Annotated in this window: 33 protein-coding genes (2 of these 33 cut by a window edge); 5 read left to right on the forward strand and 28 right to left on the reverse strand. The window is 47.7% G+C overall.

Translation table 11 applies throughout. The annotated features are described in order from the left end of the window. The 12 genes from J2Z66_RS28230 to J2Z66_RS28285 form a co-directional block, all read right to left on the reverse strand. On the reverse strand, positions 1-8,652 hold the 5' portion of the coding sequence (locus J2Z66_RS28230; protein ID WP_209976089.1) for an Ig-like domain-containing protein. 5,931 nt of this gene lie to the left of the window's left edge; the window shows 8,652 of its 14,583 coding nt (coding positions 1-8,652); it begins with the start codon at positions 8,650-8,652; the stop codon falls past the left edge of the window. A 261-nt stretch (positions 8,653-8,913) separates the two neighbouring features. Next, complete coding sequence (locus J2Z66_RS28235) at positions 8,914-11,940, reverse strand: LuxR C-terminal-related transcriptional regulator (RefSeq protein WP_209976090.1); 3,027 nt, start codon at positions 11,938-11,940, stop codon at positions 8,914-8,916. A 30-nt stretch (positions 11,941-11,970) separates the two neighbouring features. Continuing rightward, positions 11,971-13,338: an ATP-binding protein gene (locus J2Z66_RS28240; RefSeq protein ID WP_209976091.1), complete on the reverse strand. Its 1,368-nt coding sequence runs from the start codon at positions 13,336-13,338 to the stop codon at positions 11,971-11,973. Positions 13,339-14,076: 738 nt separating this feature from the next. Beyond that, positions 14,077-15,903: a glycosyl hydrolase family 28-related protein gene (locus J2Z66_RS28245; protein WP_209976092.1), complete on the reverse strand. Its 1,827-nt coding sequence runs from the start codon at positions 15,901-15,903 to the stop codon at positions 14,077-14,079. 14 nt (positions 15,904-15,917) lie between these two features. Next, positions 15,918-16,103: a hypothetical protein gene (locus J2Z66_RS28250; RefSeq protein ID WP_209976093.1), complete on the reverse strand. Its 186-nt coding sequence runs from the start codon at positions 16,101-16,103 to the stop codon at positions 15,918-15,920. Positions 16,104-16,151: 48 nt separating this feature from the next. Further along, a complete protein-coding gene (locus tag J2Z66_RS28255) occupies positions 16,152-17,798 on the reverse strand; it encodes an extracellular solute-binding protein (protein WP_209976094.1) in 1,647 nt (548 codons plus the stop codon). A gap of 15 nt (positions 17,799-17,813) precedes the next feature. Next, positions 17,814-18,716 carry a carbohydrate ABC transporter permease gene (locus tag J2Z66_RS28260; RefSeq protein ID WP_209976095.1) on the reverse strand — a complete coding sequence of 301 codons (903 nt, stop codon included), beginning with the start codon at positions 18,714-18,716 and terminating at the stop codon, positions 17,814-17,816. Positions 18,717-18,731: 15 nt separating this feature from the next. After that, positions 18,732-19,655, reverse strand: a complete 924-nt coding sequence (locus tag J2Z66_RS28265) for an ABC transporter permease (protein ID WP_312894809.1) — start codon at positions 19,653-19,655, stop codon at positions 18,732-18,734. A gap of 383 nt (positions 19,656-20,038) precedes the next feature. Next, positions 20,039-22,369, reverse strand: a complete 2,331-nt coding sequence (locus J2Z66_RS28270) for a helix-turn-helix domain-containing protein (RefSeq protein WP_209976096.1) — start codon at positions 22,367-22,369, stop codon at positions 20,039-20,041. Positions 22,370-22,378: 9 nt separating this feature from the next. Then, positions 22,379-23,965, reverse strand: a complete 1,587-nt coding sequence (locus J2Z66_RS28275; RefSeq protein ID WP_209976097.1) for a type 2 periplasmic-binding domain-containing protein — start codon at positions 23,963-23,965, stop codon at positions 22,379-22,381. 173 nt (positions 23,966-24,138) lie between these two features. After that, on the reverse strand, positions 24,139-25,485 hold the full coding sequence (locus tag J2Z66_RS28280) for a glycoside hydrolase family 1 protein (protein ID WP_209976098.1): 1,347 nt from the start codon (positions 25,483-25,485) through the stop codon (positions 24,139-24,141). 42 nt (positions 25,486-25,527) lie between these two features. Next, the gene (locus J2Z66_RS28285) at positions 25,528-26,340 is read right to left on the reverse strand and encodes a sugar phosphate isomerase/epimerase family protein (RefSeq protein WP_209976099.1); all 813 of its coding nucleotides are present in this window, start codon (positions 26,338-26,340) and stop codon (positions 25,528-25,530) included. A 638-nt stretch (positions 26,341-26,978) separates the two neighbouring features. On the opposite strand from J2Z66_RS28285, the gene J2Z66_RS28290 reads away from it, so the two are divergent. Further along, positions 26,979-28,400, forward strand: a complete 1,422-nt coding sequence (locus J2Z66_RS28290) for an MDR family MFS transporter (RefSeq protein WP_209976100.1) — start codon at positions 26,979-26,981, stop codon at positions 28,398-28,400. A gap of 93 nt (positions 28,401-28,493) precedes the next feature. Next, complete coding sequence (locus tag J2Z66_RS28295; RefSeq protein ID WP_209976101.1) at positions 28,494-29,186, forward strand: hypothetical protein; 693 nt, start codon at positions 28,494-28,496, stop codon at positions 29,184-29,186. A 735-nt stretch (positions 29,187-29,921) separates the two neighbouring features. Here the strand turns inward: J2Z66_RS28295 and J2Z66_RS28300 are convergent. From J2Z66_RS28300 to J2Z66_RS28315, 4 genes are all read right to left on the reverse strand, one after another. Continuing rightward, positions 29,922-36,584, reverse strand: coding sequence for an S-layer homology domain-containing protein (locus J2Z66_RS28300; protein WP_209976102.1), 6,663 nt, complete (start codon positions 36,582-36,584; stop codon positions 29,922-29,924). Between the two features lie 33 nt (positions 36,585-36,617). Further along, positions 36,618-37,496 carry a carbohydrate ABC transporter permease gene (locus tag J2Z66_RS28305; protein ID WP_312894810.1) on the reverse strand — a complete coding sequence of 293 codons (879 nt, stop codon included), beginning with the start codon at positions 37,494-37,496 and terminating at the stop codon, positions 36,618-36,620. A 14-nt stretch (positions 37,497-37,510) separates the two neighbouring features. Then, positions 37,511-38,410, reverse strand: coding sequence for an ABC transporter permease (locus tag J2Z66_RS28310; RefSeq protein ID WP_209976103.1), 900 nt, complete (start codon positions 38,408-38,410; stop codon positions 37,511-37,513). 77 nt (positions 38,411-38,487) lie between these two features. After that, on the reverse strand, positions 38,488-40,194 hold the full coding sequence (locus J2Z66_RS28315; protein WP_209976104.1) for an extracellular solute-binding protein: 1,707 nt from the start codon (positions 40,192-40,194) through the stop codon (positions 38,488-38,490). 173 nt (positions 40,195-40,367) lie between these two features. Between J2Z66_RS28315 and J2Z66_RS28320 the strand changes: the two genes are divergently transcribed. Beyond that, the gene (locus J2Z66_RS28320; RefSeq protein WP_209976105.1) at positions 40,368-42,092 is read left to right on the forward strand and encodes a sensor histidine kinase; all 1,725 of its coding nucleotides are present in this window, start codon (positions 40,368-40,370) and stop codon (positions 42,090-42,092) included. 10 nt (positions 42,093-42,102) lie between these two features. Next, complete coding sequence (locus J2Z66_RS28325; protein ID WP_312894817.1) at positions 42,103-43,755, forward strand: response regulator; 1,653 nt, start codon at positions 42,103-42,105, stop codon at positions 43,753-43,755. Positions 43,756-44,431: 676 nt separating this feature from the next. On the opposite strand, the gene J2Z66_RS28330 is transcribed toward J2Z66_RS28325, so the two are convergent. The 8 genes from J2Z66_RS28330 to J2Z66_RS28365 form a co-directional block, all read right to left on the reverse strand. Next, positions 44,432-44,800, reverse strand: coding sequence for a DoxX family protein (locus J2Z66_RS28330; RefSeq protein ID WP_209976107.1), 369 nt, complete (start codon positions 44,798-44,800; stop codon positions 44,432-44,434). A gap of 180 nt (positions 44,801-44,980) precedes the next feature. Continuing rightward, a complete protein-coding gene (locus J2Z66_RS28335; protein WP_209976108.1) occupies positions 44,981-46,171 on the reverse strand; it encodes a trans-sulfuration enzyme family protein in 1,191 nt (396 codons plus the stop codon). A gap of 47 nt (positions 46,172-46,218) precedes the next feature. After that, positions 46,219-47,055: a carbohydrate ABC transporter permease gene (locus J2Z66_RS28340; protein WP_209976109.1), complete on the reverse strand. Its 837-nt coding sequence runs from the start codon at positions 47,053-47,055 to the stop codon at positions 46,219-46,221. Continuing rightward, positions 47,055-47,939: a carbohydrate ABC transporter permease gene (locus tag J2Z66_RS28345; RefSeq protein WP_209976110.1), complete on the reverse strand. Its 885-nt coding sequence runs from the start codon at positions 47,937-47,939 to the stop codon at positions 47,055-47,057. The genes J2Z66_RS28340 and J2Z66_RS28345 overlap by 1 nt, the downstream gene beginning before the upstream one ends. Positions 47,940-48,025: 86 nt before the next feature. Beyond that, the gene (locus J2Z66_RS28350; protein ID WP_209976111.1) at positions 48,026-49,378 is read right to left on the reverse strand and encodes an ABC transporter substrate-binding protein; all 1,353 of its coding nucleotides are present in this window, start codon (positions 49,376-49,378) and stop codon (positions 48,026-48,028) included. A 29-nt stretch (positions 49,379-49,407) separates the two neighbouring features. Then, a complete protein-coding gene (locus tag J2Z66_RS28355) occupies positions 49,408-50,352 on the reverse strand; it encodes a CehA/McbA family metallohydrolase domain-containing protein (RefSeq protein ID WP_209976112.1) in 945 nt (314 codons plus the stop codon). Between the two features lie 50 nt (positions 50,353-50,402). Beyond that, the gene (locus tag J2Z66_RS28360; protein ID WP_209976113.1) at positions 50,403-51,215 is read right to left on the reverse strand and encodes a metallophosphoesterase family protein; all 813 of its coding nucleotides are present in this window, start codon (positions 51,213-51,215) and stop codon (positions 50,403-50,405) included. A gap of 20 nt (positions 51,216-51,235) precedes the next feature. Next, positions 51,236-52,036, reverse strand: a complete 801-nt coding sequence (locus J2Z66_RS28365; RefSeq protein ID WP_209976114.1) for an HAD-IIA family hydrolase — start codon at positions 52,034-52,036, stop codon at positions 51,236-51,238. A gap of 439 nt (positions 52,037-52,475) precedes the next feature. On the opposite strand from J2Z66_RS28365, the gene J2Z66_RS28370 reads away from it, so the two are divergent. Continuing rightward, positions 52,476-53,327 carry a MurR/RpiR family transcriptional regulator gene (locus J2Z66_RS28370; RefSeq protein WP_209976115.1) on the forward strand — a complete coding sequence of 284 codons (852 nt, stop codon included), beginning with the start codon at positions 52,476-52,478 and terminating at the stop codon, positions 53,325-53,327. A 259-nt stretch (positions 53,328-53,586) separates the two neighbouring features. Here the strand turns inward: J2Z66_RS28370 and J2Z66_RS28375 are convergent, their stop codons facing one another. The 4 genes from J2Z66_RS28375 to J2Z66_RS28390 all read right to left on the reverse strand — a co-directional run. After that, positions 53,587-54,063: a hypothetical protein gene (locus J2Z66_RS28375; protein WP_209976116.1), complete on the reverse strand. Its 477-nt coding sequence runs from the start codon at positions 54,061-54,063 to the stop codon at positions 53,587-53,589. A gap of 555 nt (positions 54,064-54,618) precedes the next feature. Beyond that, on the reverse strand, positions 54,619-55,524 hold the full coding sequence (locus J2Z66_RS28380; protein WP_209976117.1) for an NAD-dependent epimerase/dehydratase family protein: 906 nt from the start codon (positions 55,522-55,524) through the stop codon (positions 54,619-54,621). A gap of 33 nt (positions 55,525-55,557) precedes the next feature. Further along, positions 55,558-56,943 carry a glycosyl hydrolase family 28-related protein gene (locus J2Z66_RS28385; protein ID WP_209976118.1) on the reverse strand — a complete coding sequence of 462 codons (1,386 nt, stop codon included), beginning with the start codon at positions 56,941-56,943 and terminating at the stop codon, positions 55,558-55,560. 77 nt (positions 56,944-57,020) lie between these two features. Continuing rightward, positions 57,021-57,671, reverse strand: the 3' portion of a protein-coding gene (locus tag J2Z66_RS28390; protein ID WP_209976119.1) for a phytanoyl-CoA dioxygenase family protein. The gene runs 279 nt beyond the window's last position; the window shows 651 of its 930 coding nt (coding positions 280-930); the start codon falls outside the window, past its right edge; its stop codon occupies positions 57,021-57,023.

The raw sequence follows: 57,671 nt of genomic DNA on the forward strand, positions 1-57,671 counted from the left end.
TCGCTGCGAACCGTCGTATGCAGCTGCGGCATCTTGCCAGCCCTGGCCATTGATGTTGTACTGTGCCTTCTTAATCGGGTAATCCTCGATCGTATAGGCACTTAGATAAACGGCAGCATCATCCCAATACACGAACGGCGCGATTGGCTTGGAGCTTTCTACCGCAGCCGATAGTTTGGTGCCCGCCTCTGCGGTATTCGTCACCTTGAACGTATAGGTGTTGCTTGCATAGAGCGGGCTAGTTGGCCGGTACGCAGTGACGCGAACCTGCCATTGATTGACCTCGCCACTTGCTGAGCCTAACAAGGACACATCGGCAATCGCATTACCGGTGCCTGTCGCGATGGTTGCGCCGCTTTGGTCAAGGATTGCCACCGTTGCCCGCGGGTTAGCCGCTACCGCTACAAGCTGCGTGCCACCCAGGTTTTCAGCATTTGCTTCATAAGCCAGCGTGCTTCCCTTAAAGTCAAGCGGCACTCCCGGCATCGCAAGCAGGCTTAATTCCCGGTTGCTGTCGTCGGCACTTTCCTCATAAAACTCGGCCCGGATATCATAGCCCTTCTTCGTGAAAGTAAAGGTATGTTCAACCTTCTCCTCTGCACCTAGCTGCAGCAAGCTGCCGCCTGCCTTTAAATAGTTCGTCTCAAGCACATGGCCTGCTTCATCTAACAAATACATGGCCACATTACCCTTCGCAATTGGCGCCATGTTCATATTTTGCATCATGAACTTTACGGACGTGGCAGCGCCGCTATTGTCCTGCTCGGTCTCGATGTGCACAAGCGGCTTGTTGTACTTCACCGCCAGGCGTTCCACGTACACCGGCTTCACATTATTCGTATCATCGAATTCTTGCAGCACATTGCCTTTGCCATCCTCGATCCACGCATGCAGGTACACATATAGCCCATCATCCAGAATCTCCTGCTTGCCCTTGGCTGCCAGATACGCCTTCACATCGAAGTCCAGCGCTGCAGCAAAGCCGCCGTTATCCATCTGATCGAGCGACAACTCGTCGCTAATCGTAATCGGCGTACCGATCGCATATTCATCTGTAAAGATCGTATTTTCATACAAGCCAAGCTTTATGACCCGGCCTTTGCCCCCGGCAAGCGTCGCATCGTTTTTGTTATACAGCGGTACTTGCAGCTTGCGCTTGCCGTCCTCTGCCTGCATCGTCGGGTCCGATATGCCCACATCGGCAATGTCGAGGGTAATCTTCCCTTGCTCAACGATTTGGTCGCCATTCGCAAACGTCGCCTTCACCGTATAGCCCATATTGCCAATCTTGTCTGGAATGCCATATACGTAAACCAACGATTCCGTTTGATTCGGCAGCAGCTGCACAGGATACGTTTTGGAAGCACCGTCCACGCTGATCTCGACGCTTTGAATCGCATCCAGCCCCTGGTTCACCAGCGAGAACGTAATCGGCAAGTCGAAGCCTTTGACGATTTCCTCCGGGTTCAGCCAGAACAGGTCCCCTCTAAAGGCATTTTTATACGTCCCGATTGCGCTATACAAATCGCTGACCGACTTCGATACATAGACCGGCAAGGTTTCACCATCGACCGTTGTGACGCTGCCGGCCTCAAACGCATCGGTCGTGTACGTCGTGCCAAGCAGCACGCCCTTCACTTCGCGCCCATCTGCTCCGCTCACATAGCCGGAAATCGAATCGAGCTGCGTATCCATCGGTACGGCGCCAATATCCTGCACCGCGCTCAGGTAGTACTGCCCAGCGCTAGTAACACCGAATTTCACAGCCTTAAGGCGATCATGGGTAGACGTCTCCCCGCTCGCTTCATCTGTCACGGTCTCCAAGCTTTTCCACAGAAGCGATAAATGCTCTATTGCGTTATTCGCACGCGGCAGCTTGGTAAATACAAAGCTTGGATCAATCTTTTCATTCATGCCGGTTGTCAGGTCCGACAAGCTATCGACAAAGCTGCCATCGACTTCGCCATCAGCGCGAATGGCTGCCAGCGGAATGTCATGTTCCTGCGTCCCGTCTGCGTTGCTTCGCGTCTTGTACCAGGCCAGCACAAAGCGCTCGGTACCATCGTGCCAGCGCACGCTTGCCAGCTGCGGCTTTTCATTGGCTGCGTTGTCGCTGGTCAGCTGGACGCTTTTCACCACGCCTTTCGCCTTCCAGGTTGTAGCTGCAGCTGCTGCGTCCTTGTCTGTGTTCACAACCGCATAGACAATTTCATTGTCTGCAGCATCCTGGTTGCCGCCGCCATTGACGGCATAGGCGACTGCACTTGTGCCATCCGACAGCGCAGCTGCGCTAATGCCCATGATGGTGCCATTTGTACCGTTATACAGGACATCCGGATCGCTCCAGGTGCCGCTTGCCTTGTCATACACACGGTACAGAATCGAGTCGAACCCGGAAAAATCAAGCGGGTTAGCGACATTCTGGGCATACACGTTCCGGTACGCCACAAACACTTTATCTTCGCTTACCGCAACGACCGGCGCCAGGTCCGGCGTCAGGTTATCGGTCAGCTGGTACGTTGTCCATTTGTGCCCGTCATAAATGCTCGCCATGACTTCCGAGCTGTTGTTCATGAGCATCAATTCTTCATTGGTAATCGGCTCACCGGCTTCCTTCTCGAGCGGCTTCGCCTGCGACGTCCATACCGCGGCCACGAGGCTTCCCTCGCCATCCACCTGCAGGCTGCTGTCACCGAAGCGGCGCATGGCCGGATTCGCCGTAATCGGGCCTTGCTGCTCATAGCTGCCTGATGCTGCATTGTACTTCGCCCAAGCAGCGACAGTATCTTCGACTTTCGCGCTGTCTGCATCCGACAGGTAGACAAACAAGGACCCATCGTTTGCGAGCAGCGGATTGGAGAATGGATACGCATTGGTCTGCAGCGGGTTGATTTTTGAAGGCTGCCCGCTGCTGGCCAGTGACCGCAGCTTCGCAGCTCCGTTGCCCGCGCTCTTCCAGGAACGTTCGTAGTCATCCAGATAATCCCGGTTTTCCACCGTTATCGACTGCAGCAGCTCTTGCTCCGGCTGCCCGATGGACTCCAGATACATGCTGATCGCCCGCGAAGCATTGTCCGCCGTGAGTGGCTGGTTCGCATGGTTCTCCCAGTAGTCCTCGATCTTATTCCAGTTTTTGAACAGCCAAGTACGACTATACTTTAAGGAAGCCAGGTCATAATTAATATGGATAAACAATAATTTAAAGACGACACGAATACCGACAATGCCTTGAAGCGTGAGCGCATCCCCAGACAATACGCGTTCTTCTGTATTCGCCAGGTAATTCCGGTTAAGCCACTTTGTCGTATTGTCAAACTGCAATCTTCCAAATAAACCTACTTTAAAGGCAATGATCGACAAGTCAAATCCTATACCGCCAAATGCTTCCGCATACGCAACGATTCTCAGGCTCGTCAAGTAATCATTGACGCTTTTCTTCGATGCATCTGACCAATCGTAACCTGGTTTTTGCTCGTACAGCACACTTGTCTTAAATGAAATCTCCACCGCTGCCCCGAGTTCGATCGAGAAGGTCACTGGCACGAAGCCCGCCATCATGTTCCAAACCTGTTTATACTGAAAGCCTCCGCCGGCAGTATAACCTCCTGCTTGAACAACATTATTCCATGTGGCAGTCTTTATATCGTAGCGAAGCTCACCCATGTAGTAGCCGCCGACCGAGAAGAGCGGACCCTTATCCTTCGTTCCGCCATCTTTCAATGCCTTCAAAAAGGACGAACTCTGCTCCTGCGCGTAGGTGCCGCGCGCCATCTTAAGCATGTCTCCAGCGCCTGGTGCAAAGCTTTGTTCATTTTTATTGAAAAATTTCACTTCAGATTTAGCTACCGTGTCAGGGATGCTCGATTGATTAATTTTAATGAGTGTTTTGTATGTCATCGGGTCATCCGTTGGATACAGCTGCATCGTAATCGGCCCCGCACTTAAGTTGAATTTGCCCAATAACTTCAAGGTTTCCAGCATGATCTTATCCTTATTGCTAGGCGTTGGCGCCGCAGTCGAAGTTCCTGCCATATCCCCCCGTATGCGGGCAATCTCGGACTTCAGCCCGAAAATATCGACATCTGGCACGCCAATCATGTTGACCAATGTCGGACGTGCATTAAAGCTTCGCAGAAACGCTCCCTGATCGTTGTACAGACGATAGCTGAATGTGCCCGACTCTGCCTTATCAAGCCAGATCGTCTTCGCATTAAGCACCTGCACATGGCGCGTCGTATAGTATTCCGAGAACGGGTATTTCATCGTTTCATAGCTTTGCCCCTCAGGCTTACCGCCATAGCTATTGAGCAGCTCGGCCTTCGCCTGGTCACTCACAAAGGTTTCTCCCCACCACATAAACTCACTCGTGAGGCTAATCGTCGGAAACGGATTGTTCGGTCCAAACTTACCGCTATAATCGAGCACGTCAACCCGGGTATAATCATTCCCCGTTTTTACATACTGCGCGTAAACGAACGTCTCCCGCTGTCCCGCCGAATTGCTGCGCAGCCGCTGATGCTTCGTACCGAACTCAACCTGGTCAATCGGCTTCGTATTCCCTGAGCTGTACACCATAATGGGGTAGAACGCATCGCCTGCAAATTGAACCTCCAGCACGATTTCCACCTGGTCCTTGGCCGACAAGGAATACGCATTATTCTCCAGCGTAGGGTCATAAAACTTCGTCGTATCAAAAATAACCTTCAGGCGCCCATCATTGCCGACCGTATAAGACGTGTCGACGCCGATCTCCGCTGGCTGGGCATAACGCCCGTTGCGGTATACACCACCGCGATACGTAATTTCCCCCACATACGGCTTGCCGTCCGGCTTGATCAAATACACATCAACCTCAGCCAAGCGCCGCAGTTGCAAAATATTGATCGGATACAGCTGCCGGGTCGCCGGATTCTGCTCCTTCGTCTTTAGCTGCATCTGGTCGATTACGCCCGTATACGTAGAGCCATCGTAGAACGACGTCACGTAAACATCGCTAATGATGCCATGCTCTTCGTATAGCGCCAGCTCGCCCTTCGCGTTCGTCTTCACCTCGCGCTCGATCTCGGCACCATTTTCAAGCGTTTTGTACGACAAGGTTGTCTCTGTCTTCGGGTAGAACTGGAACAAATACAGCTTGTCGCGCAGCGTCTCTACCGAGACGTCCAGATCGACATTCATGCCCGTACGGGCATGCGTCGCAGACACCTTCGTATTACCGGTCTCAAGCCCGGTCAGATGGAAGACCGACTTGGGCAGGTAGGAGCTGTAGCTGTACTCCTCAGTCGATGCCAGGTTGGCATAGGTGCCATAATTCAAGGCGGCTACCTGGTTGTCCTGGACCTTCCACGCGATCTGATCGGTGATCAGGTTCAAGTCCGTAAAGTCCGATGCATTAATGGACGTATCCTTCACCAGCGTAATGTCCCGGTTCAGGGCAAGAATCTCTTCACTTGTCATCTTGGAGATGCGATCCACATTGCTTAATGTCGTCTGTGTTGCTTCTTGCCCATCCACCGTAATTTTCAGTGCATCGGCATCGTACACATACAAATAATAGGAGTCATAAGACCATGTATTGTCCGCGCTGTTCTTTGCTTTGATTGTAATGATATACGTATCCTTTAAGCGCTTGTCAGCACCATCGACCGGAGCAAGCTGCAGCACATAATCGCCGCCGTTTCCGTTCACAGAGCTGCTCGTAAATTTGCCTGTCTTGTCGTTATAAGCAATCGTGCTTCCTGGCAACAGGACACCATTGCGCGTCACTTCAAATTCAAATGCGCTGCCTGGCAGGCCGTCAAAGTTGCTCATCGCCCAGGAGATCGGAATCGAGCCAGCATTATCCGTAAATGCCTGCCCCGCGGAGCGGTCGATTTCAAGCTTGACCGCCGGGGAACGGACAATGACATGCGAGAGCGCTGACAGGACGTGGAACTCATTTTCCGGATTTCCTGTCGAGACACGCAGTGTATATGTCGGCTGGTTGCCTACGGACAGCTTGGTGAAATATTGTCCTGGCACTTCAAAATGGATGGCGTCAATGAGCCCTGCCGTTTGTGGCCCTGACCAGGAGGCGACCGGCGTGTGCTGCTCCAAAGCGGCTTCGTCATAATACCCCTCGAACAGCTCGACCTTGAAATTCGCCTTCTTCGGCGTACCGCCGCCTGCCAGCTGCTTGTATCGTGCCATAACATTCGTCGACCAGTACATCATCACATTTTCCTGCTTGTAGGCGAGAAGTTGGTTCGCAAAGTCTGGAATAACGATCGCAGAGGAGCCGTCGTCGACAACCTCAATTGGCGCACTCGTCAGCACTGTCGCAGGCTGGAGGCGGCCATCATTTTTAATCAACAGCTTAAACGTGACCATCCCTGTCTGCTTCGGCACAATCGTACCATCCGCGAGAATCGAAGCGACTGATTCATTATCGCTCGACCAGACGAATTGATCTGCCGTCTTAAAGGTCGTTGCTTTCGGAATGCTGTAGGCGAGCTTCGTCGCCGTTTTACTAATGAGCGGCAGCTTCTTCTCGCCCGTCTCCCAAGCGCTTGGATAAACAATGCTTGCGTTATCTGCGGTTGCATACACCGGCTGTAAAATACGGAAGTAAGCAAAAGCGCTGTTCAGCATTGCCATGTCTTCCCGTAAGCCTGTATTGATCGAGCTGAGAACATCGCTATTATTATAGAACAGCTTGGCGCGCAGGAAGCCTTTCTCCTGATGGGCAGTGGAAAGCAGGTTAAAGGTCTGCTCATCAATCTTTAGCTCGCCTTGCAGCTCAAGCGGTGCGACCGGCTCCCCGCCGGCATCCCGTTTCCAGTCCAGTCCTATCTTGCCATGGTCACGATCACCGATCGAGACATACACACGCTTCTTGATGTCCTCGGGTGTAACCGTCCCATTCACAAGCCATTCATAGAAGCCGTCGGTATCTTCGAGCTTTACATTTACCTTGATCGTATCGCCCAAATAATAGGTGTCCTTATCTACGGACAGCCCGGTAAATGCATCTGCGCGGGCCGGCGTAAGTACGATATCCGGCTCGTTCGCATAGGGTGCACGATGGAAATAGTTTCCCCCGACATACTCGGGATCGGAAACAGGCTCGTTCCAATTACCGTAAAAGTCCGGCATCGCATAATAGCGCCAAGCATAGATAGAGGTTACTTTCCCCACATTTGTGGTTTGCAGGCCCTCGTAGGTTTTGGGAGCCTTTAAATAGTCTTTAATAGTCTGCTTGTCGAGCGGAACCGCAAAACCGAACTTCGACGCTGCAGTCGCAAATCGGGCTTTTGTTGGTGCTCCTGTAGTGGTTAATGAGTACCCTTTGAGCCCGTTCTTGAGCGTAATGGCAGCGGAAGCTCCTTTTTGGGACGTAATCTCAACAGGCTGATTAAAAAATACATTGACAGGCAGCAATTGGCCCGTCTTGAACTTGCCATCATTGGCCTGCGTGCGATCGACGAGTTCCAGTCCATATTTGACAGCACTAAATTTTTCCGAATAATTGAGATACAAATTATCAAAGCCGTATAAATTGCTGATCTGCCTGTGTCCTGCGATTCCAGAGATCGGAGAAAAAGATACATAGGCACCACCGTTGTACGCGTAACGAATGCGGTCTTCAGTATCCTTCAGCGACGTTGCCAGATCAAACCGATCAAAATTTTTGAAGTTGTAGAAGTGGATTAAATCCGCTTGTGCATACCCTTCATAAACGCTCGATTGAAACAAATTCCAGTCTTTTGTCCTTACATCCGCAGGATACACATACTTGATCGGGACCGCGGCATCCTTGGTCGTTTCCCCAGGCTGGAACACCACCGTTCCTTTACTTTTCCCATCGCTCAAAACAGCCCCGAGAGATCCCGGAATGACCTCGTAATGAAATGAAACAGGTACAGCCTGTGCTTTATTGAGCTTAAAGGTGATCTTAATCTGATTGTTATTAATATAATAACTAGCCCCAATGCTTGAAATGCTTACCTGTACAATATCCTGATAGTCTTCATTTTTACCGACAACATCAGCTGCACCAGGTGCCGCGCCCAATTGACTGGCTGACGTCGCGCTTGCAGCTTCAGCTTGCTTAGGGAAGCTCACAAGATTGCCGTCCGCATCAGAAGCAAGCGGATTGCCATCCTTATCAAACGTCTCGATTCTGCCCTGCTCCATTTGTTTCAGCATGCTTTCGAGGCTGTCCAGGTGCTTGCTCGTAATGTTGACCTTTCCATCCTCCAGGCCAGTAGTCGCATAGCTGATCGACTGCTCGATTTCAAACAGCTTCTGCAGCTGCCCAAGTGTAATTTCATCCCCATCCACCGTTACGGCCTGAGAAAGATCCGTCTTCGGATCTGCTAATAGAGACTTGATTTCCTCTAGCGTATAGGCGCGATCATTCAACATGAGCGGATAGCTCTGCAGCTCTCCCTCCTGATCAATTGCCCCAAGCTCCTTCATTAAGCGGAACATTCCGTCTGCTTCCTCGGCGCCGTATTCCTTTGCCAATGCATTGTAAAGTTCACTGTGCTTACCCTCAGTCTTGGCTGCCGCCTTACCGGCGATTGCCGCTGCTGCATAGGTTGGCATTGCTGTTGTTACAAGCATCAGGACGGCCAATAGCAGCGCGATATAAGCTTTCCATTTTCTCACTCGCTGTGACACTCCTTTTATCCTATTCTTTTATCCTATTCTTCTATCCTATTCTTCTATCCGTATCGACAAGACCCAGCCTTTGAATCATGTCCAGCATGGCCGGAGCCTGATCTGCGCCATACTCCTGCTCTAAAAATCGCAACAAAAAACTCCTGATATTCGCCCTATCAACATAGTAGTGCAAGTACCAGAAGTTTGTAGTCCTACGAAAGTCGTACCCCTGCAAAAAAACAGGAACAGCGCCTATAAGGCCTGTCCCTACTCAATAATGTTCCATTCTTTAGCCCTGACGACCGCTTGCCCGCGCCGCTTTACGCCAAGCTTGCCGAAAATTCGGGTTGTATGTGTCTTTACGGTCGTTTCCGCGATGCCGAAGCGTTCCCCGATATCTTTATTGGACAACCCTTGTGCAATAGCCTCCAGCACTTCGATTTCTCTACTTGTCAGTGGCTCGATGAATGGCGGGACTTCTGCTGTGGCTTGAGCACGCAGATGCACTTGGGCCGGCCGACCGGCTTCTATAGCTTCTGCAGCTGCCTTAGTATCCGATGCATTCGCAGTCACTGACCACTTATGCGTTGCAGCCTCATCCTCCAGCATTTTCAAATAGATCGTGCGTGCCAATATGAGCTCAAGCACATTTATATCCCGCTTCGTAAACACGCCTGGCACATGACGATTTTCCAGATAGAGCAAGAACGGAGCCTTTTCTCCCGGCACTACAATCGGCATACATAGAATCGAGCGCGTGCATCGTGCCTCAATATAAGCATCCTTGACAAAGTAGCTCTGCAGTGCATCATAAAGTACAATCGGCTGGTTGGTCAGTAACGTATGTCGCAGCACGCTTTGCGCATATGCTTGTGTCTGCTCTGCTGAGCGGGAAGGATATGGATCCGCCACAACGGCATAGCCCTCCTCTTTGACGCTTAAAACAAGCCCATAATCAGCGCCGGATTGGCGGATTGCCGCCTGCAGGAAGCTTTCCAGCCAATTGTCGCGATTGATGCCGAACCGCGGCAGTTGCTCCAGTATCCGCTCAAATTTGCCGTCTGCAGTTGCAGTTGCTTCAGCTTGTTTGCGCCGCGGCGGAAGCAAGCTTTTGCGTTCGCGGGAGGAATTAAGCTGTAACGGCTGTACTTCAATAGGCTCGGGCATCGCACGCAGCAGGTCAGCATGCTCGGTCCGAATCTGAGTAACCTTAGCATTCACGCCCCATAAGGAATATGCTGTACATGCATCCATCATCGCGATCATTGCGCCGGCCCGGCTCATCAATTGATGCTCATAATAATGGGCCAACCGTTCACAGATAATCCCTTCCATTAATCCATTTTTTTCTGTCTTCGCCTGCTTGGCAGCAGCCCAATACGCATCGATGACTTCGCTTGGCGAACCTGCAATTCGCTTCCATTCCGCCTCTATAAGTCCATGCGCAGCTGATTGCGAGCCGAAAATGCCCCGCCATTTTTTCATACGTTTCAATTGCTTGCGCAATGCTTGACGGATCCATTTACGCTCTGCCGTCCCGGCCTTCGGGTACAGAGCCGAAATTGTCATCGTTTCATAGAAACGATGCCTTCGAACACTCGCCCAGTCTGAAGCCAGCTCATTGGTTCTGGCGAGCTTTGCCCAGTACAGCGCTTCTTCGTACCGAGCGGACAAATACGCTACCTGCAGCCTGCAGCAGCAGCTGTAGTTATCTTCCTTGCTTTGTTCCGCTTCTCCGCTTGCTGTTCCGGGAATGGCAATAAAAGCCTCTTGGAGAGATGCATCTCGAAGCGCTGCTGCAAACTTACCCGTAATGCCGACGATTTCCATCGTCTTTTCTATCGCGTAATACCTCACGTATACCGCAATACTATCCAATAGCTCAGCTAATTTATACAGATCGCCATTATATGTAATCAGGCAAGTAATGATAGCCATATTGACAAAGCCGTTATCCCCAAGCTTCATGCCGCGGTGCAGGGATTGTCTCAGATAGGCTTCCGATTCTGCAGGATGCTCCAGTTGCTTGAACATCCCTCTCAGAAAGGCGAAATGGTACTTGGATTGGGGCTGGGATGCATGCATGTTCATGAGGTTATCCGAATCCGCAAAGTAGGAAACCTGCGCGTAGCCCGGAAGGACGCGCTGCAGCAGCAGCTCATAAATTACAATGATGGCCGCCAGCAAATCATTCATCCCTTTATTTAGGCCATACCGAATAAATCGGGCGTATAATTCAATTAATGCCCCGGCATTATGAAGCAGCATAGGAAATGAAAGCTGCAGCATAAGGCTGCAATGTGTCCTATATTCGGCATCCTGTTGTACAGCAGATCGCTGCACGTTGCGCCGCTTACGATACAAGAGAAGCTGGGTCTGCGCCACTTCCTTGGCTATCGACAACAAGGATGGATTTTCCTTGAGCTGCCACCCATACTCATGCAGAGCTTGGTTTCCATATTGAACCGCAATTTGATGATTTGCCAGCGTATGGAATTGAATGAGATGCTGCCAGAGAAGCAAGCGCTCTGTTTTGCTAAGCCGTTCTCCGAGCTGCATCAGCCCCAGCAGCAGCTCCCTTGCCGGCTCCAGCTCTCCGCCGCCATACAACGAACATGCCAGGTCAAGCTTTAAATGAAAAGAAATCTTCTCTACCGCACCGGTACCTGCCTGCCCGAGAAAGCGTAGCCCTGCCTCCGCGTAATACCTCCCTTTCGCATACTGCCCATTCTGTACAGCCTTATTGCTAGCCTGCAGATTATACGATGCAAGCTGCTCGAGCTCCTGCCGCGGCGTCCCCTGGATACCGCGGTTTAAATGATCGACGGCCGCCATCAGCGTCGAATCCGCGCCTTCCATCACCCCGGATAGCAGCTGCTTCCCTACCCGCCAATGCCTCTGCGCATTGCGGCCTGCGTCATGCGCATACGCAAGCCGATGCAGGTGGGGGTGCAGGAACAGGTATTGCTTCTCTCGATCCGTACTCCCCTCTTCACCCTCATCCTCACGGCCGATAATGCCCTCCGCCTCGGCAGCATACAGCAGCCGTAGCGTTTCCTTCGGCTCATAGCCGCATACTTCCGCAAGCAGCTGCGAGCCAAAGGAAGGACCGATCACTGCAGCTGTCGCCAACAGCCCCTTCGCCTCCTCGGCGAGCGCGGCGAAGCTCTGCTCCATCAGCTGTACATCCGAGCCCTCCGGTCCCTGCGAATGTACGATATCGGCATCCCATATCCATCTGCGCAGCTCATCTTCAAAGCGCAGATGCTTCTCCCGAACCCAGCTCTCCAGCAAATGCCGGATTGCTCGCGGTATGCCGCCAGTCTAATTAAAAACAGCCCGGGTTAGCAGACGTATGCGCAGTGAGCTGCCATGCAGTCCGCATTCCAAATAATTCCTCACCTCATCGTAGCCGAGCGGCTGAAGCGTTATCTGCTCGGACGGAAAGGTCCGCAAACGCTCATTCAACCAAGCTGCCTCTAGGACATCCTCTAGCTCGGCACCCTGCTCTCCCGATGTGCGACAGGCTCCAATGACGAGCAAGCCAGCGGCGGCATGCGATTGCGCCAGCGTTTCAAGTACCGAGCATAAGCTCGCCTTGGCACGTTCCATATGATCCAAGAACAGGACGAGCGGGGGACTGTTTGCGGCAAAGAAGCCAATGAGCCGCGTCAATAGCGGACCGGTGTCCTTCCCGTTATCTACAGAAGGCGCGGTGCGTTCGCCTGGTGCTTGGCCGGCAAACATCGGCTGAGCTCCCGGCAGCAAAGAGGCGATGATTTGCGCCTCTTCCCCGAACTCCGCCTGCAGCCGCTCTCGCAGCAGCGCAATATGTCTTGGGGGCTCGCTCCACAGCTGCTCCAGCCACTCGCCAAGCGCTTGAAGCAGCGGCCTATAAGGGGAGGCATGCTCCGCCTGAACAGCAGTCCCCTCCACAAAGCGTCCTCCCCACCGGGCGGCAGTTAGCCGCAACTGGTGCACAAGCGCCGTCTTGCCAACGCCTTCCTCTCCGGTTACCCAGCGAAAAGCAAGCCCGCCGCTTGCCGCCTGCTGAATCCCGTCTTCGAGCTGCTTCATAGCTTCACTGCGTCCGAATAACGTATCGGGAACACGAAATTGCCGAAGATGATCCAGGCTGCCAACTTCAAAAGGAGCTATCCTGCCGCTTTCGGTGAGCATGCTGTCGCATTGCTGCAGGTCGTCCAGCAAGCCATATGCGCTCTGGTAACGATCCTCGGGCGACTTGGAGAGCAGCTTCATCATCATCGCTTCCAGCGGGCCTTCCGTGTCCACCCGAAGCTGAGCGAGCGGGAGAGGCGCCTGCTGGATATGCACGGTCTCCCAGTCCTCATCCTGTCCAGGCTGAAATGGCAGCTGACCGGCCAGCAGCTCGTAATAAATTACGCCCAATGCATAAAGATCACAGCGTTCATCCGGTATCCGATTCATTCTGCCCGATTGTTCCGGCGCGCGATACGCCTCGTGCCATTGCACACTTTCTGTGAGCCATGCCGACAAGCCACCGGCTGCAATGACAATATTCGCGGGGTTCAAATACCCGATTATAGCTATTTGCTGATGCTCACGGTGCACCATTTCTGCCACCAAAATCGCAAGCCTAGTAAATTCCGAAAGCGCAAGGGTAGGCCCGGTTACATATTCTACCAATCTCTTGTTAGTATGATGCGACATGATCATGTACCTGCCTATTCTTCGCTATGTTTTTATTGCTACAATCGATCTATATTGCTTGTCCGATAAAGTCTATGTAGTGTTAGTAACACTACGTCTATGCGGTCTGAATGTTTTACTTCATACCTGGCCTGCATCTATTTTCGCAAGCTTCTTGCTTATCGTAATTATGCCATAAAACAAATTATAAAAATATGATATAACTCACCAAACCGAAAGTCTAATGAGCTTTTTTTCCTATTTTGGAGTATGAGTTCGTAAAATCAAATTCTTCATAAGAAAAACGCCTTGCTTCGTCCTTTGAGGTGCGTGTTCGTGACTTGGGTGCGTTGCGGAGGGAATGGCTGTGGGCTCCAGCCGCTGTTAAAGATTTGTTCCCTTGAATGGTAGTGATGAGGAGGTAAGAACAAATCTTTAAAGGCGGACGCTACCGCTCTTCCGCCCACAGGCCTTCCCTCTCTTTAGCTACAATCGCACGAATCACACGAACACCAAGCTCAAACGGAATAAATGGAACCCCACTCAATCCAGCCACCTTGACCAAGTGATTATACTCGGCATTTTTTTCCTGACATGTTCACTTACTTGCGAAAACAAAAATAACCCGCCTACGACCAAAGGAACGGGTTATTATTTCTAATTCTTTGGAGGTTTTCCATCCAAAATGATGTGCGTGGAACCGGACAGCCATCCGGCTCTTTATTTTAATCATAATCATGTCATGGTTGTTTCATGCCATTAAGGAGTTACGGCTCCAAATGTTTTCCAAGTGCCGGGGCTGCCTGCAGTCGTGCAAATCCAGCCTGCGTGACCACCGGCCGTTGGAGCTGTGCTCCACACAATTTCCCCAGGGCTCCATGTTCCGCTTGTTGGAGCTGCTGCGCCGTAACTCTGCCTTTTGCCATTCAGTATTAATGTATCGTTGGTGGAGTTAGCGTTCGCACTGCCGGTTATGTTCGGACCATCCAGCGGTGTTCCGGATAACGGACCAAAGTTGTTGCTCGCCAACACAAACGCAGCATTAGGGGCTTTGACGTAATTGGCCGAGCCTTGTGTCATATTGCCGCTGACTTCATGCATTCCGGTCCCTTGAATATAGACGACGGCCTTGGAAGCACTGCTTCCCGCAGATAGAACATAGTTGTCCGTAATTTTGCAAAAATCACTTACAAATGTTGCATAGTCATTAACAGTAATGGCATGATCATTAACTAGGTCATACGTCCGGTTGCCGGAGACCAGGACACCGCTGCAAGCGACAATGTTGATTAGCTTTGAGTTGGAACCTACAGGTGAGCGGAGCGTATTTCCTGAAATCGTACTGCTGTCGCAATAATTGTAATCGACGGCTACAGTTACATGTTCCAGTTTATTATTAACAACATTCATATTTCTGCCTTTACTTGTGCCGCCTACTGAGGAGTAAACCAGAATGCCCACAATTGAAAATCCGTTTTTTCCGGAGATCGTATTGTTTGTAACCGAAATATTGTTCAGATTGTCAAACGGAGCAGAACCCGGCGTTCCGAACGAAACATTAATTCCGGAAGACCCGTGTGCATCCACGATCGTGTTGTCGCAAACAGTACCGAAGACGCTGTTGTGTTCACATGTAATCGAACCGTCCCCCCCACAATTCGCAATCACATTGTCTGCTATGATATAATTGCGGCTTCCATCCCCAACCCCTAGCGCAGATATGCCACAGTTGCTGACACGATTGCTCGTCTCCAACACGTCTGTACAATTGACAGCCTCAAAGCCATGATTTTGTGCGCCGTCCACGACATTCCGATGAAAGGTGACGCCATCGCAATAAGCTGCCAGAGCGCCATGTGTACCGCACTCTTCAATGAGATTACCTTCGATCACAATGTTTTGATGGCGGTACGGTGACCGTTTCCCGTCATCGTTGTCGAACAAAATGCACCCGAATGCAAGATTGGGATCTGACGCGGTTGCTCTTTGCTTTGTATTCCGGACAGTAAGGTTGAGCGGGCTAACGGCATAGGTTCGAAAATGAATGTTGCTTACAGAAAGTCCATTTCCATCAAATTGGCCGCCTTCAATCACAATGTTCGAGTTATCCTGCGAATAAATGAGCGAGTTCATGGCCGCCGAAGCAACAAATTTGGCTCCTTCCTGAGAAACAAGCGAAAATCCGCTTTGCGACAAAACGATTTGCGAACTGATTCTGTAGGTTCCAGGCGGCACCGTTACGTATTTGGCCGAATTCACGGCAGTTTGAATAGCCGTGGTATCGTCGGTCACCCCATCTCCGGCCGCTCCGAAATCCATGACACTAGCATATTCACGCAATTTCACCGTCAAGGATCGGACAGGATCGCTAGGTGAAAACTGGTACTCCACATCATCGGAACTGACCGGTGACAGAGCGTGTGCCTTGGGCACGTTCAGTAAGGACCCGGCGGCCAATGCCGCTCCTGCCATCCCAAGCGATGCCAGCATCGTTCTGCGATTTACAAGCTTCTTCATGCCCGGGGCATCGGGAATCGAATAGATCGATTGCTCGTTTTCTGGTTGCTTCTCAACATTTTTCTCCATTATACAACAGCCTCCTATAAAGTGAGTTTCACAAGCACAACTGCTCCCCAATCCCTCGATTGAACCATGTCTGTGCTGCCGAATTTCTGAACTTCAGGCTTGTCATCACCTCCTCTAATGTAGAAAATAGGAGCGCCAACTTCTGTAGATGACGCCCCTTTCGGTTCTTTCGGTTCTTTCGGTTCTTTCGGTTCTTTCACTTCTTCTCCCGCTTCATGCGGCTCATTTCATAGCTGTCTTTCCAGCATCTATTTCATCGACAAGAAGCGCTCGTACTTCTTCTTCTCGATTTCCAGCAGCTTCGTTATCCCAAGATCATTCGCTTTCGCAACGTATTTATCCCATTCGTCGAACGAGGCTTGACCCAATACGAATTTGTCTCTCATCTCCGCGATATATGTCCATACCTCGCCGCCGATTTCGGTTACAACTTGCTGCTCTTCCAGCGTCGGATTTGCGGAGAAATAAGGCATCCTCATGACAGCCAGAGATTTTTCGTATGTTTCGATGTCAGCCTGCGCCGTTTCACCAGCTTGGAAGGCTTCTTCCTTGGTTACATTGCGTACGTAAGGAAGTGCACCGATCGGATTCAAGCCTTCTCCATCCATTGCCGCCTGAACAGTATCGTATTTATCTTTGTTTGCGGCGACAAACTCTTCCATGATGGAGACGGGCTTGCCATCGACGAGCTTGTAATGGACGTTCTCGATACCGTATTGCAGCAGTATCCGTCCTTCAGGGGAAAAGATATAATCGAATAGCTTGATAATGCCTTCCGGATTTTTGGCGCTCTTCGTTATCACCCAGTTGTAACCGTTATACCCGCCCGGTACGTTAAACACAATCGCGCGGCTTGTTCCATCAGGTCCCTTGAGCGGCTGGATCGCCCGGTATTCCGCTCCTCCTCCAACCAGATCATTGTAGTTTTTCTTGACCGATTGCGCATAGAAGCTTGTGGCCGAAACAATATTAGATTTAAGCCGCGCCTGAGAGGCATCATAGGCCATCGTCGTATACTCCGGATCGATCAGACCTTCACTGTACAGCTTGTTCAAATATTGATACATCGCTTTAGCCTTGTCGGAAGTCCAGGTCGAGAACACCTTGCCGTTGTCGTCGACATCCCAGTTACTGCCGGTGTGCTGGGCATTTAGGCCAAACGCGGCGGGAAAGGTAAGGAACAGCTGCCAGCCCTGTCCGCTGAAAAATTCGTCCTGCTTGCTGTTTCCATTCGCATCCTTGTCACGCATCGCTTTAAGCGCTTCGTAAAACTCATCCGTCGTTTCCGGGATTTTGGTTATGCCAACTTTTTGAAGCCAATCGTAACGGATAATATCCGAAACAAACATCACACCTTCGTTCTGTGCAGCATACGTGACGGAATACAGCTCATTGTCGGGCATCGTCCATAATTTCTTGGCGATCGGATACTCTTCTTCAATCGTCCTCTTGATGTTGGGCGCATGCTGCTCCACCAATTTCGTGATTGGAATAAATACACCAGACTGAGCCGTTTCAAAAAATTTGGTCGAATCCATATTCAGCTCGATGACGTCCGGAAGGTTGACTCCGGCAGACAGCCGTGTCTGGGCCACGCTTGCAATATCGTTCGGCGGCACGAATTCCCATTCGAACTTCACATTGGTCCGCTTCTCCAACTCCTTGATGATGGGCCTATCGGCGTAACTCAACTGAGCGTTGTAGTTTTCCTGGGCCAGGATACGGATCGTCAACGGTTCCGATGACGGCTGATCGGACGGGGAATTGGTTTCAGAACTTGCAGAAGATGCTGATGGAGAGGGGGATGCATGATTGGATGCATTGTTGCTGCAAGCTGCCAGAAAAACGGATACCATTAGGGTAAGCAGCAGCGCGATTGTGCCTTTTTTTCTCATCTTAACATTTCTCCTCTATTCTTTTAGTGAGCCTATTAAGGCCCCTTTGACAAAATATTTTTGCAGGAACGGGTACGAGCATATAATCGGCAGTGTTGTAAAAATGATGGCCGCATATTTAAGTTGAAAAGAGAGCGCTGTCATATTCATCGCATCCTGCGTATTACGCATGGCATTTACCGCCAAATCCGCTTTGGCATACACAAGCACCTTGGCCATAAATAACTGGATTGGCTGCCAGGACTTGTCAGGAAGAAACAACAATGCATTGAACCATGAGTTCCAAATGCCCACCGAAGTGTACAATACGATCACAGCAATAATGGGCTTCGATAATGGGACCATAATCTGGAACAATATGCGCAGATCTCCCGCCCCGTCCATAATGGCCGCTTCTTCGAGCTGGTCGGGCAGCGTTTTGAAGAAGGTGCGCACCAGAATGATATTCCAGATGGAGACAACTCCGGGAAGGATCATGACCAGTGGATTGTTAAACAAACCGATTTTGCTGACCAATACGAAAAAAGGGACAATGCCTCCGCTGAAGAACATGGGTACGAGCAAGTAAAAAACAAAAAATTTTCGTCCAAACAGCCGTTTTCTCGATAGCGGATAAGCACTAATGATCGATACGATTGTCGTGAGCAGCGTTCCCGCCGTCACATAGAGGATCGTATTTCCATAGGCCCGCCATAACTCCGTGTTCTGGAAAATCAGCTTATATGCTTCGAAGGATAATCCTTTCGGATATAACCAGACGCTCTGACTGACGACCTCTTCAGGCGCGCTGATCGACATGCTGAATACATAGACGAAAGGCCAAACCGTAATTACCGCCGCTATTCCTACTGCCAAATAGATGAACATATCCGCCGTTCTTCCGATCCAGTCTCTCTGATGACTTACACTGGCATGCACGCTGCTTCCCCCTCTCTACCATAGTCCATAGTCGCTCACTTTTCTGCTAATGGTGTTGGCTAGAATAAGCGCAATAAAATTGATGACGGAAACAAACAGGCCGACTGCGGCAGCATAACTGTAATTTCCGTTAAACACTCCTTCACGAACGGTATAGGTGCCAATCACATCTGCCGAATCGTATACGGCTGGGCTGTACATGAGCAGAATCTTCTCAACATCGGCATTAAGTAAGCCTCCGACTGCAAAGATCAACATAATCGTGACGGTAGGCATTATACCGGGCAGCGTAATATGCATCATTTGACGCCAACGGTTCGCTCCGTCCATTCTAGCCGCTTCGTATAGCTCCTGGTTGATCGCAGCGATATTCGCCAGATAAAGAACCGAGCCCCAGCCGAAGCTTTGCCATATGCCTGTTATGATGTAAATCGTCTTGAAATACTGCGGATCATTCATGAAGGCCGTTCGGTCTCCTCCGAAAAATTCGATGATATTGTTAATGACACCATCGACGGGAGAAAGCAGCGACAACACGATGCCTACTATCACGACACTTGAAATAAAGTATGGCAAGTAGCTAAGTGTCTGAACGACCTTCTTATAGAAGGTACGGCGAATTTCGTTCAACAGAAGCGCAAATACGATGGGAATCCAGAAGCCGAACACGATCGTATACAGACTGATCAACAGTGTATTCCGCATGACGCGGTCAAAAAACACGGAGTCGAAGAAACGGATAAAATGCTTGAATCCGACCCACTTTGTAGTTCCGTCAAAGCTAAGAAACGGCATGCCGATCTTGTAATCTTGAAACGCGATTAATATTCCATAAATCGGCATATAGCTGAACACAAACAACAACACAACCATGGGCACCATCATGAGCAATAGAAACTTGTCTTTTCGCATGTAATGCCAATTGGAGCGCTTTTCCACACAACCCCTCCTTCTGTCCTCCACTTGAGCCGGAGCGGCTTGCCGGTTCGCACAGGTTCGTGCGAAATTCCTCAGCCTCCCCTTTCATCAGCTTTCTCCATAGATCTCCTCCCCGTTTAAGCTTAGGTTCATTGAAGCGACATCCCCAGTGTAAAAAAAGCCAGCCCGTTGTTCAATGGTCCACTTTTTTGTCATGTGATATTTTTGACATCGCCGCAATTTCAGCCATCTGAGCTGCTGAATCGCAGAAAATCCGGTGTATGGGATATGTTTTACTGGCATTTCTGACCTTTGTTCGCCAAAGAAAAAGAGCTCCCAAAGGAGCTCCCGGACCGGTTCATCTGGAACCGTCGCTGCAGCATAACAAAATGGCATCAATCAGATTAAATAACCCGGGAGCCTCCCCGGTGTGTATTTCGATACTCGTTAGGCGTAACTCCCTCATGTTTTTTGAATTTACGGATGAAGTGAGACTCATCCACATAGCCGACCTGCGGAATAATTCCCTTCAGTATGACATCCGATTGGCGCAGCAGCTCCCTGGCTTCGTTCATACGGACAAGATCGAGATACTGCATAAGCGAATACCCCGTCTGCTCCTTGAAATAGCGCGTGGCGTAGCTGCTGGAAATACCAAAGCTATCAGCGATCTTGTCCAGCGACAGCATATTATCCGCAAAATTCTGCTGAATGTAAGCTATAAGCTTCGGATACAGCTGATCGTTCTTCGACTTCCGGTTATCGAGAATCATCTGACACAACTCGCTGCAAATGTCCTCCATTCTCTGTCCCCAGAGACTGATCGTCTCGAACTTCTCATTCAGCGACTCTTCCATCTTTAGGTGGGCGGAGCTGTCCGTCAAGATGCCGATGTCGGAGGCAGCCTTCCATAAAGTCATCGCGAAATCGGTCGTAAGGTTCTCCGCTGTCTCGATGGAAACGCCTGGTGCCGACAGCCGCTCAACAATTTGTACGATGTATGATTTCATTTTCTCCTCGCTGCCTTGCTTCAGCGCCATTTCTACATTCGCGTCCACACGATCTAGCGGCAAGCGCAGATTCCTCATTTCCAAATCCATCATTTCGGAATAGAAAAATGGACGGTTGCCGCCTCGCATAAACCGGTACCGGGCCGCATGCTGCGCTTCGGCGAAAGAATCCTTGATCCGGCTGGCAGCGCTATATTCGCAGCCGATTCCGGCTGTAAGCGTATAGCCGGCGGCTTGCTGGAAGAACAGACTCGCGCGCTGTGTCATCTCCCGAATGGTAAGCTCCGTTGTTCCGCTGCCGCCTTGAAAAACGAGCGATACCCCCCGCTGCCCACCTCTTTCCAAGGCAGCACAGCACTGTGCTTCGGTAACTTCGCAAGCTAAATCCTCCACCATATGGCGAAGGCTGAAGAGCATAACGTCTACAGATGGCCGGGGCGTATTCCTCATAAACCCTTCGTGATCATCAATATCAAAAACGATAACCCGGAAATGCTCTGAGGAAACTGTAAGTCCGCAAACACGAAGCGCTTCATTTCGCTCTTCATGATTGGCAAACGCATCCTCAAGCAGCCTGCCTAACATCCTTTCCTTCACAAGTGCGGCCTGTGTCTTGATTCGGGTCTGAAGCTCCCTATTTTCTTCAGTCACCTCATCCATGATATTGGAAATTAGCTGAAACTCGTCCTTTCTTCCCGGAGGGGTAGCGTCATAGCCGCGATGCTGCCGCACATGACCGGCTAATGCTTGAAGCGGTCTGTAATTTCGTATTGCAAAAAATACCGACATGAGCATGCCAGCAAGCAGAATGCCTGTCAATAATCCAAAAAACAATGCTTTTGCCTTATAAACGCCTGTCAGAAGCTGATTGGCTGGAAGAGCGATGATATAAGTCCAGTTGTTGAATTCAGAAGTGAGCTTCACCAGTCTGTAATCCAATCCGTCTATGCCATAGCTGGACATGCCCTGAGGAATCCGATCCGCGCTGATCTCGCCCAGAAATTCCTCTCCATTTGCGAAACCCGGTATGGCTCCTGCAGCAGCCACCATCTGGCCACCGCCGTCAAGCACATAAACGTAACCTTTGTTCCCCCTCAACGCATTGCCCAATAAATTGCCGAACGTTCGCTCTTCGATTTGAAAAAGAACGACACCGTACGGCTTGCTCGCATTGGCTGGAATCGGATAAAGGTATGTCGCAAGACTTCTTTGATCCGAGCGATTCACCACCACAGACTGAAGCGGCCGCATCACCGGCGAATTTAGCGCGTATGATTCCTTCTGAAAATCCGCAGCTTTCCAGGTCGCATAACGATAGACGGCATCGAAATACGTATCGACTGCATAATTCCCTCTCGCCCCGAAAATCATGTCATCCTCGCGCGACATATAGTAGATGCCGATATCGGAAATAAAGCCGTTTGAGGACATATAATCGTTTAAAATCCGTTTGGTTTCCATCAGCTGGTATCCTCCGCCGTCAATGGTGTACGAAGTAAGCGCAGGGTTCAGAGAGATCCGCACTGCTATTCTTTTCATTTCAAGCATCCGTGTTTCGATGATATCTCTGACCTGCAGGAGCTGCGAAACGCCTGACTTCTCGATCTCCTGCCCAAGAGATGACATAAAAATCCGGTAAGCCAGACTCCCGAATACAAGCAGCGAAAGCGTAACGATAACCATATAGGATAATAAATAGCCGTAAAATCTTCTTGATCTCGCCATAGGTTCACCTCACCCGGTATGCTTGTAACGCTCGTAAGCCCGTTTGTAGAGCTCCATGAAATGGGGCAATCCGAGACGATCCAGCGTACGCAAATATTCGTCCCATTCCGTAAAAGGAACGTCCCCGCTTACAAACTTGATCTGCATTTCATACAAATAGCTCGACAAATTCGGCAGCAAGGCATTCATTTGATCCGCTTCATCTTTCGTATACACGAACTGAGGCCAAATCTCCACCGGCATAAAAGGTTTGATTTTTTCCGCTGCGGCAACCGCTTCTTTGGTTCCTTCCGCGCCTTTGAAGGTGGCTGAACGGACAATCCCCGGATAAGCGGTCCCGGGCCAAACGAGATAGCCGCCAACCGTCTGATTGATGTTCATGCCCTCGGACGGATGCACGATATGATCCAGGTAGGCAAGTTCTCCGTCTTCTTTTGTTTGGTAGGTGATATTCTCAAAGCCCATAAAAAACATCCGGTTCCCTTCATCTCCAAAGAAATAGTCTGCCCAGCGCAAAGTTTCTTCCGGGTGCAGGTTATGCGATGTGATGGCGAAGGAGCCAGGCATCACAACGGAGGGATAAGCCAAAGAATACAATCGATCCCCGTAAGGGCCGGCCAGTACCTCAGAGCCCTCATACCCCTTTCCATTAAATGCAGTGGGTCCGACTCCGATAAATGCGCCCAGCTTGCCCTGCTCCGCCTTCAATACAAACTCATTATTGGACAAAGAAAAAACCTCCTTGCCGATAAGCCCTTCAGCATATAACGAATGGATGTATTGCAGCAATTCCTTGTATTTGGGATCGGCTGGAATAAACCGGAGTTCATTTGTAAGCGGTTCAATATCAACGTACAGATGAGTAGATCCGCGATTGCCGAGCCCCCATGCGCCGCGCAAATAATTGACCAAAGTACTGATTTCCTGAAACAAGAACGGGGTTTCATCCAGTACACCATTCTCATTCAGATCTGTCGTCTTGATTAGCTTTAGTAGATTGCGAAACTGTTCTATATCCTGGGGAAACGATACTCCGAGCCGTTCAAGCCAGTCTCGCTTGATCCATAGCTTCTGTGCGGCCAGAAGAGAGACAAAAGACGGATCGAACAGCTGTGGCAGTGCAAAGATATGCCCATCTGGCATCGTGATCGCTTTGCGCCATTCCGGATACTGCTCAAGCAGCCTACTGAAATTTGGAGCCTCTTTCGCAATTAAATCCTCTAAGGGAATGAGGATGCCTGCTTCCCCATACTTCATTAAGTCCAAAATCGTGAACTGCGAGGCGTAGAAGAAATCCGGCAGATCCTCGCCAGCCAGCACAAGGTCGCGCCGGTCAATCAAATTGTTGACGGGGACTAACTCCCAATCAATATGAATGCCGCTTTTACGCTCATACTCGGTCCACAGCATAAGACGGGACCATTCGGAAGACACGTCAGGCGGATAAGGAGAGAATGCTTTAAGTGCTAAGGGCTGCCCTTGTAAGGTTGTACCACGCTCGAAGACCAAGCTCCCATCTTTAACAGAAGTGTGTTTGACGGAGGGCAAAGTAAAGATCAACAGTATTAACAACAGTAACAAAAACGAGAGTCTCATACAGTCCCTCCCACTATCCAAAGTGCTATATACTATGAAAGGTCCATAACTAGGTTATGGACCTCGAACGTCAAAGTCGCTGGCAACAAAGACGAGAGCTTCAGTACCTAGACTACATTATTAAACTAGCATACAAGATTTCACATACCTTGTATACTGCCAAAATGGCTCATTCAATCAACCGCTCTCTCCGTGATTACACTTTGGTAATAATACCAGCTTCGTTTAAATGCTCTGCTTTGAGTCAGAAAATCGACATGTACCAGACCGAAGCGGTAACGATAGCCTGAAGTGGCTTCGTAGTCGTCCAGGTAGGACCAGTGATAGTACCCATGAACATTGCAGCCTTGACGTATTGCGCGCGAGAGCTCCCGCAGATGTTCACGAACGTAGCTGATTCGCTCATCATCCTGCAGCAATCGTTCCGTTTCCTGATTGACGGTATCTTGGCCAATACCGTTTTCCGTTATATAGACCTTCGGATTGTTGTATTTCTCTTTAACATAAACCAAAATATCATAAAACCCTTGGGGATATGTCAGAAATCCGTAATCGCTTTGGGCGTAAAAATTGCGCACGTCCGTCGCTTGCAGAAACGCTGCGGGATCATAAGCGCATCTGGCAGGACTGTAATAGTTCAAACCGATCATATCCATCGGCTCGAAACTCTGTAGAAGCTGCTGCCGAAATGCTGCCGGCATAAGTGCACCAACTTCGGGGCATTCGAGCACGGATGCCGGGTAGCTGCCTTCCAACATCGGCTGAAGCCACCACCCGCACACAAAATCAAATTGCCGCTGCGCTGCCGCCCGATCATTCGGGCTATGCGTGTGCGGATACACAGGCACTACAGCGATTACAGCTCCGATTTCTCCTGTTAGCCCAAGAGAACGATACATTCTTACCGCTTCGTAATGCATCAGTATCATATGATGGGCAGCCAAAAGCGCTGATTCCATATCCGTTTCGAACGGCGGATAAACACCGTCTCTATACGAGGCAAAAGCCATAACAGAAGGCTCATTCATGGTACTCCATCGCTTCACACGATCACCGAAACGTTTGAAGCATATTTCTGCATATCTCGCAAAATCAGTAACGATTTGCGGATTCTTGAACCCTCCGTTGTCCGACAATGCTTGCGGCAAATCCCAATGATACAAATCGACGAAGGGCTCGATACCTGCCGCGAGAAGTTCATTAATTACCTGATCATAGAAGATCAGCCCTGCTTCGTTGATTTCCCCGAGGCCCTGCGGAATAATTCTGGACCAGCTGAGGGAGAGCCGGAACGAGGTCAGACCCAGTTCTTTCATCCCTTTGATATCTTCTACAAAGTGGTGATAGAAATCAGCTGCCGTTTGCGGTGAATGACCGTTCCAGAATCGTTCCGGATAATCACGCGCAGCTGCATCCCATATGCTCGGTCCTCGTCCGCCCTCTTCCGCCGCTCCTTCGATCTGAAAGGAGGAAGATGCGGCTCCCCACAGAAATGATGGCGGAAATTCAAAACGTATCATTGAAGCTTTCTCCCCTCAACAAAAGTATGCGTCTAACAGCTCCTACAACAGCTGCTCAAGCCGTTGTTTGGCTGACAAAATGTCCCTGATCTGCTCGTCTCCCTCGATTTCTCTTTCTATCGTCAATGGACCTTCGTAGCCGAGCTCCTTCAAGCGGCCGACCAGTGAAGGAAAGTCCACCTTCCCCTGACCGATTGGAACCTCAAGGCCCAGCATTCTGCCATTGGTAGGATACATCCCGTCCTTGGCATGAACACCGCGGACGTACGAGCCAAATACATCCAGTGCATCCACCGGATTGCCTTTACCGTACAAAATCAGATTAGCCGGGTCCAAATTGATTCCGAGATTGCCCGTATTCAAATCCTCGATGACCCTCAGCAGCGTAACTGGTGTTTCCTGGCCTGTCTCGAACAGAAAATGAATGCCCTTCCCCTTGCAATATATGGCCAAATAATGTAAACAAGTCAATAAACTGCGATAACGCTGGTCTCCCGGATCCTCAGGAATAAACCCAACATGTGTAATCATATCCTGCACACCAAGCTTTGCGGTAAAATCCGCACCTTTAAGCAGCATCTGCAGCCTGCTGTCGCGATAAGCTTCTGGAACAAGCCCCAACGTAGAAGGGCCATCAATCAAATTCCAGCTTTGCGGCCCCAGCCAGCCACACCAGATATGACTTATTTTTACCTTATATTCGGCACACGCTTGCTGAATTTCGGCGATCATTTCATCAGTGAACAACGACTCATCCCAACAACTTAACTGGCATGTGGCAAAGCCGAGTTCACTCACTTTACGGATTTCTTCTCTAATCGAAGGTTTAAGAACAACAAGTAGTCCTAGTTCCATATGTGTATCTGCTCCTTAGCCATTTGTTTGAGGTGGAGAGGTGGCCTCAATGGCCCACTAAGCAAATATCCACTGCGTTCACCTCAGCCTCTCCATTTACCACTTTTTTCCATAGAACCCCTCTCGTTTGACCTTATGTTAATGAAAGCGACACCCATAGTGTAAAAAAAGCCAACCCGTTGTTCAATCGTCTACTTTTTTGTTATGCGATATTTTTGACATCGCGGTAATTTCGCAGTTGTTTGGCTGATAAAATGTCCCCACAAGTCGCGCTACCGTTGATATCCTGGGTCCTCAGGAAATAAATCCAACATGTGTGATCATATCCCGCACGCCAAGCTTTGAGGTAAATCCGCTCCTTTAAACAGCATCTGCCCCAGCTTCTCACCTTCTCATTTACTTTATAGAAATGACCGGCACGTTATCATAATCTCCTAAGCCCCTCCTGTCAAGGTATCATGTGCGAATAAACGACATCATGGGGGACCTCCCCCGAAGTTTCCAAGAATGAACGAATTTCCGGGTTTGCAGACTTATTTCGCTTTTTCCAATTCAGTCAGATTCACGTAAAATATTCATCAGGTCAAATGGGATCTACGAACAATAGTATGTAACGATCATACAGGGGGAGAAGAAAAATGGACAAATCGCTTCAAAAAGCAAGTGGAATAAAGAGAGGGCCGATGTTAGCCGCTCTGCTCATCGGAACGTTTGTTGCGTTTCTCAACGAAAATTTGCTCACTACTGTACTCCCCGGGTTGATGCGGGAATTCAACGTTGACGCTGCAACTATCCAATGGCTAACGACAGGTTATATGCTTGTGATCGGCATACTGGTGCCAGTGACCGCCCTACTGCAGCAATGGTTTACAACTCGCCAGATGTTTATGTCCGCGATGGTGTTATTTCTGGCTGGTACCTGCTTAAGTGCAGTTTCCCCGGGATTCAGCATCTTGCTGCTTGGTCGAGTTGTGCAGGCATGCGGGACGGGACTGTTGGTCCCAATTATGATGAATACGATTCTCGCCCTCTATCCTCCGGAACGCCGCGGCGCCGCCATGGGGCTCATGGGACTGGTCATTATGGTCGCACCCGTTATAGGGCCAGCCTTGTCGGGTTTGATCATCGATACCTTGCATTGGCGCTGGCTGTTTTACCTGGTGATTCCTGTTGCACTATTTTCAATCGTATACGCAGCTGCATACTTGAAAAACGTGACGGAACTATCCAAGCCCAAAGTCGATATCTTGTCCATCCTGCTTTCAACAGCCGGTTTCGGCTGCGTCACTTACGGGTTTAGCCGAACAGGTGCCTGGGGAGATCCTGAAGGTTATGGGATGATTATCATTGGCAGTCTATTCTTACTCTTACTTATATGGCGACAGCTCGTGATCAAAGAGCCGTTGATTGATTTGGCGGTTTTCCGGTATCCTGTGTTTTCACTGGTTGCGGTTCTGGTTGTGCTCCTGATGATGATTCTGTTCGCCACAACGACATTATTGCCAATCTATATACAGGATGTCATGCATTTGACGGCATTCGCGACGGGTTTGCTTCTAATACCTGGTTGCATGCTGAATGGGATGATGATGCCAGTGGCGGGGAAATTATTCGATAAATTGGGGCCGAGGTTCGTGATTGTGCCCGGACTGTTACTGATCACTATATCGTTGTGGCTGTTCACCGGCATCGACACGGCAACCACGCAAAGTATCGTTATGTTCAATCACATCTTATTGTTCTTAGGCATATCGCTCGTCGTAATGCCGATACAGACGATAGGGTTAAATCAAATTCCGCAGCACCTGTTCCCCCACGGCACAGCCATTTACAATACGTTTCAACAGATTGCGGGGGGAATTGGCATCACTCTGTTCATCGGAATCATGTCGTCGGGGGCTAGCCGTTACCTTCACCTTTCACCCGATCCTACCGCGACGCACGAGAAGGCACAAAGCTTGGTGACCGGTCTGCAAACCGTTTTTCACATCGAATTTGTTCTGGCTATAGTTGCCTTAATTCTTGGCTTGTTTCTAAAGAAACCGCCTATGCAACATTAACTGCACTTACATATTTTCAACGATTGCAGCAACCTTTCATTGGTAAATGATGTTAATAAATAGTAAGATTAACTATTCTCGGAGGTGATGTGATTGAAAACTTTTTTAAATTTTAAACCATCGTTCATTTCCTTGATTTGTGTCCTTCTATTATTGGGTTGTGAAAAATCGCCACAAGGTAACGAGGAACTTATGAAAGAAGTTCAAACAAAAATGGATGAAAATATGCAAGTAACCAAAGAAAGCAACAAGATGATTGCTGAGCTTCAATCAGAAGTAAGAAGGATACAGACGAATTCACCGCATGTTTCGAATCAGATTAGTATCATACAATTCCTAAATATGTCCTTGGTAGAGAAAAATGAAATTATCAAACATTATTTTCATTCAAGAATGGGTGGTAGGCAGCTTTCGGATTTTGATTTATACATGATGGCGTTTCTTCATAACTTGTTTAATGTTGAAGATGTTAAAAATCGTTTTCTTATTAGAGAAGAAGTTGAAATCGACAACAAAATTGTTTTGTTAAATCGTAACCCCCCCGATGAACTAGGAGAATATATGGTCATTTATTTTACTAAACCTGTTGATATTCTGGATAAAGAAAGTGATGCCTTGGCGATCTATGTTTATCAGAATGAACTATACATGTCCGTATATCAGCAGAACGAGTTTATAGAAGGGTATAGGATTAACCCGAAGTTCTATAAAGATATGTTCATAAAAGTTGGGCAGTTGAAAATGGACTTATTAGAGATTCAATGTGCTCAACGACCTGATTGTTAAGAAAATCGCCTTGTGGGACTGTTGACAAATTACCTTTTTGACGAAATTGACGTTTGAGAACCCGCATAAACACTGGGAATCTAAAAGTCTTTTTTCGAAAAATTGGCTTTTGTCAACAGTCCCTTGTGGCGTCCTTTGATGTGCGTGTTCGTGAAGTTGGGTGGTTAGGGGAGGGAATGGCTGCAATCGCACGAAAACCAAGCTCAAATGGACAGCCAGCAAGGTTTTTTCTCTTGATACGAGGAGATTTCCCCGCGGGCCAGGCCGCTCGGACTGAAGAACGCACAGCTGAGCAGGATCTGCTACTTTAACGATGATTTTCATCGTTAAAAGCATAAGGTCGGCTCCACACCCGTAATTTAAAGATGAAAAACATCGTTAAACTCCCTTGTTAGCCTTCAGACAGGCTATCCGACCTCTTTTAACGATGAAAATCATCATTAAAGTGATGATTGGCCTGGAAAAATTTACTTTAACGATGAAAAACATCGTTAAGTCAAGCACACGCTTATTTCGGCGGAGGGCGGCTGCTACTAGGTGGCTACAAACGCTCATCCTCCCCACATTCCATTGCTTTCCTTCCCTCTCAGCTACAAAGTGCCGAAGTGTCACGCTCAAACAGACTGCCGGCAGAAGGTACACAGCAAAGAGAACGCTAGATTTAGCGTCCTCTTTGCTTGAATATGCGTTTCTCGACAACAACCAGCTAATTTCCCTTTTGCTACTCTTTTGCCGCTAATCCCTCAAAGTTATTTCTACAAGAACATTCATAAGAAACTGCGCAGCTTCTGCTCGTGTTGCATGCTTCACAGGGTTTATCTTACCGCCCGCTCCATTGACCAAACCCTTCTCATACAAGGCTAAGATGCTGTCGCGAGCATAGTCGGATATCGCATTGGCATCCTTAAACTGGCTGAGATCAGCATTGCCCGGTTTATCGTTCAACATATCCAGCTTTCGCAAAGCGCGTTCAGCTATAGTGAACATTTCCTGGCGGGTTATTTGTGCTTTCGGTTTGAATTCATTTTTTCCGGTACCTTGTATTAGCTGTAATGCCTTGGCTGTTGCCACCTCTTTCGCGTAGTAATCGCCGCTGCTCACGTCGCTGAAAGAATCCGTCTCCGCTCCTGTCAGCCCCAACATACGAACGAGCATCGTGACAAAATCCGCACGAGTGACCGCTGCCTCAGGCAAGAAGGCGTTATTCCCAATGCCTTGAATGACTTCCCGCGCAGCCATATACTTCACTGCCCGATCGGACCAATGCCCTTTCGTGTCCGCAAAAGACTTCTCATTATGAAAGACATCGAAAGTTCCGCTTTGCGCGGTCCAGAATGCCACTTTGCCGTTTGCGTAAACGCTCTGGGGAATAATTGCTTTCGACCCGCCGCTCTCTCGATAAGCAACGATGTAATCGCTGTTCTCTCCCGGCTTGATCTCCCGGTTCACTTCGACTTGCAGCGGATGCTCTTCGTCCGTCCAATCGACCGGTTTATCATTAACCAGACACTCGATGATCAAGCTTCCTTTCCGAATGACAAACGTGATTCGATCAGCAGTGTTCGTTGCAAGCTTGCGGATCGATTCTTTGTTCACTTTTACCGTACCAAAGTTGGTCTTAATAAAAAGATTTGCACGTTTATCCGAATTGGACAGCCATTCGCTGACATCCGTTAAGGTTATTTGAATCTCCTTCATCGCTTCATTTTTCGTATAGTCCAACACGAGGTCAACAATCCCGTTTTCATTCGGTTTTGCGGCTGCGAGCAGCTCATTCAGCTTCTGAGGAGAAAGAGTTACTTTCAGCACATTGTCACCTTTGACTTCTTTGTCGATGTCCCCTTGATTTGAACCAGGTTTAGTACCAGGCTTAGGCTCTTGTTCTGGTTTCGGTTCTGTTTCAACTTCTGTAACTTGAAACGTTGCCGTTCTTGTCGTATTGCCATAACTAACCTCAACTGTATACAACCCTTTAACAGCTGCTGCAGGAACAGCGATTGAGAGAGAGGATTGATTCGTCTGCACCGTATTCCCTGTTACCGCAAAGTTTTGTACGCTGCCGGAGCTGTTTTTTACGGTTACCGGCAAGCTTTCACCTGCCATAATGCCGGCAGTCGTAACAGGAATCGTAACTGTACCTGCAGTGCCCTTCACCAAAGCCTGTGGAGCGGGAGCACCCAGCTCGATGGACACATGCTCTCCCGCTTCAACGAAGTAAAACTTATCTACGTATATAGATTCGATATTCGCCTTGTTATTTGCAGGCGACACATACACATACGATGCTTCCTGGGCGACATTGTCCGCCGTTGCCGTGAACTGTCCGACTTTCACGTCCGTCCAGAACATGTTCTCCATGCTGCTCGCAGGAACGATTGTCGGAGACAGAATGGTACCTCCCGCGCCGTAATCCATGCCAACGGTAAAGGCATCTCCTTGAGGCTTCGGAAAGGACGGCCCGTTAACCACATCAGCCAATAACGCTGTTGTGTAATTGACCTTTACTCGTGCATACACATCGTAGGTTTGATCTACAGTAAGATCTGCATCGCTCACATAGCTGTAGAAATCCATCGGAAAGTTGCTGTCACCAACAACCTTCATGGCCGTCTTGCCGTCAGACGCAGACAGATCGGCCACACCTTTACTACTGCCGGATGCCCATGTTCCGAAGAACTGATCTTGAACTTCTTTGACAATCTGCTCGTCGTCCTTGACAAGCTTGAATATTTTCCCGTCGCCGGCTGCGAAATTCACATCAGACAGGATATAGCTATCCGATGTTGTCTGGAATCCGATTTCCGATTCGCTGCCGTCCGTTTTGCTCACTTCCACAACCGATTTGACATTCATTCCGAGCTTCGCACGATCGATGGTGATCGTCACGTCATCCTCAGCCTCCGCATTATGATTGACGACCACGATATACTTATTCGGCGTACTCACGCTTTCATGGGTTGTAACGTCAGCACTTAGGTAACCCGGATCTGGCGGCAGCGTTGTAGCTCCGCCGCCACCGCCCGTTGTCGCAGCGACGTTAGCGATTCTCCGCATATCTAGAATAGTAGGCTTCAACACGTCGACTTCGCTCAGCAGCTGCTTGATCGTATCATAATCTTCCGGACGGCGCGTATAGTCATAGTCGACCATACCTTTCCAGAGGATCGTCGATTGGTACATGAAATACGTAAATCCTCTTGCACCTCTGCCGATCGCTTCGTAGGTCATAGCCCTGACTTCAGCAGGATTTGGATCCCTGAACACACCGCCGTCTCCAAACGCTTGCAAAATCATCCAAACCGGTGCATCATTCGTCAAGTTTTTACGGATTTGCAAGGTAGATGCATCCAGACTTTCTTCATATGAAGCATTCGGATACGCTCCAATATGCTTGAAATTGCCCGGTGTTGGATAAGGACTGGCAGCCGGGTATAGATCCAGACTCATCGCTTGCGTCAAATTGGAAGGATAGAAATATTCCGCGTCCTCAGGCATGGCATAATCAATGACCGTAAACCGCATTGGATCTATACTTTCCAGCATCCTTCTCATAACGGACAGATTGTCCCGGAATCGCTCCTTGTTACGGACATACATACTCCGTGGCTCGTCGAACAATAAGTAACCGATCAGTTGTTCCGCATGTTCGGATATCAAAGCTTTGTTCACGTGTTTTTCCAGCGCGTTGTACATGGCAACTTCATCGTTTCCGTGCATCGCTTCTGAGTCATAGTGGTAACCCTCCCAGAACTTGAACAGCTCATGTGAGTCAGGCAAACCGATTAGCTTGAGTCCATATTCGGCCGCCTTTTCCAGCGTTATATCGTAGATATCCGGCTTTTTCAGCCAGTTGGCCAGAAATACGGTGTCGACTCCCGCTTCCACTAAATCCGCGAACGTTCGATCCAGATACGCGGCCGCATCCGCCGGGATATACGGAATATTCCAAGCTTCATACCAGACGCCTTTAGGAAAATCGTCGAGCGCAGGATTCACGGCTGCCTTCGTCAATTGCACGCCGCTTATGACCTGGACGTTTTTCCTCATAAAGATTCGACCATCCGACCGTTTCACTTCGATCGTATAGAGTCCGTTTGCAACCCTATTTCCCTGATCATTGGTACCGTCCCACTGCTCTTTCGCGTACGTCCAATCTGCCCTTGCCTCTACAATCTTCTTAACCGTATTCCCTTGCTCGTCATAAACCTTAACATCAATGGTTTTCCCAGGCTCATACAATCCGTGGATGCTGTAATAAATGGTAGCTGTATCGTTAATGCCATCTTGATTGGCCGGCGAAATCTTGTAAGGGTACACATTGTTATACTTGTTCGGATCGTAATAAACTTCCGGAAGCACCCTGGTCAGCGTTGCGCTGTCTACTCTAAATGAAGGGAAGTTCTCCTCATTCGAAGTCGAATAAATTTTAACGAGATATTCATGAGAAGGATCGATCGTAATCGGAAGCACGACCCCTCCACCCCCGTAGTACTCCAGCTTCATAGTAAAAGGAGCTTGCGCCGTGCTATAGATTTTTTTGGCGACCAACACTTGATTTGTCGTCGTATCATGTAGAGATATGCCCATTACATCCCCGACAGCAAGATCCCAATCCATACCTGGCACACGATCAGGGTTTGCCAGCAATTGCAGCGTATAGTCGCCTGCAACGAAGCTGCTTCCATCGATTGGGATTTCCAAAGACGGCGCCTCTTCATTCACTCCGTTCATTACTCTCGCAGCACTGTTATCGGGCGTTAATCCGTCTGGTATATTCGAAGCGTTGCTGCCAAGCGTAAACTGGTCATTCTGGATCACATGGGGCACAACTTCTTTCAGTACAATATGATCCACATAAATGCCGGAGACGCCGTTGTTCCCCATTCCTTCCACATAGAACTCAAGCCGGTTGACGCCGTAATTCGGATTTATCGTACCCACTCTGAACTCTTCCCATTGCTCCTCCGTTGTATCGGACACGTTGATTATTCGAGGCGGGATCAAATCCTTTTGTTGAGTTGCGTCATATACGCCAATTTTTACGACACCGCCGCCAGCGCTTATGGCGCGATCCATTTTCAGCTTGAAATAAACATCGTACGGGGCAGCCTGCTTAAGCATACTGAAATCCCAGTCCTTGTATACGATATCCCTGCTTGCGCTATCTCCTGCCATAGCTGCCGCGAATCCGTCCGAGGCCGTCCCGTCAATTGCACTTACAGCGTTATTACTGTAATGGAAGCTGCTGTCTTCAATCGTGTAGTCTCCAGTCACGCTGATGGGACGAGCCCGTACACGAAACTGCGTACTGTCGAGCTGGGAGCCGTCATAATGAATGTTCACCGTGTAAATGGCGTCCTGTGCTGCATTCGTTTCTGGCACAATAACCTTTACAGCAGCTTGATTCGCGACAACCTTATTGCCCGTAATCGCGAACAAGGAAGTCCGATCTGTTCCTGTACTATCTATAACAGTAATCGACAAATCTTCGTTATCCCTAATATTCATCGTCGTTATCGGAATAACCAGGGTTCCGCCGGAATAAGACACCGGGTTTCCTGTGACAGGCAGCATATTGGCTGCGGGAATCCCCTGCACAGCAAAGCTCGTTTCAGCTTTTACTCCGCCCGAACCTTCCAGTTCTATCGTATACACGCCTGCTGGTGTGCCGTTCGGAACTGCGATCACAACATGGGCTGCATTAGCCGTAATCGTATTCCCTGAGACAGCAAACGATAAAGCATCTGTCACATCGACTCCGGTATTGTCTTTGATCGTTACAGCTATTGCAGCCCCATCCGCTACATTAGCTGAAGTAACAGGCAGTTGGATCTCCCCGCCCTTGTAAGAAACAGGACTGTTCATGACATTGCCTGCTTTCAGATAAGGGACTCCCGTCACGGTAAACGCAATTGTGCTGGACGGGATATTCGCGTAAGTAATTTCGGCTGTATAGTTGCCATCCGATGCTGCAGGCGGGATCGTCACATGAATATTCGCCTGGCCGGAAACAACCGCCGTGCCGGTTATCGGGAAATTTTGCACTTGCCCGCCTTCATTTCGAACGACTACGGCAACACTTTCATGATCCGCAATATGCTGCGTTGTCACCGGGATGACGATTTCGCCGCCGATTGAAGCTGCGACGGGATCCCCGGTCACTGTTCCGATCGTAATTATAGGTGCCTGCTGGACAACAAAAGTCCCCTGGTGAGTCGTGGCTCCATAAGCCAATTGCAGGGTGTAAGTTCCAGCTGCCGTGAACGGCGGAATCTGAACAGCCATCTCTACAGCATCCCCTGAAACGGTGTTCCCAGTAGAGGTGATACCTGAAGCTTGAGTCACATCAATTCCATTCGCATCGTAAACTTGGACAACAACGGTCTCTAAATTTTCGATATTCAAGGTCGTTGCGCTTACATCTAACGTGCCGCCATTGTAGGAAACGGGAGTTCCTTGAATGCTGTCAAGCATGATTAAAGGAGCGTTCGTTACTTCAAAGGCTGCTCTGCTGATCGCAGTATTCTGATAGCTTGCTTCGACATTGTAAATCCCGCCCTTGGTACGCTGAGGAACGATAATTTTAATATTCGCATTACTTCCACGAACGATATTGGACTGAATTTCAAAACTTTGCTGCTCGCCCTGGCTATTTGTAACTTTCACGTCCAATGGCTCTTCGTCTGCGATATTAACGGTCGTCACAGGAACAAATAAGGTTTCTCCCGCATGGGATGTCGGGGAGTTCTGGAACTCCCAACCCATATTGATAACCGGAACGCTGTCCGGCGCCTCCAAATAATAGAACTTGTCAACAGAAATAGCCGATATGATATTCTCCATCCCGTCGGCAGTGTACAAATAAATAGTATCCATCCCATTCAAGGAGGGGATATAGGTGCCAACCTTAATATCGGCCCATTCATTCGAATTCAATTGGGATAATGGCACGCGAATTCCGGGAAGCGGAAAGTTGTTCTGAGACATTGAATATACGCCAACAGAAAAAGCGTAACCTGGCGCGTCTTCATTGTTGAAGTCCACTTTCACCCTTGCATAAAGCTCATACGCCTTCCCTTGAACGAAAGGCGACACTCCGGTCGCATTGCCAAATTTGTCATTTGTAAATATTCCGTTCGTCATACGCAGCTGGAAATCCCACGTATTTACCGCTTTCACTACTTTTTTCGCCGTCAAGCCGTCAGACGCCGTTACATCCGCTACACCAAAAAGGGTATCTGGGGTATCGTAGGTATAAAATAACGAATCTTGCCCAACGTATTCAAACGAACCTGCTTCCGCGTAAGAAACAGCGGGTACCGCCATCAGATTGAAGTTTGAAACCATAAGAACTAGTGCTGTTAGTGTAAACATCCATTTTTTGAACAATCGTAACAACCGAAACACCTCCACATATTTGAATACCACTCCTTATCCTTTTACACTGCCAATAACCATGCCTTTCACGAAATAACGCTGCAGAAACGGGTAGACGATAATAACGGGGAGCATGCCTACAATCAATTGAGCCGTCTTTACCGTTCTCGAAGATACTGCCAGCACATCCCCGATATTCGCCACCTTGCTCATGTCCGGATTCGTCACGATCGTTTGCAAGTAAGTCTGCAGCGGATAATGACTCGATTTATTCATATAGATTAGCCCATCGAACCAACTGTTCCAGTGAAAGACCGTCGTAAACAATCCGATTGTCGCTAAGGAAGGCAATGACAGCGGCAAATAAATCCGAAACAGAATCCTCCATTGCCCGGCCCCGTCCACAACAGCAGATTCCTCAAGCTCGTGAGGCAAACCGCGAAAGAAGTTCAGCATTAACGTAACGAAAAAAACGTTGAGCGCCGCAGGGAAAATAAGCGCACCGAGCGAATCGATCAGCCCGTAGGTTTTCACGATAATATAAGTAGGGATAAGTCCACCGCTAAAAAGCATCGTGATGACAAAAAACCATACGTACACAGTTCTGGTGCGAAAGCTTCGCGTTTCCTTCGAAAGCGGATAGGCGGTTATTACAGTTAACAAACAACCTAGCGATACTCCGAGCACAACCCGCTGCACCGAAATCCAGAACGATTGCATAAATTTCGGCTCTTTCATGATGTAGTGATACGCGTCCCAACTGAACTCCAAAGGCCAAATGGTAACAAGGCCAGCATTGGCCTTTGCCGGACTGCTCAGGGAAAAGGCCAGCACATGAATAAAAGGCAGTATGCAGACAATTGCCAACAGGATCATGATGATGTTAATGACCAACCCGACCTTATTAAGGGAGTTGCTTTTGTTCTTGTGCACCTTCCCGCCCCCTTTCAGAAAATGCGATAGTTGGCGAACCGATAAGCCAACCAGTAGGATGTCGTAATTAAGATCGTGCTAATAACCGATTTGAAAAGTCCGACTGCCGTCGACACGCCGTATTGGGCATCCAAAAATCCGACCCGATACAGCATGGTGTCGATAATATCGCCAGATTCATATACGGAGGGGCTGTATAAAATAAACACTTGCTCGAAGCCGGCATTCAGGACATTGCCCAGACTGAGCACCCCCATCAGCACGATGATCGGCATCATTCCTGGAAGTGTTATGTGCATCGTCTGTTTCCAGCGGCTTGCCCCATCGATGTTCGCTGCCTCATATAAAGCCGGATTAATGCTGGTGAGCGCAGCCAAATAAATGATCGTAGCAAACCCGAACTCTTTCCAGACTTCCGAAATCACGAGCGTAAACGGAAACCACTGATTGCTTCCTAGAAAGAAAATCGGATCTAGACCGAACAGTTGTATGAGCCGATTGACGATTCCTCCTTGGATCGAAAGAATGTCCAATAAAATGCCGCCAAGAATGACCCAGGATAGAAAGTGGGGCAAATAAATCATCGTCTGCACCGACCTGGCCAAATATTTGTTTTTCAATTCATTCAGCAATAGTGCGACGATAATCGGTACGAGAAGTCCCGCAATGATTTTCATGAGCGCGATGAACACGGTATTGTAGATCACCTGATAAATATCGGGCATATTCATCATGTAGACGAAGTTATCCCATCCGACCCATTTCGACTGAAAGAAACCCCGATTCGGAATAAACTTTTGAAACGCAATAACAAGCCCCGCCATCGGCGCATAAGCGAACATAAGCGCGAAAACAATGCCCGGCAGCAGCATCATGTGAAAGGAACCGTTTTTTCTTAATTTTCTGAATATCATGATTGCATCCCTCCCGGCCCCGAAATGCGCATAGAGGGAGACTACCGGCGATCAATAGCCTCCCTCCGGCCAGCTGACTATTCGTTCACTTCCTGCGTAATTTGATCTCCGCCTTGCTTTTTCCAATTGGCTACGTATTTATCGAATTCTTCGATCCCGGCTTCGCCGAGAATAATTTTGGTCATCATGACGTTCTCCATCTTGAGCAGCGTAGCCATCTTCTCGGCCATCGTTGGCGTGGACGAAACCTTCAATGCCGTAGGCGTGAGCAAATTATTATCGAAATAATGCTTCAGAACGGCCGTACCGCTATGAGGTGTACCGAACGTTTGATAATAGATCCAACTGGTCGCGATTTCCGGGTCCTTCGTGTTCTTGCGATTCTCCGTATAACGATAAAGCCCGCGGAGATATCCGAATACATTGGCAGTCATCGACTTCTCGTCCGGCTGAATTTGCGCGTCAAAGGCTGCTTTGACTGCATCATGCTCGATAATGTGCGCCATCGGAGAATCGAATCCAACAATCGTGTAGGGGTAGTACATGATGCCTGTTTCCTGATTCGTCGAATATTTAAGCTTAGGATGAACCAGCCAATGCTCTTGGTAGAAATTAGCGAGCTTCACCACGACTTCCGGATTTTTATAGCCCTTCTTTACAACCCAATAATTGATCGCCGTCGGTCCAAGGTAAGCTTTGGCCGGAGCATTGTCGAAGGAAGTAATCGGGTACGCGTTCAATACCGCGTCCGGGTCGTTGACAATCAGATCTTTAATGCCGTCAAATGGTGCCGCGAACATGTTGTAGAACAAGCCTAATTTCCCGGCCACGATCGCTTCCTTCATTTTGCTGACATCTTTGACGCCAAATTCCTTATCGATGATTCCATTTTTGTACAATTCGGCAAGTTTCAAGAGAGGTGCTTTCATTTCCGGCTGGATGCTCCCGTACACCGCTGTGCCGCTTCCACCCTGAATCCATTTGCCGGGATATGCGTGGTAACTATTCATGAATCCGAACAAGTTGGCCTGCAGCTCTTTGCTTAATCCCAGTCCATACGTATCGTCGACGTTATTTCCGTCAGGATCGTTTTTGGCAAATGCGGTCGCGATGTTGATGACATCGTCAATCGTTTTCGGCGGCTGCAGTCCAAGCTTGTCAAGCCAATCCTGGCGAACCCAGATCATCGATGATTCCAAATAACCTTGCGTCATTGCGGGTACAGCGTAAATCTTCCCGTCAACCGAAGCCGCATTAAGCGCTAACCCGCCATCGGAATCAAGTTTCTTGCGTGTAGCCTCACTTGCATACTTCCCGATCACTTCCGTTAAATCCTCAATCATGCCGGCTTCAATCAGACTCTTCAATTGCGTGCCGTTGACCAGGACCAGATCAGGAATGCTCCCCGAGGAAATGGCGACGTTCACTTTGCCTTCGTATTGATCCTGCGGAACAACCCATTCATTCGTCAGCTTGACGCCCAGATCGCTCTCATAAAAATCGTAAACGAGATTCTTATCTATTGACTGCCCGGGCTCGAACTTGAATCCCTCATCGGCACGGCTTATTGACAATTGGATAGCCGGTTCGTATTTGCCCAGCGGATCGATGGCCTCCCCAGTATCCGTCCCTGCGCCTTCATTACTGGCTGGAGCTTGCGAGGCAGGCGGAGAGCCAGTCGCCGAATTCTCTTCCTTATCGCCGCTGCAAGCGCTTAACATCAATGCGATCACACATGCAAATAACAACAATGAAACATACCGAGCGGCCTTGCTTCTTTTCATTTCAAGTCCCCCTATTAGATGCTTACACTCGAGTGTATCTAAACTTTACAGTAGACAGGTTTGCCGTTCAAGAGTAATATCTTGCATTTCATTGTAATCCTTTGCACACAATTTCACGATTGTCCTTTTGCACGTTTCCCAGTATGATGAACAAAAAAGGAGGTTGGCTGCACATGGATATGATTTCGCTCCCCCCGTTCCGCTCTGGCATTTTCCTTAAGCTGCTCATTACGCTATTGTTTATTTTTATCCCGATCTATCTGATCAGCTTCATGATGAATAAATCCGGCGAAAATATTATAAGGCAGCAAATTTTATACTTAATGGAGCAGAAATCCTCCTTCTTCGTAACTTCCTTGGACGCGGAATTCAACCGCATCTTCAAACTGCAAACGAACTTTCTGAACGACTCGGATCTGCAGGACGTCAGCATTCGTCCCGATTCCTTAAGCAGCTATGAATTGACGAAAGCGATTAACGATCTCCATTCCAAGCTGTTGACACTTTCCGAATCCAGCCGATATATTAAAGAAGCTTTCGTCATTATGCCTAACATTGACCGGCGTCTTTCCTCCACGGCAGGTCTGTCTCCGATGGATCCTGCCCAGCTTGAAGATTTCCGTATTTCCACGACTTCCACGAACGGCTTGTACATGAAGGACAATCGCATCTACACGGTACTCGGTTACCCACACGTGACCAAAACACAATATTTGCTCATTATTGAATTGTCCGTTCCAGCCATTAGCCGCGAGCTCGTCGATCCGAACGAAGTCGGAAACGGAGCTTCGTTTCTACTCGTTCGGGACAATGCCGCTAATACGAATATGATCGTTTCTTCAGCGGAAGCCGGTACGGAGAAGATGCAATTCATGGCACAAAGCACTGTCATGGATGGAAACGTGCTGGAAATCGGGGACAAGCGATATATGCGTTTTATCGAATCATTCAAATTTGCCAATTGGGATTTCGTTACGATCGTCGAGGACAACCACATCCTTAAGCCCGTCTATTCGTTCAAAAAATGGTTGTGGATATTATCGCTGATTTCCGTTATTATCGTCATTGTTGTTTCGCTTTCTTTGCGGCGAGTTATTCATAAGCCGCTGCATAAATTAATTCGGGGATTCAAATGGGTCGAGAATGGCCAGTTCGATCTTAATTTGCAGCATTGGAACAATGACGAATTCGACTATTTATACCGTAAATTCAACACGATGGCGGGCAAACTGAAAATACTCATTCAGGAAGTGGCCGAGCAATCCAAACGCAGTCAGAATGCGGAATTGAAACAGCTGCAATCCCAAGTAAACCCCCATTTTCTGCACAATAGTTTGTATATTATTTACCTGATGGCTCAAGACGAAAACTATGCGGGCGTATCCGAAATGTCCGAGCACTTAGGGGAGTACTTTAAATTCATCACCCAGAACAAGGCGGATTTCATCCCTCTGGAGAAGGAAATACAGCACGGCAAAACATACTGCTCCATCCAACAACTTCGCTTCGGCAGCAAGATTGTGTTCCGGATTGATATATTCGGGTCGCCTGACGTTTGGGAGGTTCCCCGTCTAATCATTCAGCCGTTTCTGGAAAACGCAATCATTCACGGCCACGAGAACACAATGGAAGGCGGTTTCGTAAACGTACGCTTGTTCATTGAGCCGGATTCGTTAAAAATCGAGATCGAGGATAATGGCAAAGGGATGACGTTCGAGCAATTGCATGATTGGGAAAATAAGCATAGCGGCACCCATGCGCTGGAGGATCATGCGCTGTGGAACGTTCATCGCCGCCTGCAATTGCGCTATGGAAGCCGCAGCGGAATCAACTTGCAAGTAAACCGATATGGCGGAGTGACCGCTACCCTGTCCATCTTCAAAGAAGGAGATGATTGAGTTGAATCATGTGCTGTTAGTAGATGACGAGCCGATGATTGTTGAAGGTCTCTACAACATGTTAAACCGAATCGAAGAGCTGGAGCTTATCGTCTGGAAGGCCCATTCCGCGATGGAGGGCATTCAGGTTATGCAAAATAATCGCATCGACATTCTCATTACGGACGTCCGCATGCCGGGGATGTCCGGTATTGAACTGATCGGTCATGTGAGGAATCAGTGGCATCACTGCAAGGTCATCTTCCTATCTGGATACTCTGACTACGAGTATTTGCAAAGCGCATTCCGCCAAGGCGCCTTCGATTACTTGTTGAAGCCTGCCAAATACGACACCATTCTGGATACGCTGCAGCGCGTGATCCAGAATATTCATACCGAATGGCAAGAACAGAACGTCAGCGCGCAGGCGGAGCTTCATATGCAGCAAGCGCAAAATTTACTGCAAAAGGACTTTTTCCAAAACGTGCTGGGCCATAAAAAGCTGTCCGTGGAATCCATCGCCGAGCACATTCATCATTTTCAAATTCCGCTCTCTGCCGATCTGCCTCTCATCTTGATGATCGGCAGAGTAGACCGCTGGCCGGCCGGGTCGCAATTAAGGGATAAATTGCTGCTCGAATATGCCGTTAATAATATCGTGGAAGATTATTTGCAGCGCTTCTGCCAAATTGCAACCTACAGCGAGCAGCGCTATATGATCTGGTTCATTCAGCTTCGGGAGCCGGTCGCGCCGCAGGACAATGTCGAAGAAATCAGGGATTTACCTAAATTGCATTGGTACATCGGCCAGTTGCTGGAGAAAATACAGCAGTCCATTCAGCAATATATCCATCTTCCCGTGTCGTTCGTGCTGTCCAAGTCGAACGTGAACTGGCCGGGCATTCCGAACACTTATGAGGAAATGTGCGAATGGATGCGCCGGGGGATCGGACTGGATGAGAAGATTATCCTAGTTGAGCATGCCGACCTGCTGCTATCGCATTATGCCGAGCATGAGCTCTCCCCTCAGGAGATACGAAGACATATGAATCAATTGCTCCATTCGCTGGAATCCGGAGACAACGTTTCTTTCCACGCCGGCATGACCGAATTTTTCCGCTCCGTGCAGAAAACCGTATTTCTTGATTACAGCTTGCAGATGGAAATATTTTGCCATCTATCTACAATGTTTCTATCGTTTATGAACGCAAGGAAAATAACCAAAGAGATCGGTCATACACTTGAGTTAAAATATTTGGCCAACTATGGGATGTTCGCTAATTGGGCGGCTTTTGAAGAGTACTGTTCTCAGCTTGCGACGCTGCTATTTATGAATACTGAGACCGAGAGGAAAGACCAGAAGAAGGAAATCATCGATAAAGTAGATGCCTTTGTAATCAAATCGTTAAATAAGGATATTTCGCTTGACCAGTTGTCCAGCGTGTTCCATCTCAGCCCTTATTATTTATCGCGACTCTATCATGCCGAGAAAGGAATCACCTTGTCCGAACGGATTAAACAGCTCAAGATAGCGCGCTCTAAGGAATTGCTTCTGATCGATGGGATGAAAATTCAAGAGGTGTCCAACGAACTCGGCTTCGATAGCGTGTCGTATTTCACCAAGTTTTTCAAAAAAAACGTCGGTGTTACCCCGCAGGAATATAAAATCAATAATTCGGGATAATTGTTTAAATATAAGAAAAATGCCTTGCGGCGTCCTTTGATGTGCATGTTCGTGACTTTGGTCCGTTGAGGAGGGAATGGCTGTGGGCTCCAGCCGCTGTTAAAGATTTGTTCCCTGATTGGATGGATGAGGAGGTAGGAACAAATCTTTAAATGCGGACGCTTCCGCTCTTCCACCCACAGCCACTCCCTCTCTTTAGCTGCAATTGCATGAACACCAAGCTCAAACGGACTGCCAGCAAGGGTTTTCCTCTGGATGGAAGGAGATTTCCCCGCAGACCCAAGCCGCTGAGACTGAAGACGGCCCCGCCAGTGGGCACAACCAAGAGGTTCTGGTACTTTAACGATGTTTTTCATCGCTAAAAGTACCAGGTCGACTCCACAACCTTATTTAACGATGAAAACCATCGTTAAAATCCCCTTTTACCACCCAAAGAGGCCATCCGTCCTCTTTTAACGATGAAAATCATCCTTAACGTGCCGATTGGCCTGGAAACACTCCTTTTAACGATCAAAAACATCGTTAAGTCAGCAGAGGTTACTTTCCTGAGTAAAGAAGGGATAGTGACGATAGGGAAAAACCGTGATTCCTTTCTGAAAGTAAACTTATACTTTAGTATGTTCACAAAAAAGCCTTCAAACATCGGAAATCCTTGTGTTTAAAGGCTTTTTATTACTTACCCTAAAAGATGTGGCAGTTCGTCTGCATATAAGAATACTACTGCAATAGCAATCAAGAGATTCAATAGGGCCGGTATCACTTTGCCGATAGGTTCTTTGACTCTGAAATGCGAGAGACACGCCAATAGCATCATAATGCCTATCAATATTCCTGTCCATGCGGCAATCTCCGGATACCAGTAGCCAATAATGAGTCCTATGCAAGCAACAATTTGAACGTAGCCCGTAATGACACGAAACCATTGAGGTAGTTTAATTGAATCAAATAAATCGACCTGATGCTTGGCTCCAACAATCTTGCTTCCTCCAAAGAAAGCCATGGAGAAAAGCAGCCAACTTTGAAGAACGATGGTTAATATATGCATTCGAATCCCCTTCCGTATTCATTTATTATCCAAACCGACACCAATCAGTGTCCTATTTCATAATATATCACCATTACATACCTTGTAAAGCAATTTATTATGATAGATTTGGATTTGATAAAGAAAGGATAGGGATCGGGATCACCCACACTCCAAGCATGCGGCCTAACGTAACTTGCTTTATAGGCTAGCTAACGCCTGATTAAAGTCTTCCATTAAATCCTCGATATCCTCGAGCCCAACAGATAACCTAACGGTGTGCTCTAATCGTGTTTCATGCTCGGTGCGAGATTTCTGTTCGGGATTAATGGCTAGACCCGGGGAATAAATCAGGCTTTCAAAGCCTCCCCAGCTCACGCCGATTTGAAATAGCTTCAGATTGTTCATCAGCTTTGCTACAGCATAAGGACCGCCATGCAGCTCAAAGCTGAACAAACCTGTATTCCCGCTAAACTGTCGTACCGCAAGCTCATGCTGCTCATGCTGCTCCAGCAAAGGAAGATTAACTCTGCTGACTTGAGGGTGCTGGCTAAGCATAAGCGCAATTTGCTTCGCGGACTCAGCATGCTGCTTCATACGTAATCCGAATGTCTTCAGTCCACGAGTAAGCAGCCACGCCTCCAACGGTGCTAATGCAGCCCCAAGCAATACAATTTCATTGTTCGCTATCGCGTCGATCCGCTCTTGCGAAGCAATGACTACTCCAGCAGTCACATCACTGTGACCTGACAAATATTTGGAAGCGGAATGGATCACGATGTCAATACCCCATTCAATGGGACGCATAGTTGCAGGTGTTGCACAAGTGTTATCCATTACCGTTAGTAATTGATGTTGTTTGGCGATTTGCACGACAGCCGGAATATCGAACACATCCATGTAAAAGGTTGAAAACCCTTCACAATACAGCATTTTCGTATTCGGCTTAATCGCTGCCTGTACCTGGTCTAATTGTCTGAAATCCACGAAATCAGCAGTAATACCAAACTTAGGCAAGTAGTTTTGAAGCAGCTGATGTGTGCCACCGTATATCGGATAGCTGCACACTACATGGTCGCCTTGGCTCAAGCAGTGAAGCAGCGTAGAAGAGATCGCTGCCATTCCCGAAGTGAATAGCTTGGCTGCCTCTCCCTTTTCCAACGCCGCTAGCTTCTTCTCTGCTATCTGCTGAGTAGGATTAGAAATCCTTGAATAATAATAAGTCTCTTCCTGCCATTGCGACTTTTGGAATGCCTCATACGAATCAAATGTAAATAGTGTATTAATAAATACGGGTGGAACAACCGCTCCTAGAAACGTTTCATCCCCATAATGGGCAAGAATGGTCTGCATACCTGCACCCTTGGTTTCCTTCCCTAATTGCTTGCTCATCTTGTCCTCTCCACCCTCTACCTTTATCTATTCAAACTTATCGAGTGTTACCCTTTTACAGCCCCATCCGTCAGTCCTTCAACAACAAATCGCTGCATAACGGCAAACATAATCAACGATGGAACGGTTGCTGCTATGCCTCCAGCCGTCATGACCCCCCAGTCAATATCATAGTTGTGTATAAACATGTTCAATCCTACTGGAATTGTTTTTAAACTGTCGCTGCTTATAAACATGACTGCTCCAAGCAGATCGTTCCACGCTCCAATAAAGGCAAAGATGAAGGTTGCAATCACACCTGGTACCATCAGAGGCAGAATGATTTTGAACAGTGACTGCATTTTGTTGCAGCCGTCGATCAATGCAGCTTCTTCAAGATCCATCGGAATCCGATCGAAAAAGCTCCTCATCAGAATCAAGCTAAACGGAATCGTTCCCACTGTGTAGAAAAGGATGAGTCCACCCATTGTGTTGGTTAAGCCAAGCTTGGAATACATAATAATCGTCGGTACCAAAACAAGTACTCCGGGAATCAATTGTGTTAACAGCAATCCATAAATGACAAGATTATGCCCTTTGAATTTGAACCTTGCCATCGCATAACCACCAAGTACAGCCAGAGAGGTGCCAAAGAATCCGGTAGCTAATGAAAGAATAATACTGTTCTTAAAAAATAAAGCAAAATTAGACGTTTCGAAAAGATAGATGTAATTGTCAAATGTAATATGTTTAGGCCAATACTGAATATTTGTTGTAAGGATATCCAATTTGGGTTTTAACGATGTGATGAATAGCCAATAGAATGGCGCTAATACCATCAGCAGATAACCCAACAAAACAACAAAACGGACAATAACAACAGGCGTACGTTGTTTTTTGTTCATTATAAGTTACCTGCCTTTTGAAATTTAGTGAGACGAAGGAAAACAAAAGCAAATAGGAGTAATAACAACATAAAGAATAGACCAATAGCCGCCGCTTGACCGTAGTCTAGCGATGCAAAAGCTTTCATGAACATATAAGAAGCTAAGATATTGGATGAATTTGCAGGTCCGCCAGTCGTCATAATATAGATCAATTCGGCAGATGAAAACACCCAAATGGTTCTTAGCAGCAATGTAATCAGAATGGTTTGCTTGATATAACTAAAGGTAACATTCCAAAACTTAGAAATGATGCCCGCTCCATCCATCTCAGCCGCTTCGTAAAGCTCATTTGGAATAGATTGCATCGCTGCAAGCAGCATGATTGCAAAGAAAGGAATTCCTGTCCAGGCCATGGCAATAATAACCGAATACAAAGCCATTTGAGGATCTGACAGGAAATAAATTTTTTCGTGAATAAGGCCAAGCTTCAACAAAATATCATTGACAGGCCCGTACTCGGTATTAAACAACCAGCGGAATGTCAAGCCAATGACAAAGGAGGAAACTGCCCACGGCAGGAAAACAATAGCCTGATAAACATTACGCAAAGGAAACGGGCGACTCAAAGCCAAAGCGAGGATAAAACCGAGTATAAATTGCGCCCCAACCGTTAAAACTACCCAGATTAGAGTGTTTTTCATGATTAATGGAAAGTTATTATCCGTAAAAACAGCTTTAAAGTTCTCAATTCCGTTAAAACCAATATCATTAGGAGCGGTCAGCTTATAGCTCTGGAAGGCGTACAAGATAGAACTCAATAAGGGATACGCCAGAAAAATAAATAATAGAAAAAAACTAGGAAAGAGCAGTATATATGGTTCATTCTTACGAAGATATTTCAATTGTAGAAACCCCCAGTCACTTCTGAATTTCAAAAAAGCATATCAGAGGTCAGTGAACCAACCCCTGATAGTATAGGAATCATATCTTACTTGCCTGTATAATTTGCTGCATGCGGAACTGGGATGTCAGGGTGATCTTTCATAAATTTCTGTTGTGCCTTCGTTAAAAAGTCTCCCAAATGCTTCATCGTATCTTCAGCTGATTGTGTGCCTAATAAATATTTTTGTACTTCGGCATCCATAAAGCTTTCTCTGAATTCACCGAGCTCAGGGAATTTGCCATAATCAGCAGGAGGTATCAGCTTCGGATCATTCAATGAATCGATAAAGCCTTTCATCGGACCTTGACCTAACTCAGGATCCTTAAGTGAATCTTGCATGATTGGAATCAATGTCATTAATTTACTATATTTATTATTGTTTTCCGGTTTAGATAAGAACTCAATAAATTTCCATGCTGCTTCTTTATTCTTAGAGTTTTTGGAAATACCGTAGCCCCATGAAGCTCCTGCCCCGCCATATGTGTTGCCGTCTACATCAGTAGGACTAGGAATAACCGTCCAAGTACCATCCTTCATGGAGGCTTTTGCCGTAGCTACTACTTCAGTAGTTTGAAATAGTATTCCGGTTACGCCAGATGTGAAGCCCTGCACCATTTCTTGATATCCCCAGTTTATAGAGTCCTTTGGAGCCCAGCCTTTTTTATACATATCGGTGTATTTCTTGAATGCAGTCAATGCTTCGGGTCTTAAAAGAACCGATGTGCCGTCTTCTTCATAGGTTTCGCCTTTTGTAACAGAGAGAATGTAAGCAAAGATTTGGTCAAACCCTGCACGAGCTCCACGGAACGAATAACCATAACGATTTTTGGATGGATCTGTCAATTTCTCGGCAACATTAAACATTTCATCCCATGTTTTAGGCAATTCCAGATTAGCCTCTTTCATCCAGTCTGTTCTTATGAACAATGCACCGCCCATAAAAGCATCCGGGATGTAATAAACATCTTTGTAGGGTTCACGCTGCTGTTTCTCGATTGTAACGTTTTTTATGAAGGCTGTAAGATTATCTTTCTTATCCCAATTATCATATTGGGTCGAAATCGGCTCCAGATAGCCTGCTGGAACAAAAGTAGTTAACCAGGCCGGGTAAACATTGACGACATCGGGCAGTGTTTTGCTTTGACCTTGTGTTGTTAGCTTTGCAAAAGCTTGATCCCAAGGCACTGTTTCCAATTTCACTTTGATATTCGTATTTTCCTTCTCGAAATCAGCAATGATTTCATTAAAGAACTTCTCTCTCTCAGGCGATGGCGCAACGTCAGTGAAGCTGATTTCAATATTCTTCCCTGAACCCCCGCTGTCGCTGCCGCTGCTACAAGCAGTTGCAACCAACATTGCAATAATAATAATCGCTAACCCAACCATTTTTTTATTCATCGAAATAACCTCTCTCCATGCAATTTTAATTATGCTGGGACAATCCAAAATGGTTGTGACCATGCAATCTTGTTACCACGCCCCAAGCACTCGATACGTACATATAATGCTTCACTCAGATCTTTATTGTGCAATCTGGGATTCTCACGCAATTCCTTCATGGTCAACGAGGAAGAACCTCCATTTACTTTTTTCAATATAACCCCATTTCGACTAACCCAATGAACTTCATCACCATCGGATTCTATGGATATACACTGATTGTTATCTTTTGCTTCAATTTTTGAAATGGATACTCCCGTTGATGCATAAAAGCGTCCCTCTGAAAGTGCGGCAATAATTCCTTTTGGATCAATGGTTTGCGAATCTGGCCACTGCACACAGTTCCATGCAATAAATTGATCTTCCCGTGCATGCTGGTCATCCGTTGCATGGCCAAAAATCTTCCATCCCTTACTCAACAGATAGTCCCAGCGATCAGTCGCTAAAGCCTTTCCGAAAAGTCTTTCGATAACCCCGGTATAGATTTCTATACCTTTAATACCTTCCAACGAATCGAGCAATTGATCTGTAGCATACTCTTGAAAGGGCTTGAAGTTGGGATGATTGAAGATGCAAAGTCCTCCGGCCTGATGCACTCTATCCATAATTTCTCTGGGTGTCAATGAAAGCGCAGGAAATACTCTGTCAGCTCCAAGATATTGAAGAGTTTGTTCTTCTTTAGCCGCGACCTCTACGGCCGGGATTACACACATCTGCGTATAGGGCTGTAGTTCTTCTCGTCTGAGTAACAAATCATGTTCGGAAAGAGCAAAGTAATCGTATCCAGCTTCCTCATAAGCACGCACAATGGTTAAAGGTTCGTCGGTGCCATCCGACCTCGTCGAATGTCCATGATGATTGCCGCGAAGCCAATTGAAGCTGATGTCTGACTCCAAGTAGGGCGATATAAACTTATGCTGTTTCATTTCCATAATTATCCTTTCCTCTCTCAATCAGTTTGGTCTTTCCTAAATTTACTGACTCATAAACGAAGTTCCAAGTCGATGGCCCGGACCGGCGGCTGGATTTGGCCGGGGATATAAAGTAGTTCCTCACCCAGCATCTGTCCGTATTGTGTAAGCATGTCGTCGTTCAAGAAACGGGTTTCGATACGTACATCGCTGCCTTGCACTGTAATGATCCGGTAAGATGGTTTTATTAGGCAAGCGGCGCTCTGAATATACACCCATGGGCTGCTGTGGTGTGTAGAGTGAATATGATTGTGACCGTTGCAATACAACCCGATTCCCTGCTTACTCGCGAGAATGCCTGTTAGCCGGTCATTCCGGATGGAAAGATGCGCCATCTCGGAAAAAGTGGTCGTTCCAAACAACGGGTGATGGGCAAACAATATAACCGGCTTGCTCTCGCTGCTCCATATCAATTCCTGCAGCCAGTCGAGTTGCTCGTCCGAGATCGTTCCCGAAGAGTCATCAGGACACCGTTCCCGCACCGTATCGATAAACGCCACGATGGCATCCTCCGTCGACACCTGAAAATACAGGGGACGCTGCATTACCGAAGGTATCTGCTCCTTAGGGATCGTCAGAGCATCATGATTTCCTATCGCTTGGCAGAAGTGAATATGTCTCTCATTCGCAATTTGGTAGATCCGGCCGAATTCCGCAGGAGATCCAGAGTGCGTTAAGTCCCCGACTGAAACATGCATATCGGCCGGGACCTGAAATACATGATCGAGATAACGTTCGAGGAAATCTTCCTGATACTCCTTCAACGAAGGATCAGCGAACGATTGCGAATAATGCAGGTCCCCCATCACTACGATCTTCAACACGGCTATCCCCCCTGTTCTTTTCAGATCTGATTGCGCAACTTTCTGTAGAAACCGTCAATTGTGGAAACCTTATAAGTGGGAACTGGGCTTGCTCGTGGACGACTTCTTTGGTAAGAAATCCAAAGCGTATCGATTCCCGCATTCCTGCCCCCCTTAATGTCGGTGTAAATATTGTCGCCAACCATTAGGCACAAGTCCGGGCTCGTTCCGGAAAGCTCAAGCGCTTTTTGAAACGGATATGGCTCGGGTTTTCCAATGGAAATAACGCTTGGCCGGTCCAACATGGAAAGCACCGACGCCAGCAGTGCCCCCGTCTCTGGTACTCGCTCCCCTAACGCACCCGGGTGGTACACATCGGAATTGGTAAGAACCAGTTTTGCCCCCCTCTGCACTTGGTTGACGCTTCTCTTCAATTTCTCGTAATTAAACTGGACATCCCGGCCTAGTACTATGAATTCGGATGTGCTGTGATCGTCCAGGCTTACGACTCGATGTCCACATCTTCTCAAGCTTGCCTCCAAGGATTCCGATCCGCATACCGATACAGTTACCCTGCCGTACTTCTCCAGCAAATATTTTCCGGTTAAATCGGTAGCTACCATAGCCTGCATGCCCAGAACAGGAAATCCCATGACCGACATTTTGGCAAGCACCTCATCCGATGTCTCGGTGGAATTATTGCTTAGAAAAATGATCTTTTTGTTCTTGTCTACAAGATATGAGATAAGTGCGATTGACCCTGGGTATGGTTCATGTCCCGCGTACAAACATCCATCCAGGTCAAAAATATAAGTTTCATAATGCCCAAGTTCACGTGTCATCCCTATATTCTCCCGATTTCTGTCTATGGAGTATAATTTTTTCTATAATTATTTCCAGTGAATTTTATTTCTTTTAAGTTACTTTTTAATTCTATCTTTCATTTGTAAACTACAAATATATTTCAGAACAATGTGATGTAAATATAGCTTCTGCAGACTAAGGGCTATTGCTCGAGTATTTTAAAAAATGAGGATTCGATTCATGGATCATACCTCCTGACTGTCCGTCGTCGTCAAAGAATTATATTCTTTACTCGATAAATAAATGAAGAATAATATTCCCTGTGGATTAAACATTTTCATCATAACTGTTGAATGTTAACTGAGGATTATTGTGATGTTTAAAAATTGTAAATTTGAACGGAGTTTACTTGAATGAATTGGAATGTGATAATATAAAATTATAGATGATAATTAATTAAAAGTATGGAGAGCGTTCATGGACATTGGGAAGGATTACCTGGTCATTATTAAAAATTTGTTACCCTCTATGCATCAAGGAGAAAAAAAAATAGCGGAATACATTCTGAGTCACCCCGCTGATGTCATTAATATGACAATTGCTCAACTGGCTATTCTTCTGTCAGTCGCAGATTCAAGTATTGTCCGATTTTGCCGATTAATTGGTTTGAACGGATTTACTGACCTAAAAATTAATCTAGCTAAGAACATTTCCAAATCATCATCCCCCGTACCGGAAGAGATCAGTCTTCATGATGACGATTACTCGATTGCTTTGAAGGTATTCAGTTCAAGCATTCAAACCTTACAGAATACAATAAATACATTGGATAAAGAGGAATTCCATCGAACGGTTCAACTTTTATTACAGGCTAAGCGAATTGAAATTTACGGCATTGGAACTTCCGCCACACTCGCCCAAGACGCTTATTATCGCTTTATGCGTATCGGTCTTCCGGCTTATGCAGCCACCGATCCTCATATCAGCCGCATATCTGCAAGCATGCTAGATGATGAATGCGTGGCACTTGGTATTTCACATACCGGCCGCACAAAAGATACAATTGAAACATTACAAATTGCAAAAGGAAAAGGCGCCAAAATTATTGGTATTACAAGTTTTTATAAAACTCCCCTTCTGGATCTCGCAGATAGCAAATTGGTCATCTCATCTAATGAAGCAGACTTTCTAAAAGAAGCTGTGTCCTCTAGAATTGCACATCTGGGATTAATTGATAGCTTGTGTACTTGCCTTATCATCCGAAGGTACAAACAGACAGAGCCGCTACTTGACAGTATGACTTATATTCTAAATCAGATGCGTTATTAGTTTTACAAGGCAAGCTCTATTTTCGCAGATATGGGGGCTACTCTTATTGTTAAGTTGAATAGCCTTCGTCTATTAAAAGTCAAAGAGCACATGGGTGAATGATCGGCTCTAAACATGAAAGCTGCTGCAACCAATTACCCCTCTTTCAAATGCGGTTAGGATATGGGAGAAATATGGAGTGATTAACTGAGATGAATTACAAACGGTAACTTGGCAGGGGACTTGAAAACCGCCCAATATCTCCTGTCAAATTAAGAAATTAGAAAATCACTAATTTACCTTTCGGCCAATCGCCGTCCCAGCCGCATGGAAAATGACCTGCTTTATATATTTCTAAGAGGTTAGCATAAAAATTACAACCATGACCCAAAGGCTCATAAAACCGTTCCATAAATGCACTGTGAAGATCCCAACGAACTGAATGAATAAATTCCAACTTTAACTGTTGTTCTTGTGCATATTTTTCTATCTTTGATAAGATAACTGGAAGATATTTTGTTTTTACAATTTTTGATATATTGTTCCACTGTTGAAATTCAGTCTTATGCATTTCACTTAAATACTTAGTCATGGCATTCCTAGCATTTAGTTGTGTATTTTCCCAACTCACTTGCCCGGATATTTTAACAGCATCCTTCCAATTAGAAGCATAAACCATATTTGGGTTCTCACCGATTTCTTTACCGCAATTTCCAAACCAGTCAACAGATTCCAATTGATTCAATAGATTATTCATATTAACCTCCATATTAAGGTTTTACTTGTCCTAATATCCTCAGTCGGTTGCCAATCAATTTGACCTTCCAACGTTTTATACACAATGCATGTGTCGTAAGCTTTGCATCCAGCTTAGCACGATCCCCTGTAAGCTTAATCAGCTTATCCAGATCTTTGAATTTATCTATGGGTTGCAATTCCATTATAACATAGCAGGATGATTTGACATCATGACAAACCCACCGAAAACACAATGGCTTTATTCGCCACTGGTACTAACGCCGGTGGCATCTCTTTCTTCAAAAGCCAAACAAAACTAATCGGCTTATCGCCCTCATGCCTGACATATTCCGCTTCACCGAGGAACGTAAATGGTTTCGGATAGGCAAGACCCAATCTGGTAATGTTTTAGGCTCAGATGACAAAATTCTACAATGCTTCCCCTCCATACAAAGGGATATAGAAAAGAAGACCAGGGGCGCGCCCTTGGTCTCTAAATTTTTCCATAAACCCCCTATATCCAAACTGCTTACTTAGTGTCATTGATTCTTCCTGATCTCTCTTAACTGTCACGTTACGGCAAAGGGCGGTCAATTGCATCTTTATTCCCCAACCCAAGCTTTTCGACTTCATCCCTCCAATAATGAGCCGGCTGCCAGCCCAACAGCTCCTTTGCTTTTGCATTGCTATAGAACGCCTCGTATTCAATGTAGGGGGAGCGTATATCGATGACGTCGGGAAAATAAACACGCAGCAACTCCTGCGATTTCCGGTCGTTGAAGGTATCGTCGGCCGCAATATTAAGGGCGGTGCAGCCCAGTCCTTCGCGTTCGACGGCCAGAACGCAGGCTTCCGCCGCATCGCGAATATCCACATAGCTCCATAATACTCTGCGCAGCTCCTCCGGCTTGGCCAGGCACGACTGAAAATATAAGTACCCTGCTTTATTGAGGATCGAAGACAACCGCAAACAAACGACCTGCATCCCAGTCCGACGGTGAAAGCCTTCCGCAGTCACCTCGTTAACGGCTTTCGAGATACCATAGCAATCTTCGGGAATAAGCGGATGGCTCTCATCCACCGGTACGAAAAACGGGGAGAGCGGCTTGGTGGCCCACGGAAATCCGTAAGCGGACTCACTAGAAGCGATGACAGTTTTCTGAATGCCGTGCTTTGCAGCTGCCTCCAACACATGAAAGGTACTTACCGTATTGTTGGCAAATACGACATGAGGCGAATGGTGAGCCGGATCTGGAATAGCCGCTATGTGGATCAAGGCATCACAGCCCTCCAGGGCTTGTTCTACAGCCGCATAATCGTTCAAGTCCACACTCTTGACGTGAACATCGTGATGTCTATGCTTTCCTGATATTCCTTCATTCCGATCCAGGATGACCGATACATATCCGCGTTTCGACAAATGGTCGACGACTTGGGAGCCGAGTATACCGTTCCCACCGGTCACTGCCACTCTTTTCATTGGAAATCGTTCCTTTCCTGATCCCTTATTCTATTATCCCGCCGTTATGTTCGGAGTAATGACCGAATTTGGAATCGACACAGCAGCCGCTATAGGAGCAATGGTATTCTGAGACAGCCTATTTTGCGAAACCATGTGGTACCCATCATTATTTAAGAAGACTCCAAATTGTTGGCCCATCGACTTATTGCTGGTGATAAGCGACTGTCCGCCGGCAATACTGATGCCTATTTGGGTTCCACTTACACCAGCACGCCCATTAATACGAAGGTCACAGCCTGTAATTACGGATTGTGCAGCCGAGCAGTCCACTCCGTTATAGGAATGATTGATAAAGAAACAATCGCACACATTGACCGAGTACACATTCGCGGTTACCTTCAATCCATGTCCGACTCCTGAAGCTGGAGTCATCTGTCCGACACCGGTCAAGCCGGTCCCTGCCGCCTCCGTATAGGTGGATTGTATCTTGTGGGAACCTCCCCCATAGGTGTCGAGATAAATCTCATCACCACCGTCTTCCCCGAAGAAACAATTGTCCATCCTAATGCCGTTGATTGGCGTATCGGCTCTTCCAAGGAAGCATATCCCGCCTGATTTATTCCCGAATGTATTCAGCTTGAACATATTTCCCATCGATACGAATCCGACGCTGTTGACAGCTGACTGCACACAAATTCCCCACGAATTGTTGAGCTGTGCAAGTACATTGTTGAATTGCCATTGCAGGGATCCGTTAATACTGCTGTTCACCATGTACACCCCATGGTCATAATTGTCGTGGGAAAATAGGTTTTCAACCGACGAATAACCTGTCGACCCGAGCCATAGACCCACATAATGACCGGATATTTCTACGTCTCGAACCGAGCATAGGTTGCTGTTTCCTTCAAAATACAACCCCGTATTCCCCGCCACGCTAGTAATGAGCCGCTTAATGGTCAGCTTGGATATGTCAACATGCTGCAGCCCATCCGGTACCTTCAGCGTCGGCTTACCGCTGGGCACTTCCGAAATAATGACAGTCCCAAACGGGATCATTGGCAGGGCCAGCAGGGAATAGGTTCCCTCCCCGATGAGCCTTGAACCGGATTTCTTGAAGACGAGTGTGTCTGTTACGCGATAGGCACCGCGAGGTAAATAGACGGCCTTACCTGTGTCCAGCGCCTGCTGAATGGCTGCCGTGTCATCGGCAACACCATCTCCTACAGCACCAAAAAGGGAGACAGGGTTGACGATTCCGAAGTCAGACAACATCTCCGTTCCAATGGTAGTCGGGTAAGAAGGTGTGGCATGGGCCGTATTTGCTGTCACCCCAAATGAGCTCAACGCCACCCCCACTCCTGCAATCCCCATCGTCGTCAACAGCTTCCTCCTTGACATCACATTACTAATGATCTCTTTTTTTTCATCGCTCATCACGTTTACTCCTCATCTATGGATAATTTTTTCCCAATACGCTTTTCCTCCAAATCTTGACTTATAGGTTTCGTCCACTACAGATTGCTTTTCCAACTAAAGCTGTGACCGGTATAATGCTTTACCATAGGTTGAACCTCCGGCGGACAGGAAGCGATAAATCGCTTTGTCGACTCGGAAGGCTGCCAACACGGGGAAAACCCGGTGCTTCCCGGCCTGAAAGTAATCGCACAGCTTAACCGAGTCTCGTCTCCATGATGTGGGAATACGCCATGGAAGGTGCGTTCAGCAAATATGACAAGATCCCCAGCTTCCGCATATAGGGGCAGCATTTCCTCAAAATCAAATTTGTCATAAGCAGGCAGATTATCATCCTTGCGATGGAAAGACCTAAGATTCTCAGTTAATTCAAAGCCTTTGGGTCCTTGCCAATCCTCGGTATGCGAATCTGGTATCAGTGCAAGCCCCCCGTTATCGGGATTTACTCCGGTCAAATAAAACCAATTCGAACATGCTCCGGTGTTATTCAAGACTGCATTGGTTCCATATACACCTTCCAACGGCTCCCAATCGGTATGCCACCCACCAACACCAGCACCCGGTTCTTTGTAAATCGCTGCAGAACGATTCAATGTGACGGGGCCTTCTCCATAGAGAGCGCGAACGATTCGCATATAGGGCTCATAAGTCATTAGACTGGCCATCGCATCTGATTTCTCAATAAAATC

It is taken from the genome of Paenibacillus eucommiae, assembly GCF_017874215.1.
GTDB lineage: Bacteria > Bacillota > Bacilli > Paenibacillales > NBRC-103111 > Paenibacillus_AI > Paenibacillus_AI eucommiae.

Bases quoted from the DNA above. Each gene is read 5' to 3' on its own strand.
- J2Z66_RS28285 (WP_209976099.1), bottom strand. From the start codon at position 26,340: ATGGAACTAGGACTACTTGTTGTTCTTAAACCTTCGATTAGAGAAGAA.
- J2Z66_RS28275 (WP_209976097.1), bottom strand. From the start codon at position 23,965: ATGAGACTCTCGTTTTTGTTACTGTTGTTAATACTGTTGATCTTTACT.
- J2Z66_RS28370 (WP_209976115.1), top strand. From the start codon at position 52,476: ATGGACATTGGGAAGGATTACCTGGTCATTATTAAAAATTTGTTACCC.
- J2Z66_RS28350 (WP_209976111.1), bottom strand. From the start codon at position 49,378: ATGAATAAAAAAATGGTTGGGTTAGCGATTATTATTATTGCAATGTTG.
- J2Z66_RS28365 (WP_209976114.1), bottom strand. From the start codon at position 52,036: ATGACACGTGAACTTGGGCATTATGAAACTTATATTTTTGACCTGGAT.
- J2Z66_RS28270 (WP_209976096.1), bottom strand. From the start codon at position 22,369: ATGGCGAGATCAAGAAGATTTTACGGCTATTTATTATCCTATATGGTT.
- J2Z66_RS28255 (WP_209976094.1), bottom strand. From the start codon at position 17,798: ATGAGAAAAAAAGGCACAATCGCGCTGCTGCTTACCCTAATGGTATCC.
- J2Z66_RS28375 (WP_209976116.1), bottom strand. From the start codon at position 54,063: ATGAATAATCTATTGAATCAATTGGAATCTGTTGACTGGTTTGGAAAT.
- J2Z66_RS28240 (WP_209976091.1), bottom strand. From the start codon at position 13,338: ATGTCGCATCATACTAACAAGAGATTGGTAGAATATGTAACCGGGCCT.
- J2Z66_RS28330 (WP_209976107.1), bottom strand. From the start codon at position 44,800: ATGCATATATTAACCATCGTTCTTCAAAGTTGGCTGCTTTTCTCCATG.
- J2Z66_RS28355 (WP_209976112.1), bottom strand. From the start codon at position 50,352: ATGGAAATGAAACAGCATAAGTTTATATCGCCCTACTTGGAGTCAGAC.
- J2Z66_RS28340 (WP_209976109.1), bottom strand. From the start codon at position 47,055: ATGAACAAAAAACAACGTACGCCTGTTGTTATTGTCCGTTTTGTTGTT.
- J2Z66_RS28320 (WP_209976105.1), top strand. From the start codon at position 40,368: ATGGATATGATTTCGCTCCCCCCGTTCCGCTCTGGCATTTTCCTTAAG.
- J2Z66_RS28380 (WP_209976117.1), bottom strand. From the start codon at position 55,524: ATGAAAAGAGTGGCAGTGACCGGTGGGAACGGTATACTCGGCTCCCAA.
- J2Z66_RS28315 (WP_209976104.1), bottom strand. From the start codon at position 40,194: ATGAAAAGAAGCAAGGCCGCTCGGTATGTTTCATTGTTGTTATTTGCA.
- J2Z66_RS28280 (WP_209976098.1), bottom strand. From the start codon at position 25,485: ATGATACGTTTTGAATTTCCGCCATCATTTCTGTGGGGAGCCGCATCT.
- J2Z66_RS28310 (WP_209976103.1), bottom strand. From the start codon at position 38,410: ATGATATTCAGAAAATTAAGAAAAAACGGTTCCTTTCACATGATGCTG.
- J2Z66_RS28245 (WP_209976092.1), bottom strand. From the start codon at position 15,903: ATGGAGAAAAATGTTGAGAAGCAACCAGAAAACGAGCAATCGATCTAT.
- J2Z66_RS28335 (WP_209976108.1), bottom strand. From the start codon at position 46,171: ATGAGCAAGCAATTAGGGAAGGAAACCAAGGGTGCAGGTATGCAGACC.
- J2Z66_RS28385 (WP_209976118.1), bottom strand. From the start codon at position 56,943: ATGAGCGATGAAAAAAAAGAGATCATTAGTAATGTGATGTCAAGGAGG.
- J2Z66_RS28290 (WP_209976100.1), top strand. From the start codon at position 26,979: ATGGACAAATCGCTTCAAAAAGCAAGTGGAATAAAGAGAGGGCCGATG.